This window comes from Micromonospora sp. CPCC 206171, assembly GCF_036906755.1.
Taxonomy (GTDB): domain Bacteria; phylum Actinomycetota; class Actinomycetes; order Mycobacteriales; family Micromonosporaceae; genus Micromonospora; species Micromonospora purpureochromogenes.
In genome coordinates this window covers 56902-114572 of record NZ_JBAKHT010000019.1, presented here as the reverse complement: position 1 = coordinate 114572, position 57671 = coordinate 56902, and the positions used below count along the sequence as shown (strand labels likewise).

Sequence of the window (57671 nt, the reverse complement as noted above, 5' to 3'; positions counted from 1 at the left end):
GGTGGCGCCCTCGACCTGTCTCACCCGCACCCGGGCACTGCGCGACTGCGGGGCGATCCGCGGCTTCCACGCGGAGGTGGACCCGGCCGCGGTGGGATTGCCGTTGCAGGCGCTGGTGTCGGTCCGGCTGACCGCGCACGAGCGGGCCGCGGTGGACGCCTTCCGGGCCCGGTCGGTCCGGCTCCCGGGGGTGGTGTCGGTGTTCCACGTGGCGGGCGCGGAGGACTACGTCCTGCATGTGCGGGCGGCATCCGGGGACGCGCTGCGCGACTTCGTGCTCGACCACCTGGCGGTGGACCCGGTGGTGCAGCACACCCAGACCAGCCTGATCTTCGAGCAGGCACGCGGCATGGGCTGACCGGCGGGCGCCGACGGGATGGACTGCGCCACCCGTACCCGACGAGGGGAACAAATCCGGCGCGCAGCGGGTTGCCCACAGCCGTGATCGACGTACCGATGTCTGTTCTTGATCTTGCGCCCGTCGCCCGTGGCGCGTCCGCCGGGGAGGCCCTGCGGGCCACCACCGAGCTGGCCCGCCGCACCGAGGAACTGGGCTACCGCCGGTTCTGGGTGGCCGAGCACCACAACATGCCGGCGATCGCCAGCTCCGCGCCGGCGGTGCTGCTGGCGCACCTGGCGGCGCACACCTCGACGATCCGGCTGGGCTCCGGCGGGGTGATGCTGCCCAACCACGCGCCGCTGGTGGTCGCCGAGCAGTTCGGCACCCTGGAGGCGCTGCACCCGGGCCGGATCGACCTGGGCATCGGCCGCGCGCCGGGCACCGACCAGGTGACCGCGCTGGCGCTGCGCCGGACGATGGAGGGGCTGTCGGCGGAGGGCTTTCCGCGCGAGCTGGCGGACCTGATGAACTACTTCAGCGGCGACGAGCCGGGGCCGATCACCGCCACCCCGGGGCTCGGCCAGTCCCCCGCGGTCTGGCTGCTCGGGTCCAGCGGCTTCAGTGCCCAGCTGGCCGGGCTGCTCGGGTTGCCGTTCTCGTTCGCGCACCACTTCAGCGCGCAGCACACCCTGCCCGCCTTGCAGCTGTACCGGCAGAACTTCCGCCCGTCGCGCTGGCTGGAGCAGCCGTACGCGATGGTGGCGGTGAACGTGGTGTGCGCGGAGACCGACGAGCGGGCCGAGTGGCTGGCCGGGCCGAGCGCGCTGTCGTTCCTGAAGCTGCGCTCGGGCCGGCCGGAGCCCCTCACCACGCCCGAGGAGGCGGCGGCGTACCCGTACAACGAGGTCGAGCGGGAGTTCGTGCGGCAGCGCCGGGACGGGCAGGCCATGGGTTCGCCGGAGACGGTTCGCCGGCAGCTCGGCGACCTGCTGGCACGCACCGGCGCGGACGAGCTGATGGTCACCACGATGGTGTACGACGTGGCCGACCGGGTGCGCTCCTTCGAGCTGGTCGCCGACGAGGTGGCCGGCGGACTCACGCGGAATGCCTGAAACACGCTCTTCATACCCACGTCACCCCACCGTCGCGTGCCGCGCCTAACTTGGTGATCGGTGGTGGTACGGCACTCCCGGTCGGGACGGGTCGGGGGTGCTGCGGTGTGGAGCACCGGGTCGCCAGTGGAGCGGATTCCGCGGCTGGCGACCCGGTGCCTACCGGAGCGGGGCTTCGGCCTCAGCGCAGGTAGATGTTCGGCGTGGGCGGGGTGCCCATGCCGTCCCCGACGAGGGCAGTGCTTTCCCGCACGCAACGGCCGCGCTCACCCCTTGCCCGCGCCGGATCGGTTTGGTCGACTCGTCGGATGGCTGAGCACATGGACCCGGACGAGTTCCGCCGCGCCGGGTACGCGGTGGTGGACTGGATCGCCGACTACTGGACGACGCTCGGGAAGCGTCCGGTCACCTCCCAGGACCCGCCCGGCGCGGTGGCGGCGGCGCTGCCCGCGAGCCCGCCCGCGCACGGCGAGCCGATCGAGGCCGTGCTCGCCGACCTGGACACCCTGATCACTCCCCGGCTGACCCACTGGCAGCACCCCGGGTTCTTCGGCTACTTCCCGGCCAACACCTCCGGCCCCAGCGTGCTCGGTGACCTGGTCAGCTCCGGGCTCGGCGTGCAGGGCATGCTTTGGGCCACCGGCCCGGCCTGCACCGAGCTGGAGACGGTGCTGCTGGACTGGCTCGCCGGGATCATGGACCTGCCGCAACGGTTCCGCTCCACCGGTCCGGGCGGCGGGGTGATCCAGGACTCGGCCTCCTCGGCCACGCTGGTCGCCACCCTGGGGGCGCTGCACCGGGCCAGCGGCGGCCGGTGGCGCGCGGTGGGCATCGACCGCCGGTACCGGGCGTACACCTCCACCCAGGGGCACTCGTCCATCGAGAAGGCGGCGCGGATCGCCGGGCTGGGCGAGGACGGGGTCCGCCCGATCGAGGTGGACCCGGAGACGCTGGCGATGCGCCCAACGGCGCTGCGGGCGGCGATCGAGGCCGACCGGGCCGCCGGGAACGTACCGGCGATCGTGGTGGCCACCATCGGGACGACCTCCACGACCGCCGTGGACCCGTTGCCGGAGATCGGCGCGATCTGCGCCGAGTACGGCGTCTGGCTGCACGTCGACGCCGCGTACGCGGGGGCGGCGGCGGTCTGCCCGGAGCTGCGCTGGTCGCACGCCGGGCTGGAGCACGCCGATTCGTACTGCTTCGACCCGCACAAGTGGCTGCTCACCGGCTTCGACTGCGACGCGTTCTGGGTGGCCGACTCCGGCGAGCTGATCGAGGCGTTGACGGTGATGCCGGAGTTCCTGCGCAACGCCGCCACCGAGTCCGGCGCGGTGATCGACTACCGGGACTGGCAGGTGCCGCTGGGCCGGCGCTTCCGGGCGCTGAAGCTCTGGTTCGTGCTGCGCTGGTACGGCGTCGAGGGGCTGCGGGCGCACATCCGCACGGGCGTCGCGCTGGCCGACCGGTTCGCCCGCCGGGTGGCGGCCGACGACCGGTTCGAGCTCGCCGCGCCGCACCCGTTCTCGCTGGTCTGCTTCCGGCTGCCGGCCGGCGACGAGGCGAGCGCCGCGCTGCTGGAGCGGGTCAACGGCACCGGGCGGGTGCACCTGACGCACACCCGGGTCGGCGGGCGGTACACGCTGCGCCTGGCGGTCGGCTCGCCGCTGACCGCCGAGGAGCACGTCGACGAGGCGTGGGAGCTGCTGGCATCCGCGGCAAGCGACGTGCTCGCCGGCTGACTCCGCCGGCGACCCGCCATCGCCATCGCCATCGCCATCGCCGTCGCCGTCCGCCGCCGAGCCCGGGCTCCGCGGGCCGGGGCCGCGCTTCGCCGGGGCGAGGCCCGGTCTTCACCGGGCGGACGCCGAGGCCAGGTCACTACGCGAGCGTGATACCTGAGAGGTATCAAAATGCCTCTCAGGTATCACGCTCATCGCCGTGTTGCCTCCCCGGCCATCACACCGCGTCACCGCGATAGCGACGGTTGGCGGCCGCGAGCCGGCGGTCGCCGGAGCCGCCGCCGGACGCTGGCGAACCTCCGGCGGCAGGACCCGGGAGGGGCAGGACTCCGGTGGGCGACCGCGAGAGACCTCCGCGCGAGGGCCGACGAGGGCACCGGGCGTGCCTGGGGTGCGGGCTTGCGGCGTACTCCCGGGGGGTCAGCGGTCGGCGGCGGCGAGCCGGGGCACGGCCTCGACCGGCGCGACGGCGGCCTTGTCTGCGGCTTGGGCCGGCGCGGTCACCGCCCGCGCGGTCGGCCCGGTCGCGGGCCGGGCGGTCGCGGACAGCGCGGCGTCGACGGTGCTGCGGGCCCGACGGGTACGGCGCAGCGCGCGCACCGCCAGCGTCAGCGCGACCGCCCAGCCCACGGCGAGCAGCGCGTAGACCGCCGGGCGGGCGGCGCCGCCCAGCTCACCGGCGCGCATCAGGGTGCGGGCGTTGGTCAGCACGATCACGCCGCCGATGGCCGCGCCGAGCAGTTGGGCCGGGACGATGCGGACCAGCCAGGCGGCGACCGGCGCGGCGATCAGGCCGCCGACCAGCAACGCGGCCACGGTCGGCAGCAGGAAGCCCTGGCTGCCCAGGCCGATCAGGAAGCCGATGCTGGCCGCGCCGGCGACCACGAACTCGGCGGTGTCGACGGAGCCGATCACCTTGCGCGGCTCCAGCCAGCCGGAGACCAGCAGCGCGGGCGTGGCTACCGGGCCCCATCCGCCGCCGCCGGTGGCGTCGACGAAGCCGGCGACCAGGCCGAGCGGGCCGAGGAACCGGCCGCGCAGCCCACCGGCGGCGGCGCGGGGCCGTAGCGGCCGGGAGAACCGGACCAGCAGGTACGCGCCGAGCACGAAGAGGATGCCGGCCATCCACGGCGCGGCCGACTCGGTGGAGATGGCGCTGAGGAAGGTGGCCCCGGCGAAGGCGCCGAGCGCGCCGGGGACGGCGATCCGGGCCACCACCCGCCAGTCGACGTTGCCGAAGCGCCAGTGCGCGACGCCGGCGGCGAGCGTGGTGCCGATCTCGGCCAGGTGCACCGAGGCGGAGGCGGCGGCCGGGGCGACGCCGGCGAAGAGCAGCAGCGTGGACGAGGTCAGCCCGTACGCCATGCCGAGCGCCCCGTCGACGAGCTGGGCGGCCAGCCCGACCAGGGCGAGGACCAGAAGCTTGCGCACGCGCGCCCCTCCGAACTTTTCGGCATCTCCTATCGACTTGGTCGACAATGCGGCACGACGGGGGCTTGGTCAAGTCCCCAATCGGTGGGTGGGACGGCGCCGGACGGGTGCGGCCGGGCTCAGCTCCAGGCGCGCGGGTCGGCGGCCAGCTCGGTGATCCGGCCCGGCAGGTCCCCGGCGGCCACGTCGGCGATGCTCACCTGCTCCAGGATCTCCCGCTCACTGGCCCGCAACGCGATCCAGACCTCCTGCAACGCCCGGGCCGCGCCGTGGTAGCCCAGCTCCTCGGGGCGCTGCCCGCGCACATGCGCCAGCGGACCGTCGATGACCCGGATCACCTCGGCCAGGGAGATCTCCGCGGCCGGCCGGGCCAGCCAGTAGCCGCCCTCGGGCCCGCGCTGGGCGTGCACGATGCCGCCCCGACGCAGCTGCAGCAGGATGCTCTCCAGGAACTTCGGTGGGATCTCCTGGGCCCGGGCGATCTGCTCGGCGGTGACCGGCCGGGACCGCCCCGCGCTCGCGCCGTCGGCGACCGAGGCCAGCTCGGCGGCCGCACGGAGGGCATAGTCGACCCGGGCGGAGAGACGCATGAGGGCAAGGCTAGTCGGCAGGTCAGCCGGCCGGCCTGCCGCCCCTCACCCTTTTGATCACTCGCCGACGCGGCGGAGCAGGCCCTCCTGCACGGCGCTGGCGATGTGCCGGCCGTCGGTGGTGAACATCCGGCCGGTGGCCAGCCCACGGGCACCGGAGGCCGACGGGCTCCAGCAGTCGTAGAGGAACCACTCGTCGGCCCGGAACGACCGGTGGAACCACAGCGCGTGGTCGAGGCTCGCCCCCACCACGCCGCCCGGGCCCCAGACCTCGCCGTGCACCGAGAGCACCGAGTCCAGCAGGGTCAGGTCGGAGGCGTACGCCAGGGCGCACGCGTGCAGCAGCGGGTCGTCCGGCAGCTTGCCGTCGATGCGCATCCAGACCCGCTGGTTCGGGTCGGCGGGGCGGTCGCCGGGGCGTACCCAGCCGGGCTCGCCGACGTAGCGGACGTCTATCGGGCGCGGGATCTGCCCCCAGATGCCGAGCCGCTCGGGGTAGCGGGAGAGCCGGTCGGTCATGGTGGGCACGTCGTCCGGGCCGGGCACGTCCGGCGGGGTGGGGGCCTGGTGGTCCAGGCCCTCCTCCTGCCGCTGGAAGGAGGCCGACATGAAGAAGATCGGCTTGCCGTGCTGGAGGGCGACCGAGCGGCGCACCGAGAACGACCGGCCGTCGCGGACGTTCTCCACCTGGTACTCGATCGGCTCCACCGGGTCGCCGGGGCGCACGAAGTAGCCGTGCAGCGAGTGCACGAAGCGCTCCGAATCGACGGTACGACCGGCGGCCACCAGGGCCTGGCCGGCGACCTGCCCGCCGTACACCCGCTGCGGGCCGACCGGCGGGCTCATCCCCCGGAAGGTCATCTCGCCGGTGTTGTCGAGGTCGAGGACCTCCAGCAACTGGTCGACCGCGGCCTGCCCGGCCACCTGGCGCTCGGTCACTGCAGGGCCCGCGCGGAGGCGGCGTCGACCAGCGAGCCGAGCTGGTGCACCCGCAGCGTGTTGGTGGAACCGGGGGTGCCGGGCGGGCTGCCCGCCACGATCACCACATAGTCGCCGGGGTTGGCCCGGTTGAGGCCGAGCAGCGCCTGGTCGACCTGGCGGAACATGTCGTCGGTGTGCTCGACGAACGGCATCAGGAAGGTCTCCACGCCCCAGCAGAGCGCCAGCTGGTTGCGCACCTCGGGCACCGGGGTGAAGGCCAGCAGCGGCAGGTCGCAGTGCAGCCGGGAGAGCCGCTTCACCGTGTCGCCGGTCTGCGAGAAGGCGACCAGCGCCTTGGCGCCGATGGCCCGGGCGATCGAGGAGGCCGCGACGGTGAGCGCGCCGCCGTGGGTACGCGGGTCGTGCTGGAGTCGGGGCACCCCGATCGAGCCGGACTCGGTGGTGGTGACGATCTTCGCCATGGTGCTGACGGTGAGCACCGGGTACTTGCCGACGCTGGTCTCGCCGGAGAGCATCACCGCGTCCGCGCCGTCGAGCACCGCGTTGGCGACGTCAGAGGCCTCGGCGCGGGTCGGGCGGGAATTCTCGATCATGGAGTCGAGCATCTGGGTGGCCACGATGACCGGCTTGGCGTTCTCCCGGCAGAGCTGCACGGCGCGCTTCTGCACCAGCGGCACCTGGTCAAGCGGAAGCTCGACGCCCAGGTCGCCGCGGGCGACCATGATGCCGTCGAAGGCCAGCACGATCGCCTCGAGGTGGTCGACCGCCTCGGGCTTCTCGACTTTGGCCAGTACCGGGCGGTGCACGCCCTCCTCGGCCATGATGCCGTGCACGAGCTTGATGTCGTCGGCCGAACGGACGAAGGAGAGCGCGATGAGGTCGACCCCCAGCCCGAGCGCGAACCGCAGGTCCTCGGCGTCCTTCTCCGACATCGCCGGCACGCTCACCGCCACGTTGGGCAGCGAGACGCCCTTGTTGTTGGAGACCGGGCCGCCCTCGGTGACCAGGACGCGGATGTCGTTGCCGGTGACGTCGCTGACCTCGACCGCGACCCGGCCGTCGTCGATCAGCAGCCGGTCGCCCGGCTTCACCTCCTGCGGCAGCTTCCGGTAGGTGCAGGAGACCCGCTCCTTGGTGCCGACGATGTCGTCGCCGGTGATCACGACGGAGTCGCCGGTGCGCCACTCGTGCGGGCCGTCGGCGAACCTGCCGAGGCGGATCTTGGGGCCCTGGAGGTCGGCCAGGATGGCGACCGGGTGCCCGGCGGCGTCGGCCGCCTCGCGCACCAGCCGGTACACCGACTCGTGGTCGGCGTGACTGCCGTGGCTGAAGTTCAGCCTGGCCACGTTCATGCCCGCCTCGACGAGCCCCCGGATCCGCTCCGGGGACGAGGTGGCAGGGCCAAGAGTGCAGACGATCTTCGCGCGGCGTGTCACGCCCATCAGGCTAGTCTCTCCTCCGGGTCGGGCGGGCCGACCCCTTTCGGACTGCGGAACAGTTGTCCACCGACGCGTCCGCGGCGGGCGCGTGGCCGGCGGGCGCGGAGCCGCACCGGGGGACGTCGTGAGTGGCGGGCATCGGCGACCGCGCGCCGGGAATCGTACCGCCCGCCCGCATCCGCCGACGGAGGCGCTCCCACGCCCGCGACGGGCGCCCGCCGCGCCGACACTCACCCACCGCCGCTGGCCGCCGGCAGCGTGGGTACGGCGCCGTTCCAGACCCGGGTCGCGGCGGGGTAGTCGGCGTCGGCGGGCCGGAGCAACCGGTCGCCGAGCAGCTCACGCAGGTCGGCGGCGGCGCGGGAGAGGTCGGTGGTGGCGGCGGAGGTCATCGGGGCTCCTGGGCCCGGCCTTGGCGGCGCCCGGCGCGCCCCCCGGCCAGGGGCCTCCCAGTGGACACCCGCGGGGCGGCCCGCGCCGTCACCCTGGCGACAGTCGCTTCAGCCCTGCGCCTTGACCAGCGGGAACTCCAGCGAGCCGGCCGGGCAGAGGAAGCTCAGCACGTCCACCTGGTAGAGCCCGGCCTGCACGGCCGGGTCGGCCTCCATCACGCTGCGCACGTCGTCCACCGAGCCGGTGCGGGCCAGTCCGATGCCGATCGGTGGGGCCGGCTCGCGGGCGGGGCCGTCGATCGACCCGGAGACCAGCACGATCCCCCGGCGCTGCAACGCCTGCATGTGCTCGAAGTGCTCGGCCTGCAACCGCTGCACCGTCTCGCTGGGCAGGGCCCGACCGGCCGGCCCCGGGTAGATCACGATGCACTCGTACGTGTCGAGCGCGAAGTCCAGCTGCGGCATACCCGTCATGGCGCCCCCTCCCGCGCTGCCGGCGTCGGCACCGCGCCGGTCTCCCCCGACTCGGCACAGCGTCGCACGCTGCGGCGGGCGGCAGCGGTCGCTCGGGCCAACTGCCCCGCCGGAGCACCCGGTTGCCGACCGGCTGGGTCTTTCGTCCAGCCGGTCATGGCGCGTGGCCGCCGCCGAACTCCGGCTCACCGGCGACGATGGCCCGACCTGACGGCACGACGGGCGGACGGGGTACTCCCGTCCGCCCGTCGCTGGTTCACAGGGCGAAGCAGTTGGGGCGCACCGGGGCGTCGGTGAGCACCTGCCGGACCGCGGTGTAGGTGGTCCCGTCCAGGATCAGGCTGAGGTGACCGACCAGCCGCAGCGGGCACCAACTCTGGATCAGCACGTTGTTCGCGCCGTCCGACAGTGCGGCGTTGCCGATCGGCCAGACCAGCTCGTCCTGCCAGGTCCGCACGGTCGCCCAGCGGATGGCACCCGGGGTGTCGTCGCCGCCGTTGAGGGCGGTGAGCAGGTCGGAGCCGATGGACATCTGCTGGCAGGCGACGATGCCGGCGCAGTTGCCGAGGCCGATGAACTTGAGGATGTTGGCGGCGTAGGTGCCCTGCTGGGGGCTGCCCAGGCTGATGTACCGGCCGACGGCGTCGGCGCCGCCGAGGAACTTGACGTACCAGCGGGAGACGAGGCCGCCCTCGGAGTGGGCGACCAGGTCCACCTTGGCCGCGCCGGTGCCGGCGCGGACCTGGTCGACATAAGTCTTGAAGGCGCGGGCGGACTCGCGGATGTCGCCGAAGCCCAGCCCGGGGATCTGGAAGATGGAGACCCGGAAGCCGTCGGCGCGCAGCCGCGCGGCGATCGGCTCGTACGCGATGGAGACCCCGATCAGGCCGCCGACCACGATGACCGGGTTGGCGTTCGCGTTGGCGACGGCGGTGGTGGCCGTGGCCGTGGCCTCGGCGGCGGTGGTGCCGGCAGTGGTGGTGCGTTCGGGGGCGGCCGCGGCGGCGGTGGCCGGGATGAGCAGTGCGGTGACGGCGGTGGTGGCGGCGAGGATCGTTCGGAGCAGCATGGCTGCACCTCCGGTGGGAGGTTCCCGGGGAGCGGGGACGGTGGGTGAAGGGATCCGATCGATCGGTGGGACGATGATGCGGGTCACAATTCGCACACGTCAATGGCAAGTTACGCGCCGGTAACCTGATGTCGCACCGGAGGTGTCTTCCGGCAAAGCGGGCGAACGACGACGGGGCCGGCCGCGTTCGCGGTCGGCCCCGGTCGGGTCCCTGGTCAGGCGGTCGGGTCGGCCTCCCCGTCCGCCGCCTCGCGCAGCGCCCGGGTGGCCTGGTCGAGCAACTTGGTGGGATCCGTCCGGCCGTTGACCTGGATCTCCGCCTCGGCGTCGCCGACCTGGATGCGGATGCTCACCTCGGTGCGCTGCTGGTCCACCCAGGACTGCAGCAGGTTGAACAGGCCGGGCAGCAGTCCCTGGGCCACCACCGCGATGATCACCGCGTCGCTGAAGCCGGGCCGGCCGCCCTGGCCGGCGGCGTCGCGCACCGCGGCGCGGAACTCCGGCCGGCGGTGGATCCAGGCCAGCAGCGGCACCCGGGGTGGCCGGGCGGTACGCGGGGTCAGCACCATCCGCACGGGTCGCCCCGGCCGGGTGGACGGTTCAGTCATGTCGGGCTCTCCCTCAGTCGCCGGCGGGCCGGAACGTCAGCTTGCCGTCCACCACGGACAGCACCCCGACCACCTGGATCTCCTCGTCCTCGGTGAACGGCGTGGTGCCGAAGAAGCCGGTGGTGGTGCCGGTCGCCCGGGCGGACCCGCGGCCCTCGAACGGCGTCGACACCTGCGCCGAGGTCGGGCCGGTCAGGGTGAGCTGCACCGTCGGGTACCGGGTGATCTTCCAGGCGATCTTCTTCACCGTCTCCCCGGTGTAGTACCGGAACGGGCACCCCTGCGGCGCGGCCACCGTCTGGGCCGCGCAGCCGTCCAGGTACGCCTTGACGCTCTCCTCCGCCGTGGCCTGAGCCGCCGGGGCCAGCGTCGGCGTCAGGTCCGGGCTCGCCGCGCTCTCCTGCCCGGGCAGGACGTGGACGACCTGCGACGGGGTCTCGCTGAGGGCGTTGCGCTGGCCCCCGACGGTGTACGCCCCGGGCAGCAGCGCCAGCTCGACGCCCTCGGGAGCGGTCGGTGTGGACTGGCCGTTGACGGTCAGGCCCGCCGCGCCGGGCAGGCTGAGCCGCGCGGGTGGCGCGGCGACCTGCCACCGGTGGAACAGCCCGAGGGTCGCCGACTCGTCCCGGCGCAGCGGCAGCTCGGCGCTCAGCTTCTGCCCGGCCAGGGTGTAGGCGACCTTGGCGACCGCCTCGTCGCCGTCGCGCTCGACCGACGTGACGTCCACGTCGGTCGGCGGCTGGTAGCCCTCCCCGCCGACGATCCGGGCGAGCTGCCCGCCGTCGCCCGCCGCCGCCCTGGCGTCCGGGGTCAACGCCGCCAGGGCGGCGCGGCCGTCCCCGTCGTCCAGCGCCGAGAAGTAGGCGTCCACCGCCGCCTGCGGGCGGAACAGCAGCCACTGCGCCGTGGTGAGCGCGCCGCCGCCGAGGCAGCCGATCAGCGCCAGCGCGCCGACCAGCACCCAGGCGCGCCGGGAGCCGACCGGCCCCGGCCGTCCGAACAGCTCCTCGGTGCCCACCCGGGCGGGGCTCCCGTCGGCGGCCGTCGCCTCGTCGGCGGTGGCCGGCGTGAGCCGCTCCAGCCGGTCGAGCCGCAGCTCGGACGGCGGATGGGTGGCGCAGACCGCCTCGTCCCACCCGCTGCGGCCGGTCTCGAAGGACCGACGCCGTTCCAGCATCGACCGCATGCCGGCCGCGTGGCCGGCGAGGACCGCCCCGGCGTCGGCCCGGTACTCGGCGGCCCGGACGTCGCGGCGGTGGCAGGGCAGCACGACGAACCGCATGGTCAGCAGCACCGGCCAGAAGACGAGGAAGACCAGCAGGTCGGTGGCCGGGTGCGGGAACCGGCGCATCAGCCAGCTCGGCACCGCGTGGACCAGCACCAGCGGCAGCCCGACGCCCCGGACGAACGCGCTGGTCACCTCGTCACCGGTACGCCAGTGCACCAGCTCGTGGCTGAGCAGCGCCGCGACGTCCTCGTCCGGCTCGTCGAGCAGGCTGGTGGTCACCACGATGTGCCGGGCGTAGGCGCGGGCGTTGGTGAGCACCGGGTCGTCCTCGATCAGCAGGCGGGGCACGCTCGGCAGGCCGAGACGGGCGGCGCAGTCGGACAGGATCGGCCGCAGCCGCTCCGCCTCCCGCCGGCTGAGCTGACGCGCGCCGGAGACGCTGAGCAGCCACGGCTCCAGCAGCACCCGGCCGAGGGTGTAGACCAGGCCGACCAGGGCGGCGGCCACCACCATTCCGACCAGGCCGGTGAACAGGTTCGCCGGCTCGTCGAAGGCGTCCCGCCAGGGCAGCACCAGCACGACCAGGAAACCGGCCAGGAAACCGACCGCGAAGCCGGCGAAGCCGCCGACCACGCCGCCGGACCGGTTGAGGAAGGCGTCGAGCAGGGGGCCGACCAGCGGCGCGTCGCGCACCACCGACGGCAGGGCGTCGCCCGCCTGGGTGCCCCCGGCGACCAGGCCGAGCACGCCCAGCGCGATGCCGCCCCACACCGCGGCCAGCAGCGCCAGCGGCACGTAGAACCAGGTGGCCAGGAAGCTGCCGAGCACGCCCCGCCAGTCGCGCAGGATGCCGGCGCGCAGCCACACCAGCGCGTTCGGGTACCCCGGCGGCCGGTCGGCCAGCCGCCGGTCGAGTCCGCCCGGTCCGGCCGGGCGCGGCTCGGTCGGCCGCTGCTCGACCGCGGGTCTCACCTGCGGGTCAACGTCCGGGTCGCTCACGGAGACTCCTCGACGACAGACGCCACCACCCGGGGACGGCGAAGGGGCGCACGGTCCACGGGCACGGCGCATCGGACGGCGGCCGGGCCGACCGTCGACGGTATGTGCGCGGGCAGGAATGCGGTGCCGAAATCGATCAGCGGATTTCGACGTCGCAGGACATTACCCGTAGCGAATGGATATCGCCACCACTGAACCGGCCGGTTCGCTGCCGACAGCACCCCGTGGTGGCCCGATCCCCGGTCGACGGCAGGAAGACCAGGTACCGCGACTCAGGTGATTTTGTCCCTCGCGGAGAATGCTCAGCGCATGAGCAGCGCAGCTGATGGCGAGCAGCATGACACTGCCATCGCACGGTCTTCCCTCACCCGCGGTCGGGGCCACTGGGCATGGTCGTGGGTCCTGCTGATCCTGGCCCTACCGGGCGCCGGGCGATCCCTGTACGTAGCCGTCATGAACGCCGCAGTATTCTTCGGCGAGCAACCCTCCCCCACCGAACGCGCCACCGCCGGCGCCGCTGCCTTGTCCGGAGCATCGCTGTGCCTGGCAACGGCCCTCCTGACGGCGGTCGTGTTCCGCCGCGTCGTGGTGCCCGTGCTGTGTGGCCTCGCGGTCGCCTACTTCGCCGCGCTGGCCTGTCCGACCCTGCAGCGACCTGCTCTGCTACGCACGGCCGATGGCGCGGGATGGCTCTCGGCGTGGGCGCCGCCGACGAGTTGGGTGGTAGCACTCTGGGCCGCCGCCACGCTGGCGCTGTGGACGTACGGCCACCTACGGGCAGTACTGAGGGCGAGCAGCCGCCACGCGGGCCACTGAGGCAGGCCCACGGCTGGCGCCCGTCGCCGGCCCACAAGGCGCGGTTCGTCACAGGGCTGTCCGGTACGGCATCGGCTGCCGGATCATCCGCCACTTCGGCGTCGTACTGATCGTTGCCGTAGCGCCGATTGGTTATCGGATTGGAGAGAGGGATGCGTGGCTGCGCGGACACTGCCAGGAGGCAACGCCGTCGACGAGGGTCGCGGCCGGAGGATGAGAGTGTCCAGGCAGACATCCGGGCCAGGTGGTGTCGCCCTCATCGAACTCCTTTTCCTGCAGCAGGTCGGCCAACTCGACAACCGCCAACTCCAGGTCGCGGGTCAACCGCAGGCTGCCCAGGCTGCTCTCCTGCGCCTGGCCCCGCCTGCCGAAGGACACCTGCAGAGCGTCGAGGGCGTCCAGGTACACGCCCATCGGCTGAATGACAGCACCCCGTCGGGCGAAGTCCTGCGCCACCCGGCGCACCGCGCGCTCGTAACACTCCAGTGCGCCGAGCACCAGTTCGTCGTCCCCTCCGCCATTCGGCACCATGCCAGCCTAATTCCTCTCCTGATCAGCCGGTGAACGGCCGGCGACACCTGCTCACACGGCATTTCGGGCTGCCATCGTTGATGGCCGGAGACCTTCAGCGCGAATTGGCCGGGAAACCACGCTGATTGGCCGCGAACCCGGCAGGATATGCAATGGAGCGCGGGCGGCGCCGCCCCGTTCCGGATCAGCTATCCGACACCGCGGGCCGCCATTGTGGCCGGGCTCAGCTGCCCAGCGCCCGTACCTTGGCGATGGTCTCCTGGACCTGCTGGCTGGCCGGCCCGGCACCCTGGGCCGCCTGGGTCAGCGCCTGCCGGTAGGCGTCCAGCATCCCGATCAGCGGGCCGGCCGCAACCCCTTCCAGGGCGCCGGCGACCAGTTCCCGCGCCTCGGCGGCGTCCTGCGCCGCGGCGGCGGTCTTCGCCTTCGCCTCGTCCAGCTTCTGCGCCGCCGCCGCCAGCCTGGCGATGACCTGTGCTGCGCTCACGCGCCCTCCCCTGGTCGCCCCGCGTCGATCGTCCCCGTCACCGCACAAGCATCGACCACAAGGGAGCCTACGAGATCCGCCCACCCACCGCGACAACCTGGTGATCAGTTGGAGGGGCTACTGCTCGCAGACGAAGACACCAAGGCCATGGACACCTTCAACGAGGCCCTGCGTCTGGAGCACAAGGATCGCCTGCCGGACCACGCCGGCCGAAACGCCATACTCGGCTCGTAGCTGCGCGGTGGAGGGAAGCTTGTCGCCAGGGGCGAGTTCACCGGACGCGATCTGCTCACGAATACGGTCCGCGAGCTGCGCCCACTTGGGCTTGGCGGGCATGTTGTCTCCCTGGTCTGCACCGCCATTTGATCACACCCCACTAGTCGGGACAAGCACGGACTAGACAGTCATTGACTTGTACAGACTAGTGTGGCAAAGTTCTCGGCGACCGGCTCCCTGGTCTGCAAACCCGGAGTTGGTCCTTCCCCACCGCACAGAGCGCCCGGTCGGCCGGTCCCCCTGGACGGCCGGGCGTGCCGGGCGCTGCCCGCCCTCAACCGCAGCGCCCACGCTCAAGCGATCCCCCACCAAGGAGACGCCACCGGACGGGAGCACCCGATGCACGAGCAACCACACGAGAACCGCTCCACCAACGGGGACGAGAACGACACGGGTGGAACACCATGGGTGTCACACGGCTCCGGTGACACCCATGGTGTTCCACCGGCCGGCCGTGCGCGTCCTGCACCCACCGACCGGGACGACCGGGCGGGGCGGCCAGGCGGCGACCACCCACCCGAGCGGCCCGACCACCCGGAGCCGCTGGTGTCCGCACAGGACGTCGAGGACGCCGACGACATCCTGTTCGCCCATCCCCCGCGGGTGGTCACCCGGTGGCTCTGCGGCTGCGGCGAGGACTACCCCTGCCTCGACGTGCGCTTCGCCCGGCTGGTCAGGGCCGTCCACGCCACCGACACCGGCGGCGACGACAGCCGGTGAACGCCGGTGACCTGCGCAGGTACGCGGCCGAGCAGGCTGCCGACGCGCGGGCACCGCGCAAAACGTGGTCACTACCGCGCCCCGGCAGGTGGCCTCGCGGACCATCGCCGAGCACCGCACGGAGGCGTACACCGGGGTGTGTCGGGAGTGCGGACGGCCCGGGCCGTGCGACGAGCAGCGGGCGGCGCGGACCCGGCTGGCGCACCACGACGGCACGCTGAACGCTTTGCGCGCGCGGGCCGGGGGCGGTCAGCGCAGGAAACGGACGAGCAGCAGGCTGGCGCAGTACGCGGTCGGCACCAGCGCGACACAGATGACGAAGCCGAGCGGGACGAACCGCGGCGGCTCCACGGTGGCCAGGGCGGGCCGCCCCCAGCGGCCGAGGATCAGCCAGCCGGCGGCGAAGGAGAGCACCGGCAGGCCGGCGCAGATCCAGGCGCCCAGGGTGAAACCGCTGACCAGCCCCACGCCGGAGGCGACCACCAGGACCAGCATGAGCAGCACGCCCGCGGCGGCGCAGCCGACGTAGACGGCCACCGCCCGGGCCGCCGGCGACCAGGTCGGCAGCAGCTCCGGTCGGGCGGCGAGGGCCTCGACCTCCCGGGTCCGCAGGTCGGCCTCGTCGACCAGCCGACGGGCCTCCTCCAGCACCACGCCCGGATCGGCGTCGGGGTCGGTGGCGACCGGAGTCCCGGTGCCGGCGTCCGGCCCGTCCGGAGCGCCCGCGGTGGCCGGCGGAAGACCGATCGCCTCGCCGAGCTGGTCCAGCCGCTGGCCCTGGGCGGCGAGCCGCTGGCCGAGCTGCGCCACCCCGGCGTGCAGCCGCCGCCGGCGCTCCGCCTCGGCGGCGGCGCCCCGCTCGCCCTCGCGGACCTGCCCGGAGAGCTGGCGCACCGCGGCGGCGTACTCGTCGAAGGTGGACACTCAGCGCTCCTCGTCCTCGGGCCGGTACCCGGGGCGGAGGAACGGCACGATCAGCGCGGTCCGCTGCGCGTGCCGGTCCACCAGCAGCGCCCGGTCGGCCCGCGGGGTGTACGCCAGGTCGGTGACGCCGAGGTGCAGGCCGAGGTCGGCGCCGGGCACGTTGAGCGCCACCAGGCAGGCCACGTCGTCGCGGTTCTGCGAGCCGCCGAGGTCGTCGGCGAGCCGGCGCAGCCCGCGCCACCAGCCGAGCAGGTGCACCCCGTGGCCGGGGCCCTGGCGCAGCAGCGCCCGCAGGTCGTCGTGCCCCGAGCGGAAGGTCTCCGGGTCGGTCCGGGCGAGGGTGGCGCCGGCCGCGTCCACCCCGAAGACCACCAGGTACGTGCGGCCCCGCTGCCCCGGGTCGGCGGCCAGCTCGCCGAACCGCGCGCGAAGCCCGGCCGCGTCGACCACGGTGACCGGGTGCCCGGCCGTCTTGATCCCGGCGGCGGTCTCGTCGGCCAGCTCGTCGGCGGCCTCGACCAGCGGCGCGAGCACGAACTCCGCCTCGCCCGGGGCGTGCTGGCGGGCCAGGCTCAGCGCGGCGGCCCGCAGCACGTGCGCCCCGGTCGCCGCGGTGCCCACCACGGCCAGGTGCCGCCCGGGGGCGGCGTCCAGGGCGAACCGGGCGGGGCTGCCCGCCACGTCGACCGTCCGGCCGACCAGCGCCGACGGGCGGCGGGCACCGGGCCGCAGCGCGGCGGCGGCCGGCTCGTCCTCCAGGTGCGCCGGCTCGTAGCCGCGGAAGACCGCCGGCGGCGGCCAGCCCTCCGGCCGGTCGTCCCAGAGTTCGTAGCGCAACCGGGCGACCTGCCGGGCGTCGGCGTGCGCGTCGGGGAAGCGGACCAGCAGGTCGGCCCCGGGCGCGCCGGCGGCGGTGTTGACCACGGCGGTGCCGACCGGGCCGGCGGTGCCGGTCACGGCGCGGGGACCGAGCACGGCCTCGCCGCCGGGCAGCGCCACCCGCAGCGCGAACTGCCCGAAGAGCGTCTCGGCGCGGCCGTAGAGGGCCTCGACGCCGGTGGTGCTCTGGCTGGCCAGCACCAGGTGCACGCCGTACGAGCGGCCCTTGCGGGCCAGCTCCTCCAGCAGGTCGACGGCCTCCCGGGCCAGCCGGTCGTTGCCGGCGAGCAGCACGTGGAACTCGTCCACCACGGTCACGATCCGGGGCACCGCCGCGTCCGCCGGCAGGTCGGCCAGCTTGGTGATCCCGTGCCGCTTGAACTCCTCGGCCCGGCGGCCCAGCTCGCGACGCAGCTCGCGGAGCACGGCGAGGCCGTACTCGCGATCGGACTCGACCCCGACGGTGCGGGCGTGCGGCAGGAACGACGGGTCCCGTTCGGTCGGCACGAACTCGGTGAAGCTGACGCCCTCCTTGAAGTCGAGCAGCCAGAGCTGGAGGTCGGCCGGGGAATAGCGGGCGGCCAGTCCATACAGGACGTCGACGAGGAAGACGGTCTTGCCGGCGCCGGTGCGCCCGCCGACGAGCCAGTGCGGGGTGGCGTCGTCGAAGGCGAGGGTGACCGGCTCCCGCCCGGCCCGGCCCACCACCGTGCGCAGCCCGGCCCGCGCGGACTCCGTCCAGCGCCGCTCGGGCAGCAGGTCCGCGACGTGCAGCGCCGTGTCGCGCCGCACGGCCGCGGCCAGCCGCCCGGCGAGCGAGCGGACGGCCTCCTGCGGCGGGTCGCCGTCGAGCAGCACGGGTACGGCCAGCCCGGTGCCGTCGTCGCCGAACGGGTACCCGGGCGGGTCGCCGACCCAGGCGTACCGCTCGTCGAGCCGCAGCGTGGTGGTGGCGCCCAGCGGTGGGGCCTGTCCAGGCGGCGGCACCGGGTGGCCGGCGAGCAGCACGCAGACGGCGGCGGCGGGCCCGGCGTGGGTGAGCGCGGCGAGCCGGGCCAGCTCGCGCGGGGCCGGCACCGAGGCGGCCACCACCAGCAGCAGCTCATGGTCGTCGCGGTCGGCCTGCTGGGCGGCGCGGGCGTGCGCCTCGGCGGCGTCGAGCAGCGCGCCGATCTCGGCCTCGGTGGTGGCGGTCGCCCCGAGCACGCCGGCGTCGCGCAGCGGCCGCAGCGGCAGGAAGGTGGCGCCCAGCGCGGCCGGGTCGATGCCGACCACCCGGACGGCGCCGGGCGGGGCGGTGGCGAGCAGGCGCAGCACCAGCACCCGGAGCAGCACCGCCACCCGGGGGTCGCGGGCGTCGGCGCTGATCGCCAGGTGCCGGCCGGCGCCCAGCGGCAGCAGCAGCGGGAACCGGCCGTCGGCGGTGGTGGCGTCGCCGACGCGCACCGGCGCGGGTTCGCCGGCCGGGCGGCGGGTCGCCGGTGCGGTGGGGGCGGTCAGCGCGGCGGCGAGGCGGCCGAGCCGGGCGACGAGGTCGACGGTGCGTTCCGGCACGGGCTGCCCGGCCAGCCGGTCGAGCAACGCCCGGGCCCGGGTCCACCGGTCACGGGCCCGCCGGTGGGCGGTGACCGCCTGGCCGTACGCCAACGCGAGCCTGCCCACCGTCTGCTCCCCCACCACGTCCGTCCGGTCGAGGGAACCCTAACGGAGCCGGGCCGGCGACGCACCAGGCGTCGCGGGCGAGCCGTTGGTCCACTGTTCACCTGCCGGTCCGCCGCCGCGCCGCCCGGTGTTCCGCCGGTCCGGATTGCCTGCTGGCGGACGACATCGTGACAGAACTGGAAGGTGACGACGTGACCTCCTCCCCCATCTCCCGCCGCAACCTGCTGCGCAGCGGCGCGGCTGGCGGCCTCGGTATCGTGGTGGCCGGCAGCCTGGAGGCGATCGCCGGACCGGCCGCCGCCCGGGCCGCCTGCCGCCCGGCCGTCGGCTACGGCGAGCTGGTCCCGGACCCGGCCGGCCTGCTGGCGCTGCCGCCCGGCTTCTCGTACACGATCGTGGCCCAGGCCGGCAGCACGCTGCTGGAGAGCGGCCACCCGACGCCCAGCGACGCCGACGGCACCGGCTGCTTCCGGTCTCCCACCGGGTCGGTGCTGGTGAACAACCACGAGATCGGCGGCAGCGAGCCGTACCCGGTGCCGGCGCTGCCCGGCCTCACCTACGACCCGGGCGCCCGGGGCGGCACCACCACCATCGAGGTGGACGCCGCGGGACGGCGGCTGCGCGAGTACGTCAGCGTGGCCGGCACCCACAACAACTGCGCCGGCGGGATCACCCCGTGGGGCACCTGGCTGACCTGCGAGGAGACCGAGCAGCGGGCCGGTGGGAAGTTCCTCAAGGACCACGGGTACGTCTTCGAGGTGGACCCGCACGACCGGGAGCAGAACCTCGACCCGGTGGCGCTGACGTTCCTCGGCCGCTACGCGCACGAGGCGGTGGCGGTCGACCCGTACACCCACTCGATCTTCCTGACCGAGGACGCGGGCGGGCCGAACGGCCTGTACTTCCGGTGGACGCCGCCGGCGGGCTTCCGGGGCGGCAAGGGTGCGCTGCGCGCGCTGGCCCTGCGCCCGGACGGCGGCACCGCCGGCGAGCTGCAGGCGATGAACTGCTTCCTCGGCAGCCAGCACATCGCGGACCTCTCGCAGGCCACCACGCCGGGCACCCGCTACAAGGTGGAATGGGTGGACGTGCCGGACCGGGACGCGAAGACCGTCTCGGTGCGCAAGCAGTTCACCGACGAGCAGGTGACCCGCAGCCGCAAGCTGGAGGGCGCCTGGTGGGCCGACGGCGGCGCCTACTTCGTCGCCAGCTTCGCCCGGCTCGACGACGGCAGCGCCAACGAGCACGACGGCCAGGTCTGGTTCTACGACCCGCGCTCGGAGACGGTCACCCTGAAGACCATCTTCGGGGTCAACCCCGACCCGTCGGTCGAGGGCAACTACGACGGGCCGGACAACATCACCGTCTCGCCCTACGGCGGGGTGATCCTGGCCGAGGACGGCGAGGGGCTGTCCCACCTGGTCGGGGTCACGGCGCAGGGCAAGGCGTACCCGCTGGCCCGCAACGAGCTGAACGACAGCGAGTTCACCGGCCCGACCTTCAGCCCCGACGGCACGGTGCTGTTCGCCAACATCCAGTCCCCCGGTTACGTCTTCGCGATCACCGGGCCGTGGGGGCGGCCGAGCAACGCCGACCCGGCCTGATCCCGGCGGCGGCTGCGGCCGGCGTCCCCGACCGGGACGCCGGCCGCCCGGCCCTCAGGCGGGACGGCACGCCGGGTCGGGCGGGCCGTCAGCGGCGCCGCAGTGGTACACCTCGACCGGCTCCGCGGCCACGTCGGGCACCTCCGCCACCCGCAGCAGCGCGATCCGCTTCGCGACCGGCTCACCGGAGTCCGGGGCGTACCGGACCACCCCGGCGACGCCCGGGTAGCCGCCGGCGGCGTTCTGTCGCAGCACCTCGGCGTGCACGCCGGCCGGGTTGACCGCGCGGGGCTCCCAGCGCCGGCCGGTGTCGGCGTGCCGCAGCCGGGCGGCGAGGCTCTCCAGGGCCCGCACCATCATCATCGACGCGTCGTAGGCGAGGCTGACCCGCTCCCCGACCGGCGGGCCGGCGTCGTCGCGGCAGCGCGGCGGCTCCAGCAGGTCGTCGGCGCGCAACCAGCTCAGGAAGGTGCCCCGGGCGTCGTCGCGGCGGGCCTGCGCGGCCCGCAGCGCGCCGCAGGTGGCCAAGGCGGCCTTCGACACGTACGTCACCGGCAGGTTGCCGGGCGCGCTGGCCCGCAGCCCGGGGTTGGCCATGTAGCGGTTGACCGAGTCGTCGGCGAGCAGGTGCCGGGGCGGGTTCGCGCCGCACTCCTTGAGCGCGCGCAGGAACCCGTCGAACTCCGACCAGCGGCCGGCGAAGACCAGCACGCCGGGGTAGCCGCACTCCTGGGTCAGCCGCCGCCCGGTACGCCACTCGTCCAGCCGGGTCAGCCGGTCGCCGAAGCGTTCCCGCAGGCCGTCGACGAGGGTGGAGACGTAGAGGTCGTCGGCGAGCGAGCTGCCCTCCCCGGTGGTGTGGTAGACGTGCGCCTCGGTCACCTTCAACACCTGCCGGGCGTACGCCTCCAGCATCCGGGCCTGGTCGGAGTTGGGCGCCGACATCTGCAGGTAGAGGCTGGAGTTCTCATCCATCCGGTCGGCCGACAGGGTTGGCGCGAGCACCGGCAGGCCGACCCGGTTGAGTTCCCGCAGCGCAGCGGCGGTGCTGGTCCGGCTCTCCACCAGGCCGACCACGCCGAGCAGGGTCGAGTCGTCGCGGGCCAGACCCTCCAGCATGGTCACCGCCCGGCCGGCGTGGCGCATCTGCCGGCCGCCGTTGGCGACGACGATGTGCAGCAGGGCGGCGCCGTCCGCGGCGGCGGACTCCTTGAGCAGGGCGTACTGGGCGGTCGCCATCCCCTCCAGTTCCTCCCGCTCGGAGACGTACGACTCCTCGTCCGCGCGGGTCCGGTTGCCGGTCAGCGAGCCCAGGTAGACCAGGGTCAGGTACGGGCGGCGGTGCTCGCTGCGCCGCCAGACCTCCTCGGCGGCGCGGTTCTGCGCGAAGATCCGCCGCTGCACCGCCCGGAGCCGGTCCTGGCCGGGGTCGCTGTTGAACAGCTGCCCCGCGCTGTCGCTGTAGCCGACGCACTCACCGTCGACCAGCTGCACCCGGACCTGCCCGGTCGGGGACGGGTGGCAGTCGGGCGCCCAGCGCCGGTCGGCCCACGCCCCGGCGGCCAGCAGCAGCACCAGGACCACCGCCGCCGGCAGGAAACGCCGCGACCACCAGGGCGGGTCCGGCGCCACCAGCGCCCGCAGGGTGCTCCCCGGCGGCGGTACGACATCCCCGGCCGCCACCCCTAGGACGAGCAGCCAGGCGGCGGCCCGGCGCAGTCGCCGGGTCTCCGGCAGCGCCTCGGCCCACTCCTCGTACGCCTCGTCGGCCTCGGGCAGCGCGCGGATGGCGGGCAGTTCCGGCGGCGGCTCGTCGGCGACCGCCACCACCAGCAGCGGATCGTTGCGACCGGTCTCGTTGCGGACATCGTTGAGCAGCCGGACCAGGGTGTGCCCGACGGTGCCCACGGCGACCCCGTCGAGCAGCAGCACCGGGTACGCGGTGCGCCGCCAGTCCCCCGGCCGCCAGAACCGCCGCCGGTACGCCTGCCGCAGGTCCTCCAGGAAGGCGTGCAGCAGCAGCTTGTCCACCTGGGCCGGCTGTTCGCCGTCCCGCCAGCCGGCGGTGAGCCGTTCGGCGAAGCCGAGGAAGGTCACCGACTGTCGGGGTGCGAGGTACTGCTGCCGCATGAACCACCGGTAGTGCCGGCCGATCAGCGGCACCCGCCCGGAGACGGCGATCCGGAACACCGCGCTGGGCACCGCGCGGCGCAGCAGCCAGAGCAGCACCTGCAGGGCGGTGCCGAAGCCCGACTCGCCGGTCACCGGGGGTTCCTCGGCGGAGCGCCGCCCCCGCCGGTCGCGCAGCCGCCGCACCAGCGCGGCCCGGCCGCTGTCGGCGGCGTCGACGCCGTCGGCCAGGCTCTGGTGCATCAGCCAGTCGGCCAGCGGGTAGTGCCGGAACCGCAGCCGGGCCGTGCCGAACGCCTCCAGGGACAACTGCCGGTGCAGCTCGCGCAGCACGGCGGGGATGTCGTCGGGGCCGGGCCGGGTGGCCGGGTCGAGCACGGCGTGCGGCACCCGGCGGCCGGTGCCCTGGCCGACGAAGCGGCGCACCAGCCCGGCCACGTCACCGGCGCCGGCCGCGCGGACCAGCCACAGCAGCGGGAGCCGCCGGTCACCGCGCCGGGGTCGGCGCAGCAGCCGGGCCAGCAGGGAGAGCAGCTCCGGCCCACCGGTGGGGAGCCGGTCCCCGGCCGGCCGGGGCCGCTGCCGGGTGGTCGGTTCTCGCATCGCGCACCTCCGCCGGGGCGGGTGGGTCAGCGGAGCACCGCGTTCAGCGCCGGCAGGTAGCCGTACCGGTAGCCGGCGGCGTTCGGGTGGTAGGCCTCGATGACCCCGGAGACGTCCCGGATCCACGGGTCGGCGGCGCAGACCCCGTGACCGGCGAAGAAGGGGCGGGCGTCGGCGAAGGTGGCGCCGGCCGCGCGGGCCCGGTCGGCGATGATCGTGGCGAGCAGGTCGGCGGCCTCATTGAGGATGGTGCGCTTGTACGTGCTCATGGCCAGCAGCCCGCAGTAGTTGGTCTCGAACAGTCGCGGGTAGCCGAGGACGACGAGCCGGGCGTTGGGGGCCCGGTTGCGGATGGCGGCGTAGGTGGCGTCGAGCCGGCCGGGCAGGGTCGAGGTCGCAAAGCTCTTGGATTCGTTGACGGCGTTGGTGCAGGTCGAGGTGCTGCCGAACCGGCAGCTGGTGATCACGTCGGCGAAGCCGGCGTCGTTGCCGCCGATGGTGACGGTGACCAGGGTGGTGCTGGTGCTCAGCGAGTTGACCTGGCTGTTGATCACGTCGGCGGTGACCGCGCCGCCGCAGGCCGGGAACCGGAAGCTGGTCACCGCGTTGGCGGCGGCCCAGAGCGGGGCGTACGACTTCTCGCTGCGCAGGCAGGTGGAGAGGTCGTACGGGCCGGCGCCGACCCCGGAGGAGTAGGAGTCGCCGAGGGCGACGTAGTTGACGGTGGCCGCCTGGGCGGTGCCGGGAACAAGCACGACGCCGAGGACGGTGGCGAGCAGGGCGACCAGCGCGGTGACGGCGCGGGCCAGGGCGCGGTGGGGCATCACGGACCTCCACGGAGCAGGGGTGGTGGGATCCTCGTGACCGCGCGCTGGCCAGGGGTGTGGGTCTTGTTACTAGTCGGTAATGCTATCGAAACATTTAGATCAAGTGAACAGCTGATCTCACCGTCCGGGGCGGACACGTTCACAAACGTCGATTAGGTTCGTCCTGCGAACACCCCGACGGAGGGAGTCCACCTCGTGCGACGTGTTTTCACGGCGGCCATCGCCGCCCTGACCGTCACCACCGCCGGCACCCTGGTGACCGGCACCACCGGCCAGGCCGCCCTACCGGGTTGGGGCCGGCCGGTCCCGGTCGCCGCCGCACCGGCGCCCGGCAGCCCGGGCCTGGGCGACAGCTACTTCCCCGACTACGGCAACGGCGGGTACGACGTCAGCCACTACGACGTCCGCCTGCGCTACGAGCCGGCCACCGACCGGCTCACCGGCACCACCACCATCCTGGCGACGGCCACCCAGGACCTGTCCCGCTTCAACCTCGACTTCCTGCTCGACGTGGAGTCCGTCCGGGTCAACGGCTGGTCCGCCGCGCACACCCGCGAGGGCACCCACGAGTTGGTGGTCACCGCGCCGCGCGCCATCGCGAAGGGCCAACTGCTGACCATCGTGGTCAGGTACTCCGGCGTGCCGTCGGAGACCCTGGTCGGCGGCTACACCGGCTGGACCCGGACCGACGACGGCGCGCTGGCGGTCAACGAACCCGAGTCGGCCTGGTGGTGGTTCCCGGCCAACGACCACCCACTGGACAAGGCCACCTTCGACATCTCGGTGTCGGTGCCCGCCGGGGTCGAGGTGATCAGCAACGGCGTGCAGCCGCGCCCGCCGCTGGCCGAGCCCGGCAACCGGATGCGGTGGGGCTGGCGCAGCACCAAGCCGGCCGCCACCTACCTGGCGTTCCTGGCAATCGGCCAGTACGACATCGTCACCGACAGCGCGCCGAGCGGGCAGCCGGTGATCAACGCGTACAGCACCACGCTGGGCGAGCGCGGGCCGGCCGCGCGGGCCAGCATCGAGCGGACCGCCGAGATCGTCGACTGGGCGAGCGGCCTCTTCGGGCCGTACCCGTTCGAGGCCCAGGGCGGCGTCGCCGGCCCGATCGACGGCATCGGCTTCGCGCTGGAGACGCAGACCCGCCCGGTGTACGGGCCGAGCTTCTGGCGCCGCGGCGCGAACACCTACGTGGTGGTGCACGAGAACGCCCACCAGTGGTTCGGCGACTCGGTCTCCGTCGCGCAGTGGCGGGACATCTGGCTCAACGAGGGCTTCGCCTCGTACGCGGAGTGGCTCTGGTCGGAGGAGCAGGGCGAGGGCACCGCGCAGGAGCTCTTCGACTTCACCTACGCCGCCTACCCGGAGGACTCCGAGTTCTGGCAGGTGCTGCCGGGTGACCCGGGCGCCGACCGGGTGTTCGACGACGCGGTCTACGACCGGGGCGCGATGGCGCTGCACCAGCTCCGGCTGGCCGTCGGCGACGAGGCGTTCTTCGAGATCCTGCCGGCCTGGACCGCCGAGCACCGGTACGGCAACGGCTCGGTGGCGCAGTTCCAGGCCCTCGCGGAGCGGATCTCCGGACTGGACCTGGACGAGGTCTTCACCGCCTGGCTGTTCACCGCCGGCCGTCCGGAACTGGCCACGGCCGCCCGCGCGACGGCTGCGGCCGCTCCCGCGCAGCCGAAGTCGTGGACGAAGATCCGCGAGGCCCACCAGCTCCTGCGGCGCTGACCCCCGGCCCGGCCGGGTGCCCGCTCCCCTACCCGGGGGACCGGGTGCCCGGCCGGTGCGCCGGTTCGGCGGCGACGCCATCCGGGGCGCGAACAGCTCGCGCGAACACGCCGGGGCGGGCATCGCTCGGCGTGGACGCGGGTCAACGCGCACGCCGCTCGGCGCGCACGCCGCTCGGCGCGGACGCCGCTCAGCGCGGACGCCGCTCAGCGCGGACGCCGCTCAGCGCGGACGCCGGTCAACGCGGACGCCGGTCAGCGCGGACGCCGGTCAACGCGGACGCCGGTCAACGCGGACGCCGGTCAACGCGAGGACCACCTGGAGCAGACGGTCCGCGAGACGCTACCGACCTGATGACGTGAACGACTCACGCCGCCCGGGGCGGGTCAGGCCGCCGGCGCCGACACCGGCGGCGCGGCCGGCGCGCCGGCGGCCTCGATCGCCCGGATGTGCCGGTAGGCGAACCAGAGCGGTGGGAAGGCGCCGACCGCGAAGGAGAGGTCGACCAGCGTCCAGAACCACGGGATGTCCCGGATCGGCCCGCAGATCAGGGCCAGCGGCACGATCCCGGCGCAGGCGATCATGCCGAGCTGCACCACCCAGACGTTGCGCACCGGATCCCGTAGCGGTCCCCAGAAGGCCACGGCCAGCACCAGGTGGGCGAAGGCGAGCCAGTCGGTGCCGTAAAGCAGGAACGGGTAGCGGTCGCCGGTCTCCACCAGCCCAATGTGCATCCGCTCGATCCAGCCGACCAGCGCCGGCAGGTCGTCCGCGAGCGGGTCGAGCGCGCGCAGCAGCCAGCGCACCTCGATCTCCAGGGGGAACGCGGTCACTCCACTGAGGAAGAGACCCGCCAGCACGATCCACAGCCACCGGCGGATCCGCCGCAGCCGCTCCTCGGTATCCATGACCGGAGCGTAACGATGATCTTCACCCCGCTCGGTCCCGTGCGCGCCTGAGCCACCGGCGAACCTCATGACCTGGCTCACCGGTAGCCCGTCCCGGTCACGCCCGGTGACTCCACCGCGAACGGCGATGCGGCACCGGAGGAATCCGCATCGCTGCTCTGAATCGTCTACGACATCAGGTCCGTAGCGTCCCGACACCGCTCCGGGCCGCACCGGGTGAGGTTCAGGCGCAGCCGGGGTCGGCGGCCTCGCCGAGTCGCACCGGGTGAGGTCCAGGCCCAGCCGGGGTCGGCGGCCTCGCCGAGTCGCACCGGGTGAGGTGCGGGCCCAGCCCGGGTCGGCGGCCTCGCCCGAGCCCGGTGTGCAGCCGACATCGACAGCCCTTCCGCCTGCGCCATGCCCCGGCGTTGAGCCGCCTCACGGCAGGCAGTCGGCCGGGGGCACCTCGACCAGGGCCGCGCCGCCGGCCAACTGGGGGCGACGGCGGGACCGGGCCGGCGCCCCGCCGGCGCAGTCGGCTACGGCCCGGACCAGTCGGCTGGACGGCAGCCGGCCCGCCCCCGGCCGGCGTACCGCCGCCGGGTACCAGCCGGGCGGCGGGCTTCCCGCGGGGCGGGGCGTGGTGGCCGGGCGGGCGGTCGCCACGGGCCGGATCGCCGGCCGGGTGGCGGGCCGGACGACGCGGGCAGCGATGGCGGCGACCCGGCGGGCCGGGCGGCGTACCACGGGCGCGGCCAGCACCAGGGTGACCCGGCGACGCAGTCGGTGGTCGCGCAGCCCGTCGAGGGCGACGCCCGCGGCGGCCGTGGCGACGGCGGTCACCGCGCCGGCCAGCACCAGGGTCTGCCGGGGGCCGGCGTGCTCGCAGAGCCAACCGAGCAGGGGCGCGCCGACCGCCGCGGAGACCGAGCCGGTGACGGCCAGGGCGGCCAGCACCCGACCGCGCACGGCGTAGTCGGTGTCGAGCTGGGCGCGGGCGCCGACCGTGGTGTCGATGACCACCGCCGCCGCGGCCACCGGGAGGATCACCGCGGCGAAGCTGACCGTGCCGGGAGCCAGCCCGGCGGCGATCTGCAACACGCTGGCCAGCAGGCCGGCGCAGATCAGCAGCCCGTAGCCCAGCTCGCGGCGGCGGGCCGCCACCAGCGCGCCCAGCACCGTGCCGACCGCGAAGACGGTGGAGAGCACGCCGTAGCCCGACGCTCCGGCGGCCAGCGGGCCGTCACTCATCGCCGCCATGGTCACCTGGTAGTTGCGGCCCAGGCTGCCCAGCACGAACGACAGCGCCAACGCGACCAGCACCACCGGCTGGCGCAGCAGGTAGCGGAAGCCGGCCCGGATGCCGCCGTCCGCCGGCACCGCATCGGCCGCCGCCGGCTCGCCGGTGTGCCGCTCCTGATCGCGTACGGCGAACAGGGCGCCGACCACCGCGACGAAGCTGGCCGCGTTGACGGCGAAGAGCAGTGCGGGGCCGACGGCGGCGACCACGACGGCGCCGGCGCTCATGCCGAGGATGCGGCCGGCGGAGTTGGTCAGCGAGCCGAGCGCGAGGGCGTTGCCGAGGTCCTCCCGGTCGACCAGCGTCGAGGACCAGCGGCCCGACACCGGCCCCTCGATCGCCGACACCGCCCCGGTCACCAGCGCGATCGCGTAGATCGCCGGCAGGCCGCCGACGCCGGTGACGGCGACCACCGCCAGTCCCGCGGCGAGCAGAGCGTGTACCGCCTGGGCGGCGATCAGCAACGGCTTCGCCCGCAGCCGGTCGGCCAGCGCCCCGCCCCAGACGCTGAGCAGCAGCGTCGGCAGGGCCTGGAGCAGGACGGCCAGGCCCATCGAGGTCGCCGAGCGGGTCTGCTCGAGCACGTACCAGTTGACGCCGAGCACCTGCATCCAGGTCCCGATCACCGACACGAAGCCGGCACCGGCCCAGATCCGGTAGTTGCGGTGACGCAGGGCGGCGAACGTGCTGCCGAGGGCCACGAGGGCCTCCCGTTCCAGACGACGACATGACGAAGCCGAACCCACGGCGGGTTCGGCAGCGGCCAAGTCTGCCGCGCGCTAAACCTGTTTGCGGCTTTCGTGAGCGGACTCACCGCGGCGACGGCGCCGGCATGGGGCACGCCCCGCCAGCCCGGCAGGTCCCGGGACGGACCGGACGCCGACGACGGACACCCCGGTCGGGACGGGCCCGTCCAGACCGGGGTGTCGGTGCGGCGGGGTCGCCGCCGGGGTCGTCAGCGGGCGGCGAGCGGCTGCCGGGCCGGGTCCACCGGGGCCGGCAGCTCGCCGACCCCGCCCAGGTACGAGTGGATCGCCGCCGCGGCGGCCCGCCCCTCGGCGATGGCCCAGACGATCAGCGAGGCGCCCCGGTGCATGTCACCGGCGACGAAGACGCCGTCGGCGTCGGTCTGCCAGTCGGGGCGGGCGTCGACCGCGCCCCGGGCGTTGCGGCGCACCCCGAACTGTTCCAGCAGCGGCTGCTGCTCGGTGCCCTCGAAGCCGATGGCGAGCAGCACCAGGTCGGCCGGGAGTTCGCGCTCGGAGCCGGGCAGCGGGGTGACGATCCGCCGGCCGTCCCGCTTCTCGACGCTGACCTCGGCGATCCGTACGCCCTTGACCTGGCCGGTGCCGTCGTCGACGAACTCCTGCACCGCGACGGCGAAGACCCGCTCGCCGCCCTCCTCGTGCGCCGGGTAGTTCCGCAGCACCCACGGCCAGGTCGGCCACGGGTCGCGGGCGGCGTCCCGGGTCTGCGGGGGCTCCGGGTAGAGGTCGAGCTGGTGCACGCCGGCGGTGCCCTGCCGGTGGGCCACCCCGAGGCAGTCCGCGGCGGTGTCACCGCCGCCGATGATCACGACGTGCTTGCCGGCGGCGTCGATCGGGGTGCCGTCGGGCAGCACCGCGAGGGCCGGTCGCCCGTCGTCGGCCGCCGCCACCACGCGGTTGGCGGCGACCAGGTGCGCCATCGCCTGGTGGACGCCGCGCAGCTGCCGCCCGGGGGTCTCCAGGGTGTCCCGGCCCTGGAGCGCACCGCAGGCCAGCAGCACCGCGTCGTGCTCGGCGCGCACCTGCTCGGCGGTGACGTCCACGCCGACGTCCACCCCGGTGCGGAACTGGACGCCCTCGGCGGCGAGCTGGGCCAGCCGCCGGTCGATGTGCTGCTTCTCCAGCTTGAAGTCGGGAATGCCGTACCGGAGCAGGCCGCCGATCGCGTCGTCGCGCTCGTACACGGTCACCGCGTGACCGGCGCGGGCGAGCTGCTGCGCGGCGGCGAGGCCGGCGGGGCCGGAGCCGACCACGGCGACCGACCGGCCGGTCGGCGCCGGCACCGGGCGGGGACGCAGCCCGCCCCGGGCCACCGCCGCGTCGGCGATCTCCACCTCGACCTGCTTGATGGTGACCGGCTGCCCGCCGCCGATGCCGAGCACGCAGGCCGCCTCGCAGGGCGCCGGGCAGAGCCGGCCGGTGAACTCCGGGAAGTTGTTGGTGGCGTGCAGCGACTCCACCGCGGCGTCCCAGTTGCCGGTGCGGACCAGGTCGTTCCAGTCCGGGATGCGGTTGCCCAGCGGGCAGCCGTCGTGGCAGAACGGGATGCCGCAGTCCATGCACCGGGTGGCCTGCTCGCGGATCAGCTCCTCGCCGGCCGGCGGGTAGACCTCGCGCCAGTCGCTGATCCGCACCGGCACCGGGCGGCGCGCCGGCAGCCGCCGGTCGTAGCGCAGGAAACCGTTCGGGTCAGGCACGAGCCACCTCCTGGGCCGCCACCCGCGGGGCGGGCGGCACCGGCGCGGTCAGCGCAGACATGACCGCGTCGTCGACGTCACGGCCGGCGGCTTCGGCGGCCCGCATGATCTCCATCACCCGGCGGTAGTCCCGGGGCACCACCGCGGTGAACTCCTCCACCGCCTCCGGCCAGCGCTTGAGCAGCTCCGCGCCGAGCACCGAGTCGGTCTCCGCGACGTGCCGCTGCACCAGCTCGTGCAGCAGGTCGCGCTCGGAGTCGCGCAGCGACACCAGGTCGACCAGTTCGGCGTTGACCCGGTCCCGGTCGAGCCGGTACACGTACGCGGTCCCGCCGGACATGCCGGCGGCGAAGTTGCGCCCGGTCTCGCCGAGCACCACCACCGTGCCGCCGGTCATGTACTCGCAGCCGTGGTCGCCGACACCCTCGACGACGGCCACCGCGCCGGAGTTGCGCACCGCGAACCGCTCCCCCACCTTGCCGCGCAGGAACAGCTCGCCGCCGGTGGCCCCGTACAGGATGGTGTTGCCGGCGATGATCTGGTCCTCGGCCCGCGCGCCGGCGGCGGCGTCCGGGTCGGCGAACGGCGCGGCGGCGTCCGGGCGGACGACGATCCGCCCGCCGGAGAGCCCCTTGCCGACGTAGTCGTTCGCGTCGCCGTGCAGCCGCAGGGTGACCCCGCGCGGCAGGAACGCGCCGAAGGACTGCCCGGCGGTGCCGCGCAGCACGAACTCGATCGTGTCGTCGGGCAGGCCGGCGCCGCCGAAGCGGCGGGTGACCTCGCCGCCGAGCATCGCGCCGACGCTGCGGTGCTCGTTGCGCACCGCCACCTCGACCCGGACCGGGCTGCCGTCGCGCAGCGCCGGCTGCGCCAGGGCGATCAGCTCGTTGTCCAGGGCCAGTTCCAGGCCGTGGTCCTGGGCCCGCACGCCGCGCCGCGCGGCGTCGGCCGGCAGCTCCGGCAGGTGCAGTACGCGCCCCAGGTCCAGCCCGTGCGCCTTCCAGTGGTCCACCGCCGGGGCGACGTCGAGCAGCTCGGCGTGCCCGATCGCCTCGTCGATGCTGCGGAAGCCCAGCTCGGCGAGGTAGCCGCGGACCTCCTCGGCGAGGAAGAGGAAGAAGTTCTCCACGAACTCGGGCTTGCCGGTGAACCGCTCGCGCAGCACCGGGTTCTGGGTGGCGATGCCGACCGGACAGGTGTCCAGGTGGCAGACCCGCATCATCACGCAGCCCTCGACGATCAGCGGGGCGGTGGCGAAGCCGAACTCCTCGGCACCGAGCAGCGCCGCGACCAGCACGTCCCGGCCGGTCTTGAGCTGGCCGTCGACCTGCACGGTGACCCGGTCGCGGAGCTTGTTGAGCAGCAGCGTCTGCTGCGCCTCGGCCAGGCCCAGCTCCCACGGGGTGCCGGCGTGCTTGAGCGAGTTCAGCGGGGAGGCGCCGGTGCCGCCGTCGTGGCCGGAGATCAGGATGACGTCGGCCTTGAGCTTGGCGACGCCGGCCGCGACGGTGCCCACGCCGACCTCGCTGACCAGCTTGACGTGCACCCGGGCGGCCGGGTTGACGCACTTCAGGTCGTGCACCAGCTGGGCGAGGTCCTCGATGGAGTAGATGTCGTGGTGCGGCGGCGGGGAGATCAGGCCGACGCCCGGGGTGGCGTGCCGGGTACGGGCGATCCACGGCCAGACCTTGTTGCCGGGCAACTGCCCGCCCTCGCCGGGCTTGGCGCCCTGCGCCATCTTGATCTGGAGATCGTCGGCGTTGACCAGGTATTCGCTGGTCACGCCGAAGCGGCCGCTGGCGATCTGCTTGACCGCGGAACGGCGGGCCGGGTCGTACAGCCGCTCGACGTCCTCGCCGCCCTCGCCGGTGTTGGACTTGCCACCGAGCCGGTTCATCGCGATCGCCAGGGTCTCGTGCGCCTCCGCCGAGATCGACCCGTACGACATGGCGCCGGTGGCGAACCGCTTGACGATCTCGCTGGCCGGCTCGACCTCGTCGATCGGCACCGCCGGGCGCACCCCGGTACGCAGGGTGAACAGCCCGCGCAGCGAGCCGGCCCGCGCGGCCAGCTCGTCGACCTTGGCGGTGTACTGCCGGAACACGTCGTACTGGCGGCTGCGGGTGGCGTGCTGGAGCAGGAAGACCGTCTCCGGGTTGAACAGGTGCAGCTCACCCTCGCGGCGCCACTGGTACTCGCCGCCGACCTCCAACCGGTCGGAGGTCTCCGCGCCCGGCGCCGGCCAGGCCAGCGCGTGCCGGGCGGCCACCTCGGCGTGGATCTCGTCCAGCCCGATGCCACTGATGGTGCTGGGGGTGCCGCGGAAATAGCGCTCCACCAGCCGGGTGTGCAGCCCGACCGCCTCGAAGACCTGCGCCCCGCAGTACGACGACACCGTCGAGATGCCCATCTTGGACATGATCTTCAGGACGCCCTTGCCGAGCGCCTTGACGTAGTTGCGCACCGCCTTGGCCGGGTCGACGCCGACCAGCGCCCCGGTGGAGATCATGTCCTCGACCGACTCGAAGGCCAGGTACGGGTTGACCGCCGCCGCGCCGTACCCGATCAGCACGGCCGCGTGGTGCACCTCGCGGCAGTCGCCGGACTCGACGATCAGCGCCACCTGGGTGCGGGTCTGCTCGCGGACCAGGTGCTGGTGCACCGCCGCGGTGAGCAGCAGCGACGGGATCGGCGCCAGGTCGGCGTTGGAGTCCCGGTCGGACAGCACCAGGATCCGCACGCCGTCCTCGATGGCCTCCGAGACGTGCCGGCAGATCTCGGTGAGCCGGGCCTTGATGCCGGCGCCACCGTCGCGGACCCGGTAGAGCCCGGAGACCCGGACGGCCTTGAAGCCGGGCAGGTCGCCGTCCTCGTCGATCGAGAGGATCTTGGCCAGCTCGTCGTTGTCGATCACCGGGTACGGCAGCACGATCTGCCGGCAGCTCGCCGGGCCCGGGTCGAGCAGGTTGCCCTCCGGGCCGATGGTCGACGACAGGCTGGTCACCAGCTCCTCGCGGATGGCGTCCAGCGGCGGGTTGGTGACCTGGGCGAAGAGCTGGTGGAAGTAGTCGTAGAGCAGCCGCGGCCGGGTCGACAGCGGGGAGATCGGAGTGTCGGTGCCCATCGAGCCGAGCGGCTCCGCGCCGAGCCGGGCCATCGGCGCGAGCAGGATCTTCAGCTCCTCCTCGGTGTAGCCGAAGGTCTGCTGGCGGCGGCGTACCGAGTCGTGGGTGTAGACGATGTGCTCGCGCGGCGGCAGGTCGGTCAGGTCGATCAGCCCGGCGTGCAGCCACTCGGCGTACGGCCGGGCGGCGGCCAGCTCGGCCTTGATCTCGTCGTCCTGCACGATCCGCCCGTTGACGGTGTCGACCAGGAACATCCGGCCCGGCTGGAGCCGCCCCTTGGCGACCACGGTGGCCGGGTCGAGGTCGAGCACGCCCGCCTCGCTGCCGAGCACGACGAGGCCGTCGGAGGTCCGCCACCAGCGGCCCGGGCGCAGCCCGTTGCGGTCCAGCACCGCGCCGACGATCTCGCCGTCGGTGAAGGCGACCGAGGCGGGGCCGTCCCACGGCTCCATCAGGCTGGCGTGGAACCGGTAGAAGGCGCGCTTGTCCGTCCGCATGCCCGGGTCGTTCTCCCAGGCCTCCGGAATCATCATCAGCACCGCGTGCGGCAGGCTCCGCCCGGCCAGGTGCAGCAGTTCGAGGACCTCGTCGAAGTTCGCCGAGTCGGAGGCGCCCGGGGTGCAGACCGGGAAGATCCGCCGGATGTTGCCGGGGATCTCGGGGCTGCGCAGCAGCGCCTCCCGGGCCTGCATCCAGTTCCGGTTGCCGCGGATGGTGTTGATCTCACCGTTGTGCGCGATGAACCGGTACGGGTGGGCCAGCGGCCAGGACGGGAAGGTGTTGGTGGAGAACCGGGAGTGCACCAGCGCGATCGCGCTCTCCACCCGCTCGTCGGTCAACTCCGGGAAATACGCCGGCAACTGGTCCGGGGTGAGCATGCCCTTCCAGGTCATCGTCCGGGAGGACAGCGACGGGAAGTATGCCGGCACGCCCCGCTCGGCGCTCTCCCGCTCGGCCTGCTTGCGCACGCAGAACGCCACCCGGTCCAGGTCGAGGCCGGTCAGCGGCGAGCCGGCCGGGCCGGCCGGGGTGTCGGTGAGCCGGTGCGCGGCCAGGAAGAGCTGACGGATCCGGGGCATCGCCGCGAGCGCCGTCTCGCCCAGCCCGCTCGGGTCGACCGGCACGTCCCGCCAGCCGAGCAGGTCGGCCCCCTCGACCAGGGCGTACTTCTCCACCACCCGCCGGGCGCGGGCCTCCGCCGCGTCGTCGTCGGGGAGGAAGACCAGGCCGGTGGCGTACTGGCCGACCGGCGGCAGCGGGAAGTCGACCACCGCGCGCAGGAAGGCGTCCGGGACCTGGATCATGATCCCGGCGCCGTCACCGGTGTTGTGTTCCGCGCCCCGGGCGCCCCGATGGTCCAGGCGGCAGAGCGCGCCGAGGCCGCCCGCCACCACCGCGTGGGAGCGCCGGCCGTGCAGGTCCGCGACGAAGGCCACGCCGCACGCGTCGTGCTCGTTGGCGGGGTCGTAGAGACCGGCCGGGGGCGGGGCCGACTGCGGGCTGTGAGGGTACGGAAAGGCCACCGGGCCTCCTGTCGTCACTCAGGTTGGATCATGGTCGGGACGACGTCGGCCCTTGGCGGTTTATTGAGTCTACGTTAGGGAGACCCGCGCAAGGCCAGTGCAGATTGATCACACCTTCCAGACTCTGGGACAGGTAGTCTCGCGCGGTGGATCCCCTGCGCAGCGAAATCCTCGCCCGGCTGGAGCGCTTCTACGACGCGGTGCCCCGCGACGTCGCCCGCGGGGAAGAGCACGGCGCGCTCGTGCTCTTCGTGCGGGAAGGGGTCGGCTGGCCGTTCTACGCCCGACCCCGCCTCGACGCCACCGCGCCCCCGTCGCTGGCCGACGTGACCGCCGTCCGCGAGCGGCAGCGCGAGCTGGGCCTGCCCGAGGCCCTGGAGTGGGTGCACGAGACCACGCCCGACCTGCTGGCGGTGGCCCGGGCGGCGGGGCTGAGCGTACTGGAGGCGCCGCTGATGGTGCTCGACCCGGCCGCCCTGCCCGACCCGGCGACGCTCACCGACGTACCGGTGCGGGTGCTGGACCCGGACGCGCCCGGCTTCGCGGCCGACGTGGCCGCCCGCCGCGCGGTCGCCGCGGTCGGTTTCGCCGCCGCCGGCACGGCCCGCGGCGACGCGGGCCCGGCCGAGCGGGACGCGGCGATCACCGAACTGGACGTGGCGGCGCTGGACGAGGAGCGGACCCGCCTCGCCGACGGCCGCCGACTGTCGGTGCTCGCCGGCACACCCGAGGACGGGGCGCTGGCCAGCGGGATGGCGATGCGGGTCGACGACGTGGCCGAGATCGCCGGGGTGGCCACCCTGCCGGCCGCCCGCCGCCGGGGCCTCGGCGCGGCGGTCACCGCCACCCTCGCCCACGAACTGCTGGCCGCCGGCACCGACCTGGTCTTCCTCTCCGCCGGCAGCGAGGAGATCGCCCGGGTCTACCTCCGGGTGGGCTTCCGCCGCGTCGGCACCGCCTGCATCGCCGAACCCACCGCCCTCATCTGACCCCTCCCCCTTCCCCCGTCCCCGCACGCGTTGATCATGAAGTCAGCGGCGCCCGCTCCGGCGTGTCGCGCCGCCAACTCCATGATCAACGTGGGTTTCGGGGTGGGTCAGGGGGTTGGGGGGCGCCACTGGGCGGCCGAGGAGGCGGCGCTGGAGAGGAGGCGGGGGCTTATCGTGCCGAGGGCGGCGTCGCGGGCCCGCAGGGCCAGCCGGCCCCGGGCCTGCAGGACCGCCGACATGCGGCGGGTCTGCCGGACCACCGTCGCCGCGCGGGGACGCCGCAACCGGTCGTACGCCTGCACGGCGTCGGGCAGCCGGGATTCGCGCAACAGCGAGGAGAGGGTGGCCGCGTCCTCGAACGCGAGGCACGCCCCCTGCCCCAGGTGCGGTGGCATCGCGTGCGCCGCGTCGCCGAGCAGCACCACGCCGCCCGGGCCGGCCGGGAAGCCGTACGCCCGGGGCAGCGGGCGCAGCTCGCGGACCTCCTGCTGCACCAGGTCGGCCGGCTCGGTGGCGTCCAGCAGCTCGCCGATCGGCGCGGGCCAGCCGGCGTACCAGCGCTTGAGCAGGGCGAGCTGGGTCTCCGGCGGCTCGGGCCGGGGCGCTCCGGCGGCGGTGGCAACCCAGTAGATGCCGCCCCGGCGGGAGGCGCCGGAGGAGCCGCGCTCACCCAGCGAGGCCGCCACGAAGCGGTAGCCCGCCCCCAGCACCTCCCCGCCGAGCGGCTGGTCGGCCGGCAACCGGGGCGCCCGGTACCAGGGGATCACCGCGCGCCAGGCCGCGCAGCCGGAGCTGATCACCGTTGAGGAGGGGGCGAGCTGGCGGCGTACCGCGCTGTCGGTGCCGTCGGCCGCGACCACCAGATCGGCCTCGACCAGGTGCCCGGCGGTGCCGACCGCGGGCCGCTGGCCGGGGCGCACCCGGACGGTGTCGACGGCCACGCCGGTGCGCAGCTCCACCCGGTCGCCGAGCCCCGCGATCAGCGCGTCGTGCAGGTCCTCCCGGTGCACCACCACCGGCATCCGGTCGGCCGGCGTCGGGCGCGGCTGCACCAGCCAGTGCCCGTCCGGCCGGCGCACCCCGGCGTCGGGCAGCGGGGTGGCGATCGCGTCCAGGCCCGCGCCGAGGCCGAGCGCGTGCAGCGCGCGTACCCCGTTGGGCCAGAGCACCACGGCCGTGGCCTCCGGACGGACCCGGTCCGCCCGTTCCAGCAGGGTGACCTGCCAGCCGGAGCGGGCCAGCGTGCCGGCCACCGCCAGCCCACCGAGTCCGGCGCCGACCACCACCGCGGTGCGCATCCCCGCCCCGCTCAGCTGTCCCGGTCGGCGGGCCGGGCGCCGGCGGCGCCCGCCCGGTCGTCCCGCTCCGGGACGTCTCCGTCGGGCGCGGCGTCCTCGTCGGCGCCGGCCCGGGTTTCGTCGTCGGTCGCGGCGTCCTCGTCGGCGCCGGCCGGGGTTTCGTCGTCGGTCGCCGTGGTCTCCTCGGCGGCGGGCTCGTCGGGGACCTCGCCGGTCTCCCGGTACGCCTGGAACTGCTCCTCGCTGACGGTCCGGTAGCCCTCCGGGGCGACCGCCCGGGGCCCGTTCTCGGTGCGGGAGAGGTCGACCTGGGAGACGTCCCCACCCGCCGGCGGGGCCGGGACGGCCGGCACGCCCACCGGGATCAGGTACTCGCGGGGGCCGCGCACCCGAAGGAAGTAGATCAGCGCGCCGACGAAGACCAGGGCGGCGGTCCAGACGTTGAGCCGGACGCCGAGGATCTCGTTCGCCTCGTCGGTGCGCATCAGCTCGATCCAGAACCGACCGGCGGTGTAGCCCATCACGTAGAGCGCGAAGGCCCGGCCCTTGCCCAGCTTGAAGCGGCGGTCGAGGGCGAACACCAGGGCGGCGACGCCGACGTTCCACAGCGCCTCGTAGAGGAACGTCGGGTGGTAGAGCCCGGGCTCCAGGACCGGCTGGCCGGCGGGGTCGCGCTGCGCCCGGCCCGGGTCGGCCGGGTCCATCTTGTGGATCTCCAGGCCCCAGGGCAGCGTGGTGCGGCCGCCGTAGAGCTCGTTGTTGAACCAGTTGCCGAACCGGCCGACCGCCTGGGCCAGCGGCAGGCCGGGGGCGAGCGCGTCGGCCACCACGGCGAACGGGATGCCGAGCTGCCGGGCGGCGATCCACGCGCCGACCGCGCCGCCGGCCACCGCGCCCCAGATGCCCAGGCCACCCTCGTGGATGTAGAACACCTTGAGCCAGTCCCCGCCGGCGCCGAAGTACTTCTCCGGCGAGGTGATCACGTGGTAGATCCGAGCGCCGACGATGCCGGCCGGGACCGCCCAGACCGCGATGTCGAGCACCGCGCCCGGGGCCACGCCGCGCTGGCGCAGCCGGCGCTCGGTGACCCAGCAGGCCAGCACGATGCCGAGGATGATGCAGAGCGCGTAGGCCCGGATCGGCACCGGCCCGAGCTGCCAGACCGCGGTGGTCGGGCTCGGCAGGGCCGCCTGGGGGCTCAACGAGGCGAGGGTCACGGCTGCAAAGGCTACCGTTGCGGACCGCATCAGCGGCACCCCGGTCCGGCGAGGTTCGCGCGCCGGCTGACTTCCGGTTTGCCGGCCCGTACGCTCTTTGTCCATGAGCACGCTCACCTGGGCGGTCGCCGCGGTCCTGACCGACGAGGCCGGTCGGGTGCTGCTGTGCCGCGCGGGTGGGCCGTCCCGACGCTGGGGGCTGCCGGGCGGCCGGCCACGCCGCTCGGAGTGCCCGATCGGCGCGGTCACCGGCGAGATCCTGGCCGAGACCGGGTGGCGGGTCGAGGTGACCGACCTGGTGGGGATCTACCACCTCAGCGGCGCCCCGTGCGGGCGCGCTGCGCCGGGGCCCGGGCCGCTGCCCGACGTGCTGGTGCACGTCTTCCGCGCCCGCCCGGCTCAACGGCCGGCAGGCAACGCGCCGGCCGGCTGCGCGCTCGGCTGGCACCGGCCGGACCAGCTACCCGAGGAGGTCACCCCGGTGACCCGCGCCGCCGTCGCGGACGCGTCGGCGGGACGCTCCGGGGTGCTGCGGGACCTGCGCCCGGCGGGGATGCCGGAGCCCGCTCCTCCGCCAGCAGCGGACGGGAGCGCCCTGCCGACACCTGGCGGTGCGACGGTGCCGCCCGGCCCGCGCGCCGCGCCGGTCCCGAGACCCCACCCCTGAGCGTGGCAGCGGTCAGGTCCTTCGCCACCCTGATCCACTCCATGTCACCCGACGCGACCGATGTCGACGCGGCCGGACGGCCGGAGGGGCGACGGGGAGCGCGGGTCAGCGGACGGGGTGCCGGACGCCCTCGGCCAGTTCGGCGCTGAGCGTGCGCAGGGCGGTCAGCCCGGCGGCCGGGTCCGGGGCGTCGAGCACGCAACGGACCAGCGCGCTGCCCACGATCACGCCGTCGGCGTACCCGGCCACCGTGGCGGCCTGGGCGCCGGTGCCCACGCCGAGACCGACGCCGACCGGCAGGTCGGTGACCTCGCGGAGCCGGGAGACCAGCACCGGCGCGGCCTCCGAGGTCTGCGCCCGGGCGCCGGTGACCCCCATGATCGCGGTGGCGTAGACGAAGCCCCGGCAGTGCTCGACGGTCATCTTCAGCCGGGCGTCGGTGGACGACGGCGAGACCAGGAACGTGCGGTCCAGGCCGTGGGCGTCCGAGGCGGCCAACCACTCGCCGGCCTCGTCGGGGATCAGGTCCGGGGTGATCAGGCCGGTGCCGCCGGCGGCGGCGAGGTCGCGGGCGAACGCGTCGACGCCGTACTGCTCGATCGGGTTCCAGTAGGTCATCGTCACCACCGGGGCGCCGGTGGCGGCGACCGCCTCGACGATCCGCAGGGTGTCCGCGGTGCGGACCCCGCCGGCCAGGGCGATGTCGCTGGCCTTCTGGATCACCGGCCCGTCCATCACCGGGTCGGAGTAGGGGATCTCCACCTCGATGACGTCGACGCCCGCCTCGACCATGGCGGTCATCGCGGCGATGCTGCCCTCGACGGTCGGGAAGCCGGCCGGCATGCAGCCGACCAGCAGGGCCCGCCCGTCGGCGCGGGCCTTGTCGAAGGCCACCCCGATCCGACTCACGCTGTCACTCCTTGTCGAGGATGCCGAAGTACTCGCCGGCGGTGTGCACGTCCTTGTCACCCCGACCGGACAGGTTGACCACGATGACCGGCTCCCGGCCGAGTTCGGCGGTGAGCCGGGGAGCGATCCGCAGCGCGCCGGCCAGCGCGTGCGAGCTCTCGATCGCCGGGATGATCCCCTCGGTACGGCAGAGCAGCTCGAACGCGGCCATCGCCTCGGCGTCGGTCACCGGCTCGTACGTGGCCCGGCCGCTGTCGTGCAGCCAGGCGTGCTCCGGCCCGACACCCGGGTAGTCCAGCCCCGCGGAGATCGAGTGCGACTCGATGGTCTGGCCGTCGGCGTCCTGGAGCACGTACGTGCGGGTGCCGTGCAGCACGCCCGAGCTGCCGCCGGTGATGCTGGCGGCGTGCCGGCCGGTCTCCACCCCGTCGCCGCCGGCCTCGAAGCCGTACAGCCGCACGTCGGTGTCGCCGACGAAGGCGTGGAAGATGCCCAGCGCGTTGGAACCGCCGCCGACGCAGGCGGCGACCGCGTCCGGCAGCGCGCCGGTCAGGTCGAGGCACTGCTGGCGGGCCTCCTCACCGATGCCCCGGACGAAGTCCCGGACCATCTCCGGGAACGGGTGCGGGCCGGCGGCGGTGCCGATCAGGTAGTGGGTGTCGTCGACGTTGGCCACCCAGTCCCGCATGGCCTCGTTCATCGCGTCCTTGAGGGTGCGCGAGCCGGTGGTGACCGGGACGACGGTGGCGCCGAGCATCCGCATCCGGGCCACGTTGAGCGCCTGCCGCTGGGTGTCGACCTCGCCCATGTAGACCACGCACTCGAGGTCGAACAGGGCGGCGGCCGTGGCGGTGGCCACGCCGTGCTGGCCGGCGCCGGTCTCGGCGATCACCCGCTTCTTGCCCATCCGCCTGGTGAGCAGCGCCTGACCCAGCACGTTGCGCACCTTGTGCGCCCCGGTGTGGTTGAGGTCCTCCCGCTTGAGCAGCACCCGGGCGCCCACCTTGGCGGAGAACCGCTCGGCGGAGTAGAGCAGCGACGGGGTGCCGGCGTAGTCACGCAACAGGGCGTCGAACTCGGCGAGGAACTCCTCGTCGGTCATCGCCTTGCGGTACGCGGCGTCCAGCTCGTCGAGCGCCGCGACCAGCGCCTCCGGCACGAACCGGCCGCCGAAGCGGCCGAAGTGACCGGCGGCGTCGGGAAGCTGACCGGCCGGGGCCGAGGCGTTGGCGCTCATGCGGTTCCTCTCGCTGCTGACGTCTCCCGGATGCGGGCTCAGCGCACCGGGCGTGGCGTGGCCGGGTGGTTGCCGGCGTTGACCAGCTCGGCGACCGCCTCGCGGGGGCTCTTCTGGGTGACCAGGCCCTCGCCCACCAGCACGGCGTCGGCGCCGGCCGAGGCGTACCGGATCAGGTCGTGCGGGCCACGCACGCCGGATTCGGCGATCTTGACGACGCTGCTGGGCAGGCCGGGCGCGATCCGCTCGAAGACCGAGCGGTCGACCTCCAGGGTACGCAGGTCGCGGGCGTTGACCCCGATCACCTGCGCGCCGGCCTCCAGGGCACGGTCGGCCTCCTCCTCGTCGTGCACCTCGACCAGCGCGGTCATGCCGAGCGACTCGATCCGCTCCAGCAGACCCATCAGCACGTTCTGCTCGAGGGCGGCGACGATCAGCAGCACCAGGTCGGCGCCGTGCGCGCGCGCCTCGTGCACCTGGTAGCTGGACACCACGAAGTCCTTGCGCAGGACCGGAACCCGGACGGCGGCCCGGACGGCGGCCAGGTCGTCCAGCGAGCCGCCGAACCAACGCCCCTCGGTCAGCACGCTGATCGCCCGCGCACCGCCGGAGGCGTACTGCCCGGCCAGGTCGGCCGGGTCGGCGATCTCGGCCAGCCGGCCCTTGGACGGCGAGGAACGCTTGACCTCGGCGATCACGGCCACCCCGGGCCGGCGCAGGGCCGCGTACGCGTCCAGCGGCGGCGGGGCGGCGGCGGCCAGCTCGCGGATCCGCTCCAGCGGAACCTGCTCCTGCCGCCGCGCCACGTCCTCTCGGACGCCGGCCAGGATCTCGTCGAGCACGCTTCCGGACGCCGCCGAACCGGCCTCGTCCCCCTCCGCGTGCGCATGCTCAGCAGTCACCAACGGACTCCCCTCTCCGGGTGTCATGGGCCGATGCTAGGGGGCGCCAGGTGATGACGGGTGCCGGGGGTATGGCGCTCCTCACGAAATGGGCTGTGGCATGATGGCCGACTTCTGGTGAACGCGGTGTCACGCAGCGCCACCGCCCCGTCGACCGGCTCGCCTGCCTGCGGCGGGGCCGTCCCGCGAGCATCGATCTTCGCCCATGAACAATGAGAGCACGGCGGCGGACTCCGCGCAGCCTACTGACGCGGGTCGATGCTGTGACCAAGCTCAAGGATGAACGGCCCTAGCCAGCTCGTTCACCTCGACGGACAGTTGATCCGGGCGTCACCACGGTGAAACGTGAACCGGGCAGCCTGTCCACCGGGCAGACTCGATGACGCGCCTGCCGCAACGTCGGACTCCACCTGCGGGGTGACCTCATGAGCACGACCGAGCCGAGCATCGGACTCACCACCATCTCCCGCACCGTCGCGTCGCTGGCCGTCGGCGTGGTGCACACCCTGGAACGTGCCGTGGTCGGCGAGGGCCGGATGCGTACCGCGCGCGGCAACGCCTGGGAGGCCGTCTGCGCCGACCGGGCCCGCGCCGACCAGCGGGCCGAGCTGGACCGCCTGGTGGCCGAGCTGGCCGCCGCCCGGGCCGCCGCCCGGGAGCGCCGCGAGGTCCGCGAGCACCAGCCGGTCAGCTGACCGTCGGGTCCTCGCCCCGGTCCAGCGCGTCCCACGCCTCCCGGGTGCCCCGCTCGGTGGCCGGGCGCCGGTCGGCCCCCGCCGGCGCCTCGGCGGCGGAGTGGCGCTCGTACCGGGCGCCCATCGCCGGCCAGCGCTGACCGCGCGCCGCGGTGAGCCCGCCGCCGAGCGCCGCCAGCACTCCGCCGAGCAGGCAGAGCGCCGGCCACTGCCGGCTCATGTCACCGTCGAACGCGGCGACCAGCCCGTACCCGCCGCCCGCCGCCACCGCCGCGCCGAGCAGGGCCAGCAGCCCGCCCAGCAGGCGCCGGACCCGGCCCCTGGTGGCCAGCACCGCGCCGCCCCCGGCCAGCCCGACCAGCGCCAGCGCCGACAGCCACGGCAGCAGGTCCGCGCCGGTGCGGCCCTGCCGCGCCGACGGCAGCGACCCGCGCGGGGTCACCTCCACCGACCAGGTCCGGGTCGCCGCCCAGAACGCGAGGCCCGCCCCGGCCAGGCTGAGCAGCACCGCGTACGTCAACTCGCGCCGGCCCGCGGCCGGCGTACCCGCCTCGACCGGGGTGTCGGGGCCACTCATCGGGCGGGCCGGAGGGTTTCGGCTGCGGCGATGGCGGCGAGCACCGCGGCGGCCTTGTTCCGGGTCTCCTGGTCCTCGCCGGCGGGATCGGAATCGGCCACCACCCCGGCCCCGGCCTGCACGTAGGCCCGCCCGTCGCGGATCAGGGCGGTGCGGATGGCGATGGCCATGTCCAGGTCGCCGCCGAAGCCGAAGTAGCCCACGGTGCCGCCGTAGATGCCGCGCCGGACCGGCTCCAGTTCCTCGATGATCTCCATGGCGCGCACCTTCGGGGCACCGGAGAGGGTGCCGGCCGGGAAGGTCGCGGCGAGCGCGTCGAAGGCCGTCCGGTCCTCACGCAGCGTGCCCACCACCGTGGAGACGATGTGCATCACGTGGCTGTACCGCTCGATGGTGGCGAACTCCGGCACCTCCACCGTGCCCGGGCGGCACACCCGGCCCAGGTCGTTGCGGCCCAGGTCGACCAGCATCACGTGCTCGGCCCGCTCCTTGGGGTCGGCGAGCAGTTCCGCGGCGAGCCGGGTGTCGGCGTCGGCGGTGGCGCCGCGCGGCCGGGTGCCGGCGATCGGGTGCAGCAGTGCCCGCCGCTGCCCGTCCGGACCGGCGTTGACCTTCAGGTGCGCCTCCGGGGACGAGCCGACGATGTCGAAGCCGTCGAAGCGCAGCAGGTACATGTACGGGCTGGGGTTGGTGGTGCGCAGCACCCGGTAGACGTCCAGCGGGTCGGCGCGGGTGTCCCGCTCGAAGCGCTGGGAGAGCACGATCTGGAAGCACTCGCCGGCGCGGATCGCCTCCTTGGCCGCCTCGACGGCCTTCGGGTAGCCGCCGTCCGGGGTACGGCTGACCACCTCGCCGGCCGGCGGCCGGCCCACGGTGGAGATCATGGGCGGAATCGGTCGGGAGAGCGCGGTGGTCATCGCGTCGAGCCGCCCCACCGCGTGGTGGTACGCCGCCGCGACCAGCGGCTCCCGCTCCGGCGCGTCCAGCGGCGGCAGCACCGCGTTGGCGACCAGGATCGCCGAACCGTCGTAGTGGTCGAGCACCACCAGGTCGGTCGCGAGCATCATGCCCAGCTCCGGCACCCCGAGGTCGTCCTCGGTCAGCTCGGGCAGCCGCTCGAGGCGCCGGATCAGGTCGTAGCCCAGGTAGCCGACCATGCCGCCGGTCAGCGGCGGCATGTCGCTGGCCGGGTCCCAGACCGGGCCGGCCAGGGCCTCGACGGTCTCGCGCAGCACCTCGACCGGGTCGCCGGAGGACGGCACGCCGGCGGGGGGCCGGCCGGTCCAGACCGCGACGCCGTCCCGCTCGACCAGGGTCGCGCCGCTGCGCACGCCGATGAAGGAGTACCGCGACCAGGACATCCCGGCCGAGCCGACGCCCTGCTCGGCGGACTCCAGCAGGAAGGTGCCCGGGCCGCCGGCGAGCTTGCGGTAGACCCCGACCGGGGTCTCCGCGTCGGCCAGCAGCCGCCGGGTCACCGGCACCACCCGCCAGCGGGCGGCCAGCTCGGTGAAGCTGCCCAGGTCGGGGCTCAGGATGCCGTCGGTCATCGCCGGGCCTGCCTCTCGTCCGCGCCGGCGCGGTCCGGCCGCGCCCCGCTGTCCGCGCTCACCGCTCGCTCCCCGCGCCGCTCACCGGCAGGTCGGTGAAGAAGCAGGTGCGGTGCCCGGTGTGGCAGGCCGCCCCCACCTGGTCGACGCTGACCAGCAGCGCGTCGCCGTCGCAGTCCAGCGCGACCGAGCGGACGTACTGGTGGTGGCCGGAGGTGGCCCCCTTGACCCAGTACTCCTGCCGGCTGCGCGACCAGTAGGTGGCCCGGCCGGTGGTCAGCGTCCGGTGCAGCGCCTCGTCGTCCATCCAGGCGACCATCAGCACCTCGCCGGTGTCGTGCTGGCGCACCACCGCGGCGACCAGGCCGTCGGGGGTGCGGCGCAGCCGGGCGGCGACGGCCGGATCGAGGCGCGACGGGCGCACCCCGCCGGCGTCGGCGTCGCTTCGGGAAGAGTCAGTCACGGGCACAGTGACCCATTGTCCCGCACGCGGTGCGGGGACCTGCGGGGCGTACCCGCCCCGGCGGGCGGCCCGGGTGAGTTGGGCGACGTAGCGGTCCAGCCGCCCGTCGGCGAGCGCCGCGGCCAGGTCCGGCCCGGCCACCTCCGCGACCCGGTCGGCGTACGGGCGGACCAGCGGGACGATCCCGGCGACCAGGCGCGCCGCGGCGGCCCCGAGCTGGCCGGTGGAGGCGGGGCGCAGCCCGAGGCAGAGCAGCATGTCGTCGCGGTAGCCGGGCGGGGCGACCGGCAGCGCGAGCGCGGCGGCGAAGGCGCCCCGCCGGGACACCACCCGGACGCTCGGGTTGGCCAGCCGCAGCACCGAGGGGCAGAGCCGGGCCAGGTCGGCGGCGGCCAGGCGTACCGCGAGATGGTCGCCGGTGGCGCGGGCGCCGGCCACCTTGCCCAGCGTGGCCACCAGCTCCTCCAGCCGGGGCTGGTCGGCGGGCTGGCAGAGCACCGGCAGGTCGATCCGGGGGCGCCAGCCCTCCTCCGCCCAGAGCAGCCGGACCGGCGCGGTGACCGGCAGGCCGAACGCCCAGTCGGCCGGCTCGCCGAGCCGGTCCACCCACGAGCGGACGTCGCGGGCGGCCACCGACACGTGCACCAGCCGGCCGTCCACCTCGACCAGGTACGCCTGCCGGGCGGCGTACGGGGTGCGGCCGGTGGACCGGCCCCCCGAGGTGGGCGGGGCGGGCCGGTCGTCGTCGGCGACGAGCAGATCGAGGTCCACGTCGCTGTGTGCGGTGGCGGCCCGTCGGGCGTGGCTGCCGCGCAGCAGGATCCCGACGACGGGGCGCTCGGCGCCCTCGCGCAGCCGGGTCGCCCAGTCGTCGAAGAAGGTGCCCGTCAACAACGGAGCGTGATCCACTGCGCCATCGTGCCGCGCGCCCGATCGGGCCGCAATGCCCGATGACGGACACGGTGTCCGATGACGGACACCCTGTCCGATCGGGAGGGCTAGTGCCCTACCGTCCGCATTGATGCCTCCGGATACCTTTCGCCCGCCACCGCGCCGACGGGAACGGCCGCGCCCAGCCGGTCCCGCTGCTCGGGGGTGAGCCGGATGTCGGCCGCCGCGGCGTTCTCCTCCAGGTAGCGGACCCGCTTGGTGCCGGGGATCGGCAGGATGTCCTCGCCCTGGGCCAGCAGCCAGGCCAGCGCGGCCTGCGCCGGGGTGCAACCGATCTCCTCGGCCACCGCGCGCACCGCCGCGACCAGCCGCAGGTTGGCGTCGAGGTTGCCCTCGGCGAAGCGCGGCACGCCGGCTCGCCAGTCGTCGGCGGCGAGCTGGTCGCGGCCGCTGATCGCCCCGGTGAGCAGCCCCCGCCCGACCGGGGAGTACGCCACCAGCGCCACCCCCAGCTCCCGGCAGGTGTCCAGCATCTCCCCCTCGACGTCCCGGGTGAACAGGGAGTACTCCATCTGCACCGCGGTGACCGGGTGCACCGCGTGCGCCGCCCGCAGCGTCGCCGGGCTGACCTCGCTGAGCCCGATCAGGCGGACCTTGCCGGCCTCGACCAGCTCGGCCAGCGCGCCGACGGTCTCCTCGATCGGGGTGCGCGGGTCGCGCCGGTGCAGGTAGTACAGGTCGATGGTGTCGACCCCGAGCCGGCCCAGCGAGGCGTCGCAGGCCTCGCGGGCCCAGGCGGCGCTGCTGTCCACGTACGCGCCGGGGGTGCCGGTGCCGCCGAAGCTGTCGCCGCTGGTGCGGTTGCCGAACTTGGTGGCCAGGAAGACCTCGTCGCGGCGGGCCCGCACCACCGGGGCGAGCAGCCGCTCGTTCGCGCCGGCGCCGTACATGTCTGCGGTGTCCAGGTGGTTGACGCCCAGGTCCAGGGCCCGGTGCAGGGTACGGGTGGATTCGGCGTCGTCGCGACCGCCGTAGGCGAAGCTCATCCCCATGCAGCCCAGCCCGATGGCCGAGACCTCGGGGCCGGTGGCCCCCATCCGGCGGCGGATCATCGGCCCTCCTCGGCCCGGCGGTAGAGGTCGATCTTGTAGTTGAGCACCTTCAGGTCCTCCTCCAGTTCGGCCATCCGCGCCAGCACCCGGGCCCGGTGCGCCTCGAACAGCGCCCGGCGGGCGCCGAGCGTGCGGTCGCCCTGCCGGGCCAGTTCGGCGTACCGGCGCATGTCGCGCACCGGCATCCCGGTGCGGCGCAGCCGGGTGAGCAGGAGCAGCCAGTCCAGGTCGGCCTCGGTGTAGCGGCGGCGCCCCGCCGAGTCCCGGCCGACCGGGGCGACCAGCCCCTCCTGCTCGTACCAGCGCAGCGTGTAGGTGGTCAGGCCGACCCGGGCCGCCGCCTCGCCCACGGAGAGGGCCGGTTCCTGCGTGCTGATGTCCACGCCACCCAGGCTTCCAGTTCGAGAGCACTCGAAGTCAACCGTTGCGCCGGCACGGGTATCTCATCTAGCGTTGAGTTCAACAGCTGATGAGTTTTGGAGGTGGGCGGTGGAGGACGCGATCACGGTCCGGGACCTGGTCGTCGACCGGGGCCGGCGGAGGGTGCTGCACGGCATCGACTGCACCGTCCCCCGGGGCTCGGTGACCGGGCTGCTCGGGCCCAGCGGCAGCGGCAAGACCACCCTGATGCGGGCGGTGGTGGGGGTCCAGGTGATCGACTCCGGCACGGTCACCGTGCTGGGCCGGCCGGCCGGCTCGGCCGATCTGCGCCACCGGGTCGGCTACCTGACCCAGGCGCCCAGCGTCTACGCCGACCTGACGGTCCGGGAGAACGCCCGCTACTTCGCGGCGCTGCAGGGCCGGCACGCCGCCGACGCCGACCGGGCGATCGCCGACGTCGGGCTGGCCGACGCGGCCACCCAGCTGGTGGGCACCCTCTCCGGCGGCCAGCGCAGCCGGGCCTCGCTGGCCTGCGCCCTGGTCGGCGACCCCGAGCTGGTCATCCTGGATGAGCCGACGGTCGGCCAGGATCCGGTGCTGCGGGCCGACCTGTGGGCCCGGTTCCACGAGATGGCGGCGGCCGGCACGACGCTGCTGGTGTCCAGCCACGTGATGGACGAGGCGGCCCGCTGCGACCGGCTGCTGCTGATCCGGGAGGGCCGGCTGGTCGCCGACGACACTCCCGACGCGATCCGGGAGCGCACCGGGGTCGACGACCTGGAGGAGTCGTTCCTGCGGTTGATCCGGTCGAGCGAGGCGGGCCAGCGGCCCGTCGGCAAGGAGGCGTGATGAGTGCGAGGATCCTGGCCGTCACCACCGGGCGCATCCTGCGCCAACTGCGGCACGACAAGCGCACGGTGGCGCTGCTGGTGGTGGTGCCGACGGTGCTGCTGACCCTGGTCTACTACATGTACGCCGACCAGCCCACCGCCCCCGGGCAGCCGTCGACCTTCGACCGGATCGCCCTGATCATGCTGGGCTTCTTCCCGTTCATCGTGATGTTCCTGGTGACCAGCATCGCGATGCTGCGCGAGCGCACCACGGGCACGCTGGAACGGCTGCTCACCACGCCGCTGCACAAGCTCGACCTGCTCTTCGGCTACGGCATCGCGTTCGGGCTGGCCGGAGCGGTGCAGGCGGCCATCGCCGCGGGCGTGGCGTACTGGCTGCTCGGGATGGAGACCGCCGGCAGCGCCGGGCTGGTCATCCTGGTCGCGGCGCTGAACGCCGTGCTGGCCGTGGCGCTCGGGCTGTTCTGCAGCGCCTTCGCCCGCACCGAGTTCCAGGCGGTCCAGTTCATGCCGGTCGTGGTCGCCCCGCAACTGCTGCTCTGCGGGCTCTTCGTGCCGCGCGGCCAGATGGCCGGCTGGCTCCAGGCGGTCAGCGACGCGCTCCCCCTGTCGTACGCGGTCGAGGCCCTGCAGGAGGTCGGCGCGCACGCCGAGTCCACCGGCACCATGTGGCGGGACGTGGCGATCGTCGCCGGCGCGGCGGTGGCGGCGCTGGTGCTCGCGGCCGCGACCCTGCGGCGGCGCAGCGGATGACGCCGCGCCGCACCGGCCGGCGCCCCGGCAATCCGGACACCCGGCAGGCCATCCTCGCGGCGGCCCGGACGACCTTCGCCGAGCGCGGCTTCGACGCGGCCTCGATCCGGGTCATCGCCGCCGCCGCCGGGGTCGATCCGGCCCTGGTGCACCACTACTTCGGCAGCAAGGAGGAGCTCTTCCGGGCCACCGTCGAGATCCCGCTGGACCCGGCAGAGCTGCTCCCCGTCGTGCTGGCCGGCGGGGCGGACGGCGTCGGTGAGCGGCTGGTCCGGACGTTCCTCGGGGTGTGGGACTCGCCGGCCGGCAAGGCGGCGGTGGCCCTGCTCCGCTCGGCGGTGAACAACGACTGGACGGCCCGGCTGCTGCGCGAGTTCCTGGTCACCCAGGTGCTGCGCCGGGTGCTCGACCACCTCGACATCCCGCCGGCGGAGCTGTCGCTGCGCGGCTCGCTGGTGGCCACCCAGATGATCGGCCTGGCCATGATGCGGTACGTCATCCGGCTGGAGCCGGTGGCCTCCGCCGACCCGGAGACCCTGGTCGCGGCGCTCGGCCCGACCGTGCAGCGCTACCTCACCGGCGACCTGGCCTGACCGTCAGCGCCCGTCGGCCACCGGTCGGGCGCCGGCCGCGCGCGCGCAGAGCATCGGGTGCAGCAGCCGGGACAGCGCCGCCGGGTCGGCCACCGGGTGCGGGAAGGCCAGCCGGGCCCGCCGCCGGTCGCCGGGCCCGCCGTACGCGACCACCAGGCCGTACCGGTCCAGCCGCACCACCCGGGGCCGGCCACCGGTCAGGCCGAGGTGGCCGCGCAGGTACGCGGTGACCTGCGCCTCGTGATGGTCGGTGAGGTCGGCCAGCAGCTCGGGCTCGATCGCGTGCAGCGGGTCCGGCTCGGCGGCGGCGTACTCCCCGGGGTCGACGCGGCGCACGGAGTCGGCGCCCTCCAGGCGGGCCTCGGCCACCTCGAAGCGGTGCAGCCGGAAGCGGGTGCCGACGTCGAGCAGGTCCCCGGTCGGGTCGACGGCCGCGAAGTCGGCCGCGGCGCGCCGGGCCTCCGCGTCCCGCAGCGGCGCGGCCCAGCCGGAGACCCAGGCCCGGCCGAGCGACGGCGCACCCGGCGCCGGTGGCAGGTCCAGCACGTCGAGCACCACGGCGACGTCGTCGTCGACGCCGGGGTCCAGCTCGGCGGCGAGGTCGCTGACCACCGGCACGAGCATCAGCACCCGTCCCTGCGGGTCGGTGGCGTGCCGGACGTGGTACGGGCCCGGGCGGTGCGCGAGGTGCACCAGACCGGGCAGCCGACCGGCGACCAGGGTACGGACGATCTCGGCGGGGCTCGGTCCCATCGGGGCACCTCCTGCATAGGTTAGGCTTACCTAAGTAGCACCCTAGAACACCCGAGCGGAGACGTCCACGTGAACCACCCCCGCCCCAAGGCCCGCCTCTCCCGGGCCCTCGGCATCCCCCTGACCCGTAAGTGCGTCCAGTACCTCGAACGCCGCCCCTACCCGCCGGGCGTGCACGGCCGGGCCCGCCGGCGGACCTCCGACTACCAGGTTCGGCTGCTGGAGAAGCAGCGGCTGCGGCACCAGTACAACGTCAGCGAGGTACAGCTGCGCCGCGCCTTCGACGAGGCGGCGCGGGGCGCCGGCAAGACCGGCCAGACGCTGGTCGCGCTGCTGGAACGGCGGCTGGACGCGGTGGTGCACCGCGCCGGCCTGGCCCGCAGCATCTACCAGGCCCGGCAACTGGTCGCCCACGGCCACCTCACCGTCGACGGGCGCAAGGTCGACCGGCCGTCGTACCGGCTGCGGCCCGGTCAGGTGGTCGCCGTCCGCGAGCGCAGCCGGCAGCTGCCGCCCTTCCAGCTCGCCGCCACCGGGGCGAACGCGGAGGAGGGGCCCGGCCGGCCGTACCTCTCGGTCGACCTGACCGGCCTGCGGGCCACCCTGCTGCGCGAGCCGGCCCGGCACGAGGTGCCGGTGGTCTGCGACGAGCAGCTGGTGGTCGAGCACTACTCCCGGTGAGCCGACCGGATCCGGCGCGCCACGCGCCGGATCCGGCTCACCGGGTCAGCGGGTCTGCTCCAGCCAGGAGGCGTAGAGCAGGGCGTAGACCGACTCCGGGTCGCGGACCAGCGCGTCGTGCGGGCCGCGCTGCACGATCCGGCCCCGGTCGACCACGATCACCTCGTCGGCCGCCTGCGCGGTGGAGAGCCGGTGCGCGATGGCCAGCGTGGTCCGGCCGCGGGTCACCGCGTCCAGGGTGCGCTGCAGGCGTACCTCGGTGGCCGGGTCGACGGCGCTGGTGGCCTCGTCGAGGACCAGCAGGTCCGGGTCGGCCACGTACGCCCGGGCGAGCGCCACCAGCTGCCGCTCCCCCACGCTCAGCGACTCGCCCCGCTCGCCGACCGCGGTGGCCAGCCCCGACGGCAGGCCGTCCAGCCAGTCGGCCAACCCCAGCTCGGTGAAGGCCGCGGTGAGTTCCGCGTCGGTCAGCTCGGGGCGGGCGAAGCGGACGTTGTCGCCCACCGTGGCGTCGAAGAGGAAACCGTCCTGCGGCACCATCACCACCCGCGCGCGCAGCGAGTCGAACCGCACCCGGTCCAGCGGCACCCCGGAGAGCAGCACCTGCCCGTCGGTCGGGTCCATCAGGCGGGTGAGCAGCTTGGCGAAGGTGGTCTTGCCGCTGCCGGTCTCGCCGACCACCGCCACCCGGCTCTTCGCCGGGATGTCGAGGGTGACGTCGTGCAGCACCGGCGGGCCGCCCGGGTACGCGAACGTCACCCCGGCGAAGCGGATGTCCAGCGGGCCCGGCGGCAGCTCCCGCCCCTGCTCGCCCGGGTCGGCCACGTCCGGCGCGACGTCGAGCACGTCCAGCACCCGACGCCAGCCGGCGATGGCGTTCTGCGCCTCGTTGAGCACCTCGGTGGCGATCTGCACCGGCTGGATGAAGAGCGTGACCAGGAACAGGAACGCGGTGAGCTGGCCGATGGAGAGCGACCCGTCCACGCCGAGCAGCACCCCGAGGACCACCACGCCGGCCAGCGCCAGGCCGGCGGCCAGTTCCCCCACCGAGCTGCCCAGGATGCTGATCCGGATCGCCCGCTGCTGGGCGTGCTGCTGCCCCTCGATCGCGGTGTCGAGCCGCCGGGCGGTGCGCCCCGCGATGCCGTACGCCCGGATGACCGGCGCGCCGACCACGCTCTCGGCGATGGTGCCGAGCAGCGTGCCCATCCGCTGCCGGACCACGCCGTAGGCGGCGCCGAGCCGGCGCTGGAGCTGCCGGATCACCAGCACCGCCGGCGCGAAGGCGACCAGCACCACCAGGGTCAACTGCCAGGAGTACGCCAGCATCACGGCCGTGGTGACCAGGAGCTGACCGAGGTTGACGAGCAGGATCACGCCGCCCCACTGGAGGAACTGGGTGATCTGGTCGACGTCGCTGGTCACCCGGGAGACCAGCGACCCGCGCCGCTCGGACTGCTGGTGCAGCATCGACAGGTCGTGCACGTGCCGGAACGCCCGGGTCCGGACGTTGGCCAGCGCGGTCTCGCTGACCGTGAACAGCCGGCGCATCATCAGGTAGCCGCAGGTGGTGGTGACCACCAGTACGGCCGCGGTCACCGCGACCACCCGCCACACCACGGCCAGGTCCAGGCCGCCGACGATGCCGCCGTCGATACCCCGTTGCACCGCGACCGGCACGGCCACCCGGCCGACCATGTACACCAGGGCCAGCGCGAGGGTGCCGGCCAGCCCGGTCCGCAGCTCCGGGGAGAGGGCCAGCCCGCGCCGCAGCGTCCGCCAGGTCGTCTCGGAACGCTCCTGCGGCTCCTCGCGCCGCTCCGGCTCCACGGTCGTCACGCTCACCGGGCCGACCTTTCGTTCGCGACTGCGGGGCTCCGCTCCGCTGCACTCCTCGCGCTCACCGGTCCACCTCGATCTCCAGGCCCGAGGTCAGCGGCGCGACCTCGTCGTACGTGCGGTTCTGCTCGCGCTCGTGCTCGGCCTGCTCGTACGCGGTCACCAGATCGGCGTAGCCGGGCACGGTGGCGAGCAGCTCGGTGTGCGGGCCCCGGGCCACCACCCGCCCCTGCTCCACGTAGATCACCTCGTCGGCGAGGGCGATGGTCGCCCGCCGGTACGCGACCACCAGGATCGACGCGGCCGCGCCCTGCCCCCCGGCCGGGGCGCGCAGCCCGGCCAGGATGGCCGCCTCCACCCTCGGGTCGACGGCGCTGGTCGCGTCGTCGAGCACCAGCAGCCGGGGCCGGCCGGCCAGCGCCCGGGCCAGGGTGAGCCGTTGCCGCTGCCCGCCGGAGAGCGACGTGCCCCGCTCGCCGACCATGGTGTCCAGCCCCTCGGGGAGCGCGGCGACGAAGCCGTCCGCCTCGGCCAGGCGCAGCGCGGCCCAGACGTCGTCGTCGCCGATGCCCGGCCGGTCCAGCGTGATGTTGGCCCGCACGGTGTCGTCGAAGACGAACGGCACCTGGGCGACCAGGGCGACCGTCGCCGCCAGCGAGTCCGCGGCCAGCTCACGCACGTCGACGCCGTCCAGGGCCACCGTGCCGGCGCGCGGGTCGACCAGGCGCACGGCCAGCGAGGCGATGGTGGACTTGCCGGCGCCGGTCGGGCCGACCAGGGCGACCGTCTTCCCGGCCGGCACCGTGAAGGTGACCTCGCCGAGCACCTGGGTGCCGGGCAGGTGCGCCTCGGCCGGCTCGTAGGAGAAGCAGACGTCGGCGAAGGCGAGCGTGGCCGGCGTCGGCTCGGCCGGGTCGAGCCGACGCTCGCCGTACGGCATCTCGCCGGTGGCGTCCAGGACCCGGCGGACCCGGTCCCAGCCGGCGACGCTGCGCGGCAGCTCGGCGAGGACCCAGCCGATGGCCCGCACCGGGAAGGCCAGCACGGTGAAGAGGAAGGCGACGCTGACCAGCTCGGTGACGCTGATCGCGCCCGCGCGCAGCCGGAACGCCCCGACCACCAGCACGGCGAGGGTGCCGAGGCTGGGCAGGGTCTCCAGCAACGGGTCGAAGACGCCGCGCAGCCGGCCGACGGAGATCAGCGCGTCGCGCAGTTCGCCGGCCCGGGCCGAGAACCGGGCGGTCTCCTCGGCCTCGCGGCCCATCGTCTTGACCACCAGGGCGCCGTCGAAGCTCTCGTGGGCGATGCCGCTGACCTCGGCGCGCAGCCGCTGGGCGCGGGCCTGCCGGGGCGCCATCCGCCGGGAGTAGACCACGTTGAGCGCGAAGAGCGCGGGGAAGACGGCCAGCCCGACCAGGGCCAGCGCCCAGTCGGTGAGGAAGAGCGAGACGACCGCCCCGACCAGCATGACCAGGGTGCCGACCGCGAAGGGTAGCGGGGCGATCGGGTACCAGGCCGCCTCCACGTCCGAGTTCGCGTTGGACAGCAGGGTGCCGGTGGCGTTGCGCTGGTGCCAGGCCAGCGGGAGGTCGAGGTAGCGGCGGGTGACCCGGCGCCGGTAGGCGGCCTGGAGGCGGAACTGCATGTAGCCGGCGCCGAGCCGGCGACCGAAGATGCCCACCACCCGCAGCACGCTGATGCCGAACAGCGCCGCCGCGGCCAGGGCCAGCGCGCCCGTCCCGACGGAGCCGCGGGCGATGGCCGGGACCACCACCTCGCCGACCACCGCGCCCACCACGTACGCGCTGGCGATGACCATGAGGCCGAAGAGCACGCTGCCGCTCACCGCCACCGCGAAGATCCGCGGTTGTTCCCGGATCGCCCGACCGAGGACCCACAGCCCCCTGCCGAGCACGTCCCGACTTGTCCCGCTCGCCACACTGTCCCCCGCCGTAAGCCGCCCTGTTCCCCCTCATCCTTACCGCTCCTGGCCACCTCCGCCGACCCGGACCCGGTATGTCCGCCGTCACGTGCGCTCCGGCATACTCCGGCGCGCCCCGGTCACCGCGGCCCGCGCTCCGACGCGCCGACACCGGCCGGCGCGCCTACCATCACCCTCATGCCGCGGTACGCCCGATCGGAGCGCGAGGCGCTCGTCGATCTCATGCTGGAGCTGGGACCGGACGCACCGACCGTCAACGAGGGGTGGACGACCCGCGACCTCGCCGCCCACCTGGTGGTGCGGGAGCGTCGCCCGGACGCCGCCGGCGGCATCGTGCTGCCGCCCCTGCGCGGGCACGCCGAGCGGGTGCGCCGGCGGGTCGCCGCCCGCCCCTGGGCGGAGCTGGTCGGCCTGGTGCGCCGCCCGCCGCTGTGGAGCCCGGTGAGCAACCCGCTCACCGACGAGCTGGCCAACACCCTGGAGTTCTTCATCCACCACGAGGACGTCCGGCGGGCGGCGACGGGATGGCGGCCGCGTGACCTGCCGGCCGGCCTGCGGGCGCGGCTGTGGAAGCCGGCCTCCCTGATGGCCCGGGCGGCGTTGCGCCGGTTCCCGGCCGACCTGCTGGTGCAGGCGCCCGGTCACGGCGAGCTGTCGGTGGGGCGGGGCGGCGAACGGCTCCGGCTGGTCGGGTCGCCGGGCGAGCTGGCCCTCTTCCTCTCGGGCCGGCAGCGGGTGGCCCGGGTCCAGGTCGACGGCGCCGCCGGCCTCGCCGACCGGCTCCGCCACGCCTCGCTCGGCCTCTGACCTCCCGACCCGACGCCGGCGGAGGCGCGCGACCAGACGCCGCGCGGCCCGGTCCGGCTCGGCCCGGTGATCAGAAGTGCTCTTCGGCAGCGCGACGGATTCCGGCCAGAGCTCGACGATTGCCGCCGGCGGCGGTTCCGGTGTGCGGAACCGGTCACGAAGAGTTTCCCACCATGCGCGCCGAGCGATTCCCGCCAATGTGAGGTGTCGTACTCTTCTGCGCGCCGATCCCGTGCCGGGCGGCGGACGAGGGGGACACCATGCGCGGCATCGCCGGGTCGGGACTGCACGAGCCCCCCTTCCTCGCCCAGCGGCATCCCGCCACCGGCCGGGTCGCCGCGGAGAGCCTGACCTGGGCCCGGAGCCTCGGGCTGGTGGAGGACGGGCCGCGCTGGCACCGGCTGCGGGCCGCCGACGCCGCCGAACTCGCCGGCCGGGCCTGTCCACGGGCGCCGGTCGACCGGCTGCGGCTGCTCACCGACCTGATCACCTGGCTGTTCGTGGTGGACGACAGCTGCGACGAGGACGACCTCGGGGCCGAGCCGGGCCGGCTGGCACCGACCGTCGGCGCGCTGCTGGACGTCCTCGACCGGCACGGCGCCGACGGCGAGGCGGCGCCCGCCGCCGGGCCGCTGGGCGTCGCGCTGGCCGACATCTGCCGCCGGGTACGCGAGCACCGCCGCCCGGCGCTGCTGCTGCGGCTGGTGGCCCAGCTGCGGGAGTACCTGCTGGCCCTGCTCTGGGAGGCGGCCAACCGGCAGCACCGGCGGGTGCCGGAGTTGACCGAGTACCTCCAGCTGCGCCGGCACACCGGCGGCGTACGCCCCAGCCTCACCGTGACCGACCTGGCGTACGACGTCCGGCCCGGGCCGGAAGGGCGCACCGACCCGGCGGTGATCGCCCTCGACGACCTCACCACCGACCTGGTCTGCTGGTGCAACGACCTCTTCTCGCACCGCAAGGAGCTGCGCGGCGCGCCCGACCCGCACAACCTGGTCACCGTCATCGCGGCCCGCACCGGGCAGGACGTCGACACCGCCGTCCGCACGGCGGCCGGACTGTTCAACGACCGGCTGGACCGCTACCTCGTCGGCGAGGCGGCGCTGGGCGGTGATCCGGCCCTGGCACCCTTCCTGGAGGTCCGCCGGTCCTGGATCCGGGCCACCTACGACTGGTCGCTGCGGGCCGTCCGGTACGCCTGAGCGTTCCACCTCGCGGGACACAGTCGGCTCACAGCTTTCGGGGCTAGCCGAGGCCCCCGTGCAGGCAATACTCTTCGGTAACCGCAGAACGGCGTGACCCCCGTCACGTCCATCCACCCCCCTGAAGGCGGCTACAGCGATGGCTCTCGATGTACCGTACCGTTCCATCCCCGACATGTTCCTCAAGCGCGTGGCCGCCACCGGAGACCGGCACGCGTTCGCCCACCCGGGTCCGGACGAGTCCGGCCCCGTCTGGCTGACGTGGGAGCAGGTCGGACAGCGGGCCAAGGCGGTCGCCGCCGGCCTGCACGCGCTGGGCGTCGGCCAGGAGGATCCGGTGGCGATCCTGGCCAACACCCGGCTGGACTGGGTGATCGCCGACTTCGGCATCATGTGCGCCGGCGGCGCGACCACCACGGTCTACCCCACCACCGAGCCCGAGGACGCGGTCTACATCATCGCCGACTCCGGCTCCCGGGTGCTCTTCGCCGAGAACCCGGC

Annotated in this window: 50 protein-coding genes and 1 pseudogene (2 of these 51 only partly in view); 17 read left to right on the top strand and 34 right to left on the bottom strand. The window is 74.6% G+C overall.

The genetic code is table 11. The features are described from left to right. The 3 genes from V6U89_RS21275 to V6U89_RS21265 all read left to right on the top strand — a co-directional run. Positions 1 to 358: the 3' portion of an Lrp/AsnC family transcriptional regulator gene (locus V6U89_RS21275; RefSeq protein WP_334573110.1), read on the top strand. The gene continues 122 nt to the left of window position 1, outside the view; the window shows 358 of its 480 coding nt (coding positions 123-480); its start codon lies beyond the left edge, outside the window; the stop codon is at positions 356 to 358. A gap of 98 nt (positions 359 to 456) precedes the next feature. After that, entirely contained in the window at positions 457 to 1452 is a 996-nt protein-coding gene (locus V6U89_RS21270) for an LLM class flavin-dependent oxidoreductase (protein ID WP_334573109.1), read from the top strand. 308 nt (positions 1453 to 1760) lie between these two features. Then, positions 1761 to 3194 carry a pyridoxal-dependent decarboxylase gene (locus V6U89_RS21265; RefSeq protein WP_334573108.1) on the top strand — a complete coding sequence of 478 codons (1434 nt, stop codon included), beginning with the start codon at positions 1761 to 1763 and terminating at the stop codon, positions 3192 to 3194. Positions 3195 to 3614: 420 nt separating this feature from the next. Here V6U89_RS21265 and V6U89_RS21260 read toward each other — a convergent pair whose 3' ends face one another. The 9 genes from V6U89_RS21260 to V6U89_RS21220 form a co-directional block, all read right to left on the bottom strand. Then, positions 3615 to 4625, bottom strand: a complete 1011-nt coding sequence (locus V6U89_RS21260; RefSeq protein WP_334573107.1) for a sulfite exporter TauE/SafE family protein — start codon at positions 4623 to 4625, stop codon at positions 3615 to 3617. Positions 4626 to 4744: 119 nt separating this feature from the next. Further along, entirely contained in the window at positions 4745 to 5215 is a 471-nt protein-coding gene (locus V6U89_RS21255) for an RrF2 family transcriptional regulator (RefSeq protein WP_334573106.1), read from the bottom strand. Positions 5216 to 5272: 57 nt separating this feature from the next. After that, a complete protein-coding gene (locus V6U89_RS21250) occupies positions 5273 to 6154 on the bottom strand; it encodes an acyl-CoA thioesterase (RefSeq protein ID WP_334573105.1) in 882 nt (293 codons plus the stop codon). Next, on the bottom strand, positions 6151 to 7599 hold the full coding sequence (gene pyk, locus V6U89_RS21245) for a pyruvate kinase (RefSeq protein ID WP_334573104.1): 1449 nt from the start codon (positions 7597 to 7599) through the stop codon (positions 6151 to 6153). Before pyk ends, V6U89_RS21250 begins: the two co-directional genes overlap by 4 nt. A gap of 227 nt (positions 7600 to 7826) precedes the next feature. Beyond that, positions 7827 to 7988 carry a hypothetical protein gene (locus V6U89_RS21240; protein ID WP_334573103.1) on the bottom strand — a complete coding sequence of 54 codons (162 nt, stop codon included), beginning with the start codon at positions 7986 to 7988 and terminating at the stop codon, positions 7827 to 7829. 108 nt (positions 7989 to 8096) lie between these two features. Next, positions 8097 to 8462, bottom strand: a complete 366-nt coding sequence (locus tag V6U89_RS21235) for a YciI family protein (protein ID WP_179800968.1) — start codon at positions 8460 to 8462, stop codon at positions 8097 to 8099. A gap of 256 nt (positions 8463 to 8718) precedes the next feature. Next, positions 8719 to 9531: a lipase family alpha/beta hydrolase gene (locus V6U89_RS21230; protein ID WP_334573102.1), complete on the bottom strand. Its 813-nt coding sequence runs from the start codon at positions 9529 to 9531 to the stop codon at positions 8719 to 8721. A 215-nt stretch (positions 9532 to 9746) separates the two neighbouring features. Then, the gene (locus V6U89_RS21225; protein ID WP_334573101.1) at positions 9747 to 10139 is read right to left on the bottom strand and encodes an effector-associated constant component EACC1; all 393 of its coding nucleotides are present in this window, start codon (positions 10137 to 10139) and stop codon (positions 9747 to 9749) included. Positions 10140 to 10152: 13 nt separating this feature from the next. Beyond that, entirely contained in the window at positions 10153 to 12366 is a 2214-nt protein-coding gene (locus V6U89_RS21220) for a M48 family metalloprotease (RefSeq protein ID WP_334573100.1), read from the bottom strand. Positions 12367 to 12675: 309 nt separating this feature from the next. Between V6U89_RS21220 and V6U89_RS21215 the strand changes: the two genes are divergently transcribed. Next, the gene (locus tag V6U89_RS21215; protein WP_334573099.1) at positions 12676 to 13182 is read left to right on the top strand and encodes a hypothetical protein; all 507 of its coding nucleotides are present in this window, start codon (positions 12676 to 12678) and stop codon (positions 13180 to 13182) included. Positions 13183 to 13314: 132 nt separating this feature from the next. Here V6U89_RS21215 and V6U89_RS21210 read toward each other — a convergent pair whose 3' ends face one another. The 3 genes from V6U89_RS21210 to V6U89_RS21200 all read right to left on the bottom strand — a co-directional run bounded on the left by V6U89_RS21210 (position 13315) and on the right by V6U89_RS21200 (position 14536). Next, positions 13315 to 13710 carry a hypothetical protein gene (locus V6U89_RS21210; RefSeq protein ID WP_334573098.1) on the bottom strand — a complete coding sequence of 132 codons (396 nt, stop codon included), beginning with the start codon at positions 13708 to 13710 and terminating at the stop codon, positions 13315 to 13317. Between the two features lie 226 nt (positions 13711 to 13936). Then, positions 13937 to 14200, bottom strand: a complete 264-nt coding sequence (locus tag V6U89_RS21205; protein WP_088961184.1) for a DUF6244 family protein — start codon at positions 14198 to 14200, stop codon at positions 13937 to 13939. A gap of 117 nt (positions 14201 to 14317) precedes the next feature. Then, positions 14318 to 14536, bottom strand: a complete 219-nt coding sequence (locus tag V6U89_RS21200; RefSeq protein WP_334573097.1) for a winged helix-turn-helix domain-containing protein — start codon at positions 14534 to 14536, stop codon at positions 14318 to 14320. Positions 14537 to 15022: 486 nt separating this feature from the next. On the opposite strand from V6U89_RS21200, the gene V6U89_RS21195 reads away from it, so the two are divergent. Further along, positions 15023 to 15196 (top strand): hypothetical protein, encoded by a 174-nt coding sequence (locus V6U89_RS21195; RefSeq protein ID WP_334573096.1) that lies wholly within the window; start codon positions 15023 to 15025, stop codon positions 15194 to 15196. Positions 15197 to 15445: 249 nt separating this feature from the next. Here the strand turns inward: V6U89_RS21195 and V6U89_RS21190 are convergent, their stop codons facing one another. Together V6U89_RS21190 and V6U89_RS21185 are read right to left on the bottom strand one after the other, a co-directional pair. Further along, positions 15446 to 16120, bottom strand: a complete 675-nt coding sequence (locus V6U89_RS21190) for a hypothetical protein (RefSeq protein ID WP_334573095.1) — start codon at positions 16118 to 16120, stop codon at positions 15446 to 15448. Beyond that, complete coding sequence (locus tag V6U89_RS21185) at positions 16121 to 18661, bottom strand: FtsK/SpoIIIE domain-containing protein (protein ID WP_334573094.1); 2541 nt, start codon at positions 18659 to 18661, stop codon at positions 16121 to 16123. It lies immediately after the preceding gene. Positions 18662 to 18852: 191 nt separating this feature from the next. Between V6U89_RS21185 and V6U89_RS21180 the strand changes: the two genes are divergently transcribed. Continuing rightward, entirely contained in the window at positions 18853 to 20265 is a 1413-nt protein-coding gene (locus V6U89_RS21180) for an alkaline phosphatase PhoX (protein WP_334573093.1), read from the top strand. Positions 20266 to 20319: 54 nt separating this feature from the next. On the opposite strand, the gene V6U89_RS21175 is transcribed toward V6U89_RS21180, so the two are convergent. Next, a complete protein-coding gene (locus V6U89_RS21175) occupies positions 20320 to 22998 on the bottom strand; it encodes a hypothetical protein (protein WP_334573092.1) in 2679 nt (892 codons plus the stop codon). A 26-nt stretch (positions 22999 to 23024) separates the two neighbouring features. After that, positions 23025 to 23822: an SGNH/GDSL hydrolase family protein gene (locus V6U89_RS21170; RefSeq protein ID WP_334573091.1), complete on the bottom strand. Its 798-nt coding sequence runs from the start codon at positions 23820 to 23822 to the stop codon at positions 23025 to 23027. A 198-nt stretch (positions 23823 to 24020) separates the two neighbouring features. Here V6U89_RS21170 and V6U89_RS21165 point away from each other — a divergent pair, with 198 nt between their 5' ends. Then, entirely contained in the window at positions 24021 to 25562 is a 1542-nt protein-coding gene (locus V6U89_RS21165; protein ID WP_334573090.1) for a M1 family metallopeptidase, read from the top strand. Positions 25563 to 25948: 386 nt separating this feature from the next. Here V6U89_RS21165 and V6U89_RS21160 read toward each other — a convergent pair whose 3' ends face one another. From V6U89_RS21160 to gltB, 4 genes are all read right to left on the bottom strand, one after another. Next, positions 25949 to 26470 (bottom strand): hypothetical protein, encoded by a 522-nt coding sequence (locus tag V6U89_RS21160; protein ID WP_334573089.1) that lies wholly within the window; start codon positions 26468 to 26470, stop codon positions 25949 to 25951. A gap of 417 nt (positions 26471 to 26887) precedes the next feature. Then, positions 26888 to 28450 carry an MFS transporter gene (locus V6U89_RS21155; RefSeq protein WP_334573088.1) on the bottom strand — a complete coding sequence of 521 codons (1563 nt, stop codon included), beginning with the start codon at positions 28448 to 28450 and terminating at the stop codon, positions 26888 to 26890. Between the two features lie 254 nt (positions 28451 to 28704). After that, positions 28705 to 30213, bottom strand: coding sequence for a glutamate synthase subunit beta (locus V6U89_RS21150; protein WP_334573087.1), 1509 nt, complete (start codon positions 30211 to 30213; stop codon positions 28705 to 28707). Next, positions 30206 to 34861: a glutamate synthase large subunit gene (gltB, locus tag V6U89_RS21145; RefSeq protein WP_334573086.1), complete on the bottom strand. Its 4656-nt coding sequence runs from the start codon at positions 34859 to 34861 to the stop codon at positions 30206 to 30208. Before gltB ends, V6U89_RS21150 begins: the two co-directional genes overlap by 8 nt. A 146-nt stretch (positions 34862 to 35007) precedes the next feature. Between gltB and V6U89_RS21140 the strand changes: the two genes are divergently transcribed. Continuing rightward, positions 35008 to 35850: a GNAT family N-acetyltransferase gene (locus tag V6U89_RS21140; RefSeq protein WP_334573085.1), complete on the top strand. Its 843-nt coding sequence runs from the start codon at positions 35008 to 35010 to the stop codon at positions 35848 to 35850. A 107-nt stretch (positions 35851 to 35957) separates the two neighbouring features. On the opposite strand, the gene V6U89_RS21135 is transcribed toward V6U89_RS21140, so the two are convergent. Both V6U89_RS21135 and lgt read right to left on the bottom strand, forming a co-directional pair. Continuing rightward, positions 35958 to 37148, bottom strand: coding sequence for an FAD-dependent oxidoreductase (locus tag V6U89_RS21135; protein ID WP_334573084.1), 1191 nt, complete (start codon positions 37146 to 37148; stop codon positions 35958 to 35960). A gap of 11 nt (positions 37149 to 37159) precedes the next feature. Beyond that, positions 37160 to 38365 (bottom strand): prolipoprotein diacylglyceryl transferase, encoded by a 1206-nt coding sequence (gene lgt, locus V6U89_RS21130; protein WP_334573083.1) that lies wholly within the window; start codon positions 38363 to 38365, stop codon positions 37160 to 37162. Positions 38366 to 38468: 103 nt separating this feature from the next. Here lgt and V6U89_RS21125 point away from each other — a divergent pair, with 103 nt between their 5' ends. After that, positions 38469 to 39032, top strand: a complete 564-nt coding sequence (locus V6U89_RS21125; RefSeq protein WP_334573082.1) for an NUDIX hydrolase — start codon at positions 38469 to 38471, stop codon at positions 39030 to 39032. 105 nt (positions 39033 to 39137) lie between these two features. Here the strand turns inward: V6U89_RS21125 and trpA are convergent, their stop codons facing one another. From trpA to trpC, 3 genes are read right to left on the bottom strand one after another with little or no spacing between them, the layout of a single operon-like run. Continuing rightward, positions 39138 to 39941, bottom strand: a complete 804-nt coding sequence (gene trpA / locus V6U89_RS21120) for a tryptophan synthase subunit alpha (RefSeq protein WP_154943786.1) — start codon at positions 39939 to 39941, stop codon at positions 39138 to 39140. A gap of 4 nt (positions 39942 to 39945) precedes the next feature. Continuing rightward, entirely contained in the window at positions 39946 to 41178 is a 1233-nt protein-coding gene (gene trpB / locus V6U89_RS21115; RefSeq protein ID WP_334573081.1) for a tryptophan synthase subunit beta, read from the bottom strand. Between the two features lie 38 nt (positions 41179 to 41216). Beyond that, positions 41217 to 42020, bottom strand: a complete 804-nt coding sequence (gene trpC, locus V6U89_RS21110; protein WP_238451801.1) for an indole-3-glycerol phosphate synthase TrpC — start codon at positions 42018 to 42020, stop codon at positions 41217 to 41219. A gap of 485 nt (positions 42021 to 42505) precedes the next feature. On the opposite strand from trpC, the gene V6U89_RS21105 reads away from it, so the two are divergent. Further along, positions 42506 to 42775, top strand: a complete 270-nt coding sequence (locus tag V6U89_RS21105; protein WP_334573080.1) for a hypothetical protein — start codon at positions 42506 to 42508, stop codon at positions 42773 to 42775. Here the strand turns inward: V6U89_RS21105 and V6U89_RS21100 are convergent. The 6 genes and pseudogenes from V6U89_RS21100 to V6U89_RS21075 all read right to left on the bottom strand — a co-directional run bounded on the left by V6U89_RS21100 (position 42768) and on the right by V6U89_RS21075 (position 47751). Beyond that, a complete protein-coding gene (locus V6U89_RS21100) occupies positions 42768 to 43352 on the bottom strand; it encodes a Trp biosynthesis-associated membrane protein (protein ID WP_334573079.1) in 585 nt (194 codons plus the stop codon). The genes V6U89_RS21105 and V6U89_RS21100 overlap by 8 nt on opposite strands. After that, positions 43349 to 44902, bottom strand: a complete 1554-nt coding sequence (locus V6U89_RS21095) for an anthranilate synthase component I (RefSeq protein WP_334573078.1) — start codon at positions 44900 to 44902, stop codon at positions 43349 to 43351. The genes V6U89_RS21100 and V6U89_RS21095 overlap by 4 nt, the downstream gene beginning before the upstream one ends. Positions 44903 to 44960: 58 nt before the next feature. After that, on the bottom strand, positions 44961 to 45371 hold the full coding sequence (hisI, locus tag V6U89_RS21090) for a phosphoribosyl-AMP cyclohydrolase (protein ID WP_442933963.1): 411 nt from the start codon (positions 45369 to 45371) through the stop codon (positions 44961 to 44963). Positions 45372 to 45539: 168 nt separating this feature from the next. Further along, positions 45540 to 45863, bottom strand: a pseudogene (locus tag V6U89_RS21085) (phosphoribosyl-AMP cyclohydrolase); the annotation flags it as partial. A gap of 500 nt (positions 45864 to 46363) precedes the next feature. Continuing rightward, on the bottom strand, positions 46364 to 47368 hold the full coding sequence (locus V6U89_RS21080) for an aldo/keto reductase (protein WP_334573076.1): 1005 nt from the start codon (positions 47366 to 47368) through the stop codon (positions 46364 to 46366). Further along, complete coding sequence (locus tag V6U89_RS21075) at positions 47365 to 47751, bottom strand: MerR family transcriptional regulator (protein WP_334573075.1); 387 nt, start codon at positions 47749 to 47751, stop codon at positions 47365 to 47367. Before V6U89_RS21075 ends, V6U89_RS21080 begins: the two co-directional genes overlap by 4 nt. 106 nt (positions 47752 to 47857) lie before the next feature. On the opposite strand from V6U89_RS21075, the gene V6U89_RS21070 reads away from it, so the two are divergent. The 3 genes from V6U89_RS21070 to V6U89_RS21060 are packed head-to-tail and all read left to right on the top strand — an operon-like array spanning position 47858 to position 49946. Beyond that, complete coding sequence (locus V6U89_RS21070; protein WP_334573074.1) at positions 47858 to 48598, top strand: ABC transporter ATP-binding protein; 741 nt, start codon at positions 47858 to 47860, stop codon at positions 48596 to 48598. Beyond that, positions 48598 to 49353, top strand: coding sequence for an ABC transporter permease (locus tag V6U89_RS21065; RefSeq protein WP_334573072.1), 756 nt, complete (start codon positions 48598 to 48600; stop codon positions 49351 to 49353). The genes V6U89_RS21070 and V6U89_RS21065 overlap by 1 nt, the downstream gene beginning before the upstream one ends. Beyond that, the gene (locus V6U89_RS21060; protein WP_334573071.1) at positions 49350 to 49946 is read left to right on the top strand and encodes a TetR/AcrR family transcriptional regulator; all 597 of its coding nucleotides are present in this window, start codon (positions 49350 to 49352) and stop codon (positions 49944 to 49946) included. Before V6U89_RS21065 ends, V6U89_RS21060 begins: the two co-directional genes overlap by 4 nt. A 3-nt stretch (positions 49947 to 49949) precedes the next feature. Here the strand turns inward: V6U89_RS21060 and V6U89_RS21055 are convergent, their stop codons facing one another. After that, the gene (locus V6U89_RS21055) at positions 49950 to 50699 is read right to left on the bottom strand and encodes a DUF2470 domain-containing protein (protein ID WP_334573070.1); all 750 of its coding nucleotides are present in this window, start codon (positions 50697 to 50699) and stop codon (positions 49950 to 49952) included. A 69-nt stretch (positions 50700 to 50768) separates the two neighbouring features. Here V6U89_RS21055 and rpsD point away from each other — a divergent pair, with 69 nt between their 5' ends. Next, positions 50769 to 51380, top strand: a complete 612-nt coding sequence (gene rpsD / locus V6U89_RS21050; RefSeq protein WP_334573069.1) for a 30S ribosomal protein S4 — start codon at positions 50769 to 50771, stop codon at positions 51378 to 51380. Between the two features lie 45 nt (positions 51381 to 51425). Here the strand turns inward: rpsD and V6U89_RS21045 are convergent, their stop codons facing one another. Both V6U89_RS21045 and V6U89_RS21040 read right to left on the bottom strand, forming a co-directional pair. Next, positions 51426 to 53225, bottom strand: a complete 1800-nt coding sequence (locus tag V6U89_RS21045; RefSeq protein WP_442933961.1) for an ABC transporter ATP-binding protein — start codon at positions 53223 to 53225, stop codon at positions 51426 to 51428. 55 nt (positions 53226 to 53280) lie between these two features. Continuing rightward, positions 53281 to 55158, bottom strand: a complete 1878-nt coding sequence (locus V6U89_RS21040) for an ABC transporter ATP-binding protein (RefSeq protein WP_334573068.1) — start codon at positions 55156 to 55158, stop codon at positions 53281 to 53283. 180 nt (positions 55159 to 55338) lie between these two features. Here V6U89_RS21040 and V6U89_RS21035 point away from each other — a divergent pair, with 180 nt between their 5' ends. The 3 genes from V6U89_RS21035 to V6U89_RS21025 all read left to right on the top strand — a co-directional run. Beyond that, entirely contained in the window at positions 55339 to 55968 is a 630-nt protein-coding gene (locus V6U89_RS21035; RefSeq protein ID WP_334573067.1) for a TIGR03085 family metal-binding protein, read from the top strand. 260 nt (positions 55969 to 56228) lie between these two features. Beyond that, entirely contained in the window at positions 56229 to 57170 is a 942-nt protein-coding gene (locus V6U89_RS21030) for a terpene synthase family protein (RefSeq protein WP_334573066.1), read from the top strand. A gap of 139 nt (positions 57171 to 57309) precedes the next feature. Beyond that, on the top strand, positions 57310 to 57671 hold the 5' portion of the coding sequence (locus V6U89_RS21025) for an AMP-dependent synthetase/ligase (protein ID WP_334573065.1). It continues 1465 nt past the right edge of the window; the window shows 362 of its 1827 coding nt (coding positions 1-362); its start codon is at positions 57310 to 57312; its stop codon lies beyond the right edge, outside the window.

Bases quoted from the DNA above. Each gene is read 5' to 3' on its own strand.
- V6U89_RS21270 (WP_334573109.1), top strand. From the start codon at position 457: ATGTCTGTTCTTGATCTTGCGCCCGTCGCCCGTGGCGCGTCCGCCGGG.
- V6U89_RS21265 (WP_334573108.1), top strand. From the start codon at position 1,761: ATGGCTGAGCACATGGACCCGGACGAGTTCCGCCGCGCCGGGTACGCG.
- V6U89_RS21255 (WP_334573106.1), bottom strand. From the start codon at position 5,215: ATGCGTCTCTCCGCCCGGGTCGACTATGCCCTCCGTGCGGCCGCCGAG.
- pyk (WP_334573104.1), bottom strand. From the start codon at position 7,599: ATGGGCGTGACACGCCGCGCGAAGATCGTCTGCACTCTTGGCCCTGCC.
- V6U89_RS21240 (WP_334573103.1), bottom strand. From the start codon at position 7,988: ATGACCTCCGCCGCCACCACCGACCTCTCCCGCGCCGCCGCCGACCTG.
- V6U89_RS21235 (WP_179800968.1), bottom strand. From the start codon at position 8,462: ATGACGGGTATGCCGCAGCTGGACTTCGCGCTCGACACGTACGAGTGC.
- V6U89_RS21230 (WP_334573102.1), bottom strand. From the start codon at position 9,531: ATGCTGCTCCGAACGATCCTCGCCGCCACCACCGCCGTCACCGCACTG.
- V6U89_RS21225 (WP_334573101.1), bottom strand. From the start codon at position 10,139: ATGACTGAACCGTCCACCCGGCCGGGGCGACCCGTGCGGATGGTGCTG.
- V6U89_RS21215 (WP_334573099.1), top strand. From the start codon at position 12,676: ATGAGCAGCGCAGCTGATGGCGAGCAGCATGACACTGCCATCGCACGG.
- V6U89_RS21200 (WP_334573097.1), bottom strand. From the start codon at position 14,536: ATGCCCGCCAAGCCCAAGTGGGCGCAGCTCGCGGACCGTATTCGTGAG.
- V6U89_RS21175 (WP_334573092.1), bottom strand. From the start codon at position 22,998: ATGCGAGAACCGACCACCCGGCAGCGGCCCCGGCCGGCCGGGGACCGG.
- V6U89_RS21170 (WP_334573091.1), bottom strand. From the start codon at position 23,822: ATGCCCCACCGCGCCCTGGCCCGCGCCGTCACCGCGCTGGTCGCCCTG.
- V6U89_RS21160 (WP_334573089.1), bottom strand. From the start codon at position 26,470: ATGGATACCGAGGAGCGGCTGCGGCGGATCCGCCGGTGGCTGTGGATC.
- V6U89_RS21135 (WP_334573084.1), bottom strand. From the start codon at position 37,148: ATGCGCACCGCGGTGGTGGTCGGCGCCGGACTCGGTGGGCTGGCGGTG.
- V6U89_RS21125 (WP_334573082.1), top strand. From the start codon at position 38,469: ATGAGCACGCTCACCTGGGCGGTCGCCGCGGTCCTGACCGACGAGGCC.
- trpB (WP_334573081.1), bottom strand. From the start codon at position 41,178: ATGAGCGCCAACGCCTCGGCCCCGGCCGGTCAGCTTCCCGACGCCGCC.
- V6U89_RS21105 (WP_334573080.1), top strand. From the start codon at position 42,506: ATGAGCACGACCGAGCCGAGCATCGGACTCACCACCATCTCCCGCACC.
- V6U89_RS21100 (WP_334573079.1), bottom strand. From the start codon at position 43,352: ATGAGTGGCCCCGACACCCCGGTCGAGGCGGGTACGCCGGCCGCGGGC.
- V6U89_RS21095 (WP_334573078.1), bottom strand. From the start codon at position 44,902: ATGACCGACGGCATCCTGAGCCCCGACCTGGGCAGCTTCACCGAGCTG.
- V6U89_RS21080 (WP_334573076.1), bottom strand. From the start codon at position 47,368: ATGATCCGCCGCCGGATGGGGGCCACCGGCCCCGAGGTCTCGGCCATC.
- V6U89_RS21065 (WP_334573072.1), top strand. From the start codon at position 48,598: ATGAGTGCGAGGATCCTGGCCGTCACCACCGGGCGCATCCTGCGCCAA.
- V6U89_RS21060 (WP_334573071.1), top strand. From the start codon at position 49,350: ATGACGCCGCGCCGCACCGGCCGGCGCCCCGGCAATCCGGACACCCGG.
- V6U89_RS21055 (WP_334573070.1), bottom strand. From the start codon at position 50,699: ATGGGACCGAGCCCCGCCGAGATCGTCCGTACCCTGGTCGCCGGTCGG.
- V6U89_RS21035 (WP_334573067.1), top strand. From the start codon at position 55,339: ATGCCGCGGTACGCCCGATCGGAGCGCGAGGCGCTCGTCGATCTCATG.
- V6U89_RS21030 (WP_334573066.1), top strand. From the start codon at position 56,229: ATGCGCGGCATCGCCGGGTCGGGACTGCACGAGCCCCCCTTCCTCGCC.